This window comes from Litoreibacter meonggei, from assembly GCF_003663885.1.
Classification (GTDB): Bacteria; Pseudomonadota; Alphaproteobacteria; order Rhodobacterales; family Rhodobacteraceae; genus Litoreibacter; species Litoreibacter meonggei.
Genome location: NZ_RCCE01000001.1, coordinates 898,001 through 950,320, shown reverse-complemented (window position 1 = coordinate 950,320; position 52,320 = coordinate 898,001). Strand labels below are relative to the sequence as shown.

Sequence of the window (52,320 nt, the reverse complement as noted above, 5' to 3'; positions counted from 1 at the left end):
CTGTCTCATCTTCCACTCCTCAGTGGTTACGATGAGCCAACAACCCTCTCTTATCAAATTGCCCTAGTTGGACCCATAGGCGCTGACGTCAGACATTGGCCTTGCCCCAATCCCGCTGCTGATGGAACTCGGTCGCCTCATATCCGATATTTCTGATGTCGATGTATACGAACGCCATCGTGAACCTGCTCAATGGAAATGGCCTGAAGATGGGCCTGAGGTGACTTTCTCGCGCACCAAAGGGCGGGCGGGTTCGAAGAAGGTGGCCTTAAAGCTCTCGGTGACATCGCACATCGCAGATGATCGCGTCACAGATGTGATTGGTGACGATGTAGCGATATGGGACATTTCCAGTGATCCACAAGCTCATGGCGTGATCCGCCACAAGAGCGACCTAAGCCATTACAGATCTATTGTCCGAGCGACACTTGATGAGATCAAGAATGTACATGGGATGGATGTCACGATTTCTGTTTTTCCTGCAGTTCCCGTCTCTTGTGCGATTGAATTTGGCAGGGTTTGGCAACCTAAGACACATCCTGGTATTGAGATATTTGATCAGATTCGAGGGCGAGGCTTTACGCGCAGATTGTCATTCGATCCATTGTCGTAGTAGTTCAAATGTCAGGGAAAATTTTGGCTAATCGCTAACCATCAAAGATCCGACTACAGCGATCAATAGGCTAAAGCGTCTACCGCTCGTGTTTGCGAATTGAACGTCCGCTTATTCGGCTGCCTAGTGCGGTTCTCGCGCCTGCAGCGAATGTCGGCTTCCCGCCGATTCTGTGGAAAAACAACGTGTTGCGGGCGCAGAATGTAGGGTCGGATTGAGTGCGCAAGCGCCTTTCTGTTCAGGCTGTGCGCATTTGTTGCGGTGCAGGGAAGATCTTGGCTAGTTTGCGGAGGTTTTGGGCAGTGGCTGCGAGGAGGAACTCGTCGTTTGCGCCACATGGACCAAGTAATCGGAGCCGTCCCAGCCCAAGGATGCGTTTGAGGTGGGCGAAGAGCATCTCGACCTTCTTCCTGAGTTTCATCGAGACGTCGTACTGGCGGGTTTTTGCGATCTCGCGGGCGACCTGACGAGCATCTTCGTGTTCTTCACGAGTAATCTTGCGTGCATCTGCTTTCGGGCAGCACTTGGACTTCGATGGACAAGACTGGCAGGTCAGCTTCAGAGCGCGGTATCGCGCGACCCCTTTGCCGGTCGGACCTCGACTTGGATCAGAGTAGTTCCGGCGGAACTGCTTCAACGCCTGACCTTCTGGGCAGATGTATTGATCGTTCTCAGCATCCCATTCGAATTCTGCCCGCGTCCATGTGCCGTCATTGCGGCCGGACTTGTCGAAGACGGGGATGTGCGGTGCGATCTTGCGGTCAACCAGCCAGCCCAACATCGGGCCGGTGCCGTAGGCAGTGTCAGCGATTATGCGTTCGGGATGCAGATCAAACTTCTCTTTGACTCGCTTCAGCATGGTCTTCGTTGACCCAACTTCAGCTTGCCGGATCGATCTTGTCGCCTCGACATCGACGATAACGCCGTGATCTGTGTCGATGAGATAATTGTCCGAATAACTAAAGAAAGCAGGGCCTTTACGGGCTGCTGTCCATTGACTGGCTGGATCAGAATGAGACGTGAACTTGGGTTGCACCTCGCTTGCCGCACCAAATGCGGCCTCGTCCAGCGTGTCGAGATACTCGCGGACCGCGCGTGGCGCATCGGCAGGATCGATGGCTGACGCATCCCAATCTTCTTTGGGCGTCGAGTTCTGTTTGTTGGCATCCGCTTCAATCAGGCTGGCGTCGATCGCCATGCGCTGGCCGCTGACCAATCCTTCATCAATACACTGCGCAACTGTCATCTCGAACAGATGTCGCAGCAGATCGCTCTCTCGGAAGCGCCCGTGCCTGTTCTTGGAAAACGTCGAATGGTCAGGCACGCGGTCACTCAAATCAAGACGGCAGAACCAGCGATATGCCAGGTTGAGATGAACCTCTTCACACAGGCGGCGTTCGGACCGGATGCCAAAACAGTAGCCCACCAAAAGCATGCGGATCAGTAACTCTGGATCGATGGAAGGGCGGCCCGTGTGGCTGTAAAACTGACTTAAGTACTGGCGGATACCGTTCAGATCGACGAACCGATCAATCGACCGTATCAGGTGATCTTGCGGGACATGATCTTCCAGAGAGAACTCATAGAACAGCGCCGCCTGTGCTTCCTGCTTTTGTCCCAACATCGCTAAATCTCCCAACCAATATGGGAATTGAATCAGTGATGGAGCCGTCGATCAAGGAAGAGTTTTTCAACAAAATACGCCCCCCTTGTCGTCAGAGGGTAAGGATAAAGTTCGAACCCCCAAATAGCCTTTTATTGGGCCGTATATTAGCATTTTGATGGTTATTACTGAATGTCCCCAAGAAGCAGAGTTCGAACCCAAAAGTAGCCTTATAAATAAGGCTACTTTTGGTGTTTTGGACGTATGCGTCCCACTCGGCGGGCTTACCCGAGTCACTATTCGAAAAATTATCACTGACCGCCATGACTTGAATTCTAGCCACCTGGTGGTTCTTGTGGTGCTGGCCTACCCAATTCACTTCTCGAACAAACCGAATTGACTAAGTCATTCTGTCTATCCACAGGCCCTGGATGTATAATAACTCTCTATATGTTTATATTCTTAGATGATCTACTCTGATCTAATACCAGACAATTTTCGCTATGACAGGTTTTTTCAAGGCTGGCCTAAGAAGCCTTCTCAAGAGATGATCGACGCCTCATTTAAAAATAGTGATAGCTGTACCTTTGCAATTAGTGACGACGGCCAAGTCGCTGGTTTTTGCTGCAGTTTATCTGACAGAAACATTTTTTCATTTATTTCTTTACTTGAAGTGCTGCCAGAGTATCAAGGCAAGGGGATTGGATCACGGCTTATTGAGGAGACCCAGCGTAAATACAAAACTTTGTACTCGCTAGATCTCGTTTGTGACGATAAGATGATAGGTTTTTACAAAGAAAAAGGTTTCAAGAAATTGAACGCGATGTCAATACGGCGCTTTGAAAATCTATAAAATACCAAGTGAAATTATACGTTTAAGAAGTTTTGGTGATGTTGTCACCAACTCCACGCCAGAGACACCATTAAACATTGACCAATCACGCAACATATATTTAGTTCTTTCAAAATCCGTTTTTGGTAAATTCTGAACACCATCTAAGCCGTTCAAGATCGATCGAACCGCCCACTCTCCAGTCGAACCACAACATAGTGTTTCATTTTGTTGAATGTGACTTGAATTGAAATCAATGTAGACTGGATCGTTTTCCATTTCTCGACCCAAAAATTTCCGTAGCAACAGATAGCCTGGAGTCCCGCTACACCAGCTATTGCTTGTTGCACATCGACTGTGGAACTTCTCTACAACCCCAGATGTTTGCCAATGAAGTTGTTCTATATCAAGTATAGCTCCAATAACTGAATCTATATCTACATTCTTCACGTGCGTACTACTGGCAGCCAGCGCCAGGCCAACCCCAGACAAACCGTGCGCCACTCCAACGGATGACCGGTTACTCGTTAGCTCATCTATGTGCTTAAGAAAAACTTCATGGATTTCTTCGATTAAGGCAAGGCGACTGGGATCGTTGGCTTTCTTAGCAACCGCTGCCAAGCCAACTAGTAACCCAGCGACTCCATCAAATACGTCTAGCTTGGTTTCGCTTGAGAGCCTGGAGATCAAAGCGTCAACAGGAATTGAGTTAAGAATCTTGTCTAGAATGGGATTCTTGTAGAAATTTGACATCAAAGCACTGCTAAAGAGAAGTCCGCCTAACCCGTCGGCAAGACCTAAGCGCACCAGGTGGCTGTTTGGACCATGTAGAGCTAAAGTCTGATGCTCAATAGCGGAGCTGATTTTCATCAATAACAGATCAAATAGATCAGTTCCAGTTTGAGGGTCAATGTCTCGAGCGACTGAGAGATAGGTGGTCAAACCAGCAATGCCGCGACCAAAACCAACCTCCATGGGAACGTAAGAAAACCTTGTCCCATCTGCTAATCGATGTAGCGAAGCTACTAGCGCGGCTTTATTATGACCATTGATTAGCACGTCCTGATGCGTATCGTTCAAGATGGGCTCATGCATGGCCTTCTTTGAACTTCGAAAGTCCGATTGTGACTCAGAAACGAGGGCTCCTTTTCGGAGTGTTTCATCAAATGATAAAATTGATCCAATTATCAACCTACGGTCAAACACTAAACGATCAGCACTCATAGATCGAAGCTGCCGCTCAATCATTTCGAATGGCGTTAAGTAAAATTCCAGAAAAATCCAGTTTTTTCCATCAAATAGCTTAAGGCGCTCATGTAGCGCTACTTCAAACTTTGGCACGTCACCATTCAGGACAGCCTCAACTTCGGAAAATAAAATAGTTTGAGGTAAATGTGGGTTTAACTTAAAAGCTCTGCTAAGTAACCTTTTGGGATCGGTTAATCCCCAATAGCGCATGCTGTTTAGTATTCTAAGATAATCATGGGTATCACGAAAAATAAATCTCGAAATAATATCATCTTGTGGAGTTAGGAGGGAGAGTATCTTATCCTTACACGCTATTAGCGCCAGATAGGTGTCCGAGAAAGCAGACTCAATATCATCTACGAACTCAATTGCATCGACTCCAAGGCGTGACACCAATTCTTCTTCTAGATCACTCCTTCTTTCCTTGATTTGGTCGAGTATAATCCCGTCAGTACCAACTCCTAAAAAAGTAGATTCGTATTTTGTTGAACTGATCTTGTCGTTCTTGAGCAGTGCCCCTGATCGAATCGAGTTTGGCGCATCATCTCCCGTACCCGCTAGCCATTCTGGAAAGAACCCTGTGCGGCTTGGGAATTCATAGCTGGAGTCAATTCCTAAGAACTTCTGGATATCTATTTCTACCTTTGGCCTGCAGTGACCTAAAGTTTCAACGTCAATTAGGTAGGGATACTGGCCAAAAAAGAGCACGTTCTCGTGATGACAATCAGTAATGCAAAGACCATGGGCTATAGCGTGAAGAGCCCCAAGACGTTCATGAAGCTTTCTTCTTTCTTCAAAGTTGCGAGGGGCACAAGAAGCGCAGTACTCTTGCCAGCCGTAATCTCGTCTAACGATGACATTGAGTGAAGTAAGTGCGATTCTAGACTGAACGCTGTTTACGAAGCCGATGACTTGATTAATGAACTCTTCGTTTCTCAGTGATCTTGGTTTGTAAACTATTCTCTCCCCGCACTCAAAGGTCACAATCATAACCGCTCTTTGAAGATTGTGCGGGTCTGAACATCCCACCTCTATTTGACTTGCTTTCAACAGCGGGTCGTTCTCTTTCTGAAGAAGTGCTTGAATCTCACCTTGGTCTGCTTCCAAGCGAATTAGCATTTCGATAACGCTATCAATGCAGTGTTGTATCCTTTCAAAAACAATGTGGAGTCTCGAATCCTGTAAGACACCTACCCGTTCTGGGTGGCACAACACTTCCTGTTCGAACCTCGTAAGATATATCGCCTGAACATACTCGCCTGGCAGGACACTGCATTGAAGCGGTCTATACCGATCAAACGCTTGGTACAGCTGAATGAGCAGTTCTTCACGGAATTGCCCAAGAATCGCGTTAGCGCAGGTGTTTATGAAAACATCTGAATAGGACAATTTCGACTTAGTAGTCTTCGCCAATTCATAAAAAATATAAGAGCTTATCTTGTCTCTTAGTTGTTGCTCCACGTTAGCGAAAGGCGTTTGAGTGTGTGGGAAGTTGTTCGCTTCTTCTTCAGTGGGAGTATAGCCAATTGACTTCAAGAAAGGGGCAGCCATATCAAGCCGCCCCCTCAGTAAGCATTCCTAATTTAGCAGTTTGAACCACTTTGATGCCCGCCCGACATCCGAGCACCCAGCATCGAACCCGCTACACTTTCGAACTCATCTTCACCCATGGTTTTAGCCAATTCGCGATCCACTACCATCTGTTTCTTGATGTCATCTTCAGTCACGGAGAAACCAACAGTTTCGGCGAACTGAATCAAAGAAGAGATGAATGCCTCATCTGATTCAGCGGCTTTCAGTACCCTTAGAGTTTCCGTGCTTTTCATGGCTTCCCTGGTAAGTTCAGCAATGGTAGACATATTCAATCACTCCATTTTTTGGGCCCGAAGCCCGGCCAGCTCCGACCACTTCCCAATTGACATTTGGGGCCGATCATCGAGCACCCAATCTATTTTCTTTAGGTAGCCGGACTGCAAACTTATGGGGCCGCAGAGGCAGTCGTCAAGTAAAATGCTTGGGGCATCCGGAGATTTACCGCTCAATGAATCTTGGCTGATATGATCGTGATGTCGCATTAGGTTCAATCCGACTCTCAAATGACGGCTGAGAAAGTCAACCTGGCACATTAGGAGCGCCGAGAGCCTATACCGAGCCTCAAAAACTATCGTATCCGATAAGCAATTGATTTTGTGGTGTCTAGGGTCGGATTTGAACTACCGACACGAGGGTTTTTAATTCTGAGCTTAAATCACCTCCACCTCAGGCGGCACAGCAATTCCTCCAGGATCATTCGTTGGCTTGTTAGGCACACCACTTGCGTGTGGCGCATCTGGATCATCATCTGGTCGATCTTCGTCAGCCTTCAGAGTCGGCCCGTATTTTTCTTCCATCTCTTCTTGCAGGGATTGGGAGTCATCTCGCTTCTCAAAGCCCTCCAACGCACGAGGCACCCCTTTGACCGGCGCAAACCCCTGCTTCCGTGAATGCATCCCAAACGTAAACTGCGGCAGGGTCAGGATGTCCTCGGCCTTCACTTGCATGCTGCCTGCAAACTTGGTGGCGTCTTCGCGGAACGACGTCCAAATCAGCTTCGTGGCCGTATTCACCATCAACGGATCGGTGATATTGCTGCCGCCCTTCGCGCCCCTGGCTTGCGAGATGCTTTGGTGAGCAACAATGAGGCCTATGTTTGCCTTGCGAGCTTGCTCCAGCATATCTGAGATCGAGCGGTCAAAATACTCATGCGCTTCGTCAACAATCAGGTAGACAGGGCGCTCGGTCTTGGCACCGCCAAATCGGCGATAAGAGGCGCGTAGTATCAGCGCGATGAACAGACGTCCAAAGAAGGCCGACGGCGCATCATCCAGCATCGGTTTGTTTGTGTCGATCAGGATCAGTTTCTGGTTCGCCATTTCTTCAAACATATCGATCTTGTTCTCGGTGGCAGAGAACAGACGCCTGAACGTGGGATTGCGCAGCAGACCGTCCATCCGCCTCCGGATCGCCTCACGGGTGCGTTTGTAGTCTGGGGCGGGGTAATCAACGGCAAAGAAGCGCTGCATGTTCTCATCAAGCTGGCTGATTTCGTCAGCATACCGCTCATGCCCGCCATCAGCCAAGACATCCATGAAGGTGTTGATGTTGCCACCTTTGATACTGATCACCAGCTGGATGACGTACTGGAAGATCGTTTTCTGCGGGTTGGTGAACTCAGCCCACATCATGCCTTCAAGCACGAAGCTCAAGAGGCCCACCGTCTTGTTGATTAGCGTCTCACCTTCAATGCCGCGCCCCTTCATCTCTTCATAGCCAACGTCAAAGAGGTTCAGGGCTAAGTTGTACTTTGGGGTGATATGGGTGGTATTCGGGATATCGAGCTTGGCCAGTTTGTCGATCAGCTGGGTTTGACTATCAATTACAATGACGCAGCAGTCCTCATCAGAGCGCAGGTCATGGGCGATGATGTTCTCAATCAGGTTGGTCTTGCCAGATCCTGACGAGCCCAAGAGGTACGTGTGATACATCCGATCTTGCAATCCAACCATCTCTTGCACGTCAGCCAGCGGCAGCAGGGGAGTGTTCTTGAGGTAGCTCCACACGTAGTCGTCATGTTTGCAGACACTTGGCATCACCTCGTTCTCAGCGAAATAGTTCTCGTTGAGTTGGTCGGTCAGCCCTTTGAATAAGCCATCATCGTTAACAAACCGCAGGATCAGCCGTTCGATCTCCAACTTGCTGCGCTGCCGTTTCGAGTGGAACATTTGGCTTTCGTCACTGGAGTCAGGCTCGTATTCAGACAAGGCCCAGATTAGGTGGCGCTCGAATTCTTGGTAGTGGTCGGGTTGCGCGGCGTTGATGAACTTCTCGAGCTCAACCTGATAGCGGGCCAGCTTGATCGGATCATCACCCACCGGGGGCAATACCGGCGGCTGCAAGCCCTCCTGCTGATAGAGCACTTTCGCAATGCGGTGCAGTTCGGCACTCTCGATCCCGGCCTCAAACAAGGCTTGTTCCACCTGGTCAAACGATGGCGACAGCTGCTGCGCTTGGGCATAGAGCGCTCTAGTCCGCTGCTGCGCCTCACGGCGGCGTTTCTCTGGCACGTGTATGTTATTGAGGTAGTAGAGGGTACCTCCACCAACCAAGCCGATTGGGGCCACAATCATCCCAATGAATACGACGGCAATCGCCACGGTCATTAGGATGATCGCGAGACCAACGAGGTTGCCAAAAATTTCAGCAAATTCATCCATCAGAGTTCGAAGCTTGCAGTTTCTTTCTCAACTTCGGCGTTCCCAACAATCCATTGCTTCAGCCGCACTAAGCCGTTTCTCAACTCCTCCTCATACCCTTTGGCTTCCATCGGGTTGCCAAGGAAATACACATCTTCGCCCTTCATCAACTTGGTCACCGTCAGGTCAAAATGCAGGGAATCCGCACCACTCACCGCTGCGGTCAAGAGCTTCTTCCCGAGGCTCCTATTCGCATGTTTGTTGATGGCGTTGTCGGACATGTCTGAGGGGTAGCCACGCTCTAGCAGCACGTCTTTCTCTAGCTGCCGCTCGCGGATCACTGCCAACTCTTCGGCATTGAACTGCACCCGTACAGCTACTCCGTGGTATGTGGTTTTGCGGATAATGCCGCTGCTTTTTTGCACGTGATTAATTGTTACTTTCATTTCTAAGTTCCTTTGATCAATGGGTAGGTGGTGTGGTCTGCATGATCTCTACTCAGCCAGCCATCATGCAGGAATTTTTGGCGTACGGTTTTGATGGTAGAGAAGCGGTAATAGGGGTGGAAACTGGCGGGGAGCGTTGCGGCGGCTTTGCGCATGTTGGCGACACGAGCCTCGCTTGAGGTCACCACCAGCACATGAAATCCGCTGAAGCTGCCCAGGTGCTGGTATCGCTGTGTCACGCGACCACTGGCAAGATAACGGTCATACTGTGCCAGCTTGTTTGTGAAGCTGTTGACGTCTGCGTCTGGTTGGAAACTCAGTAGCTGCGTGGTGCCGCAATCGACCTCGATCAAAAACAAGGCCCGCTTTCCGCTGCCGCGATGCTCAATCACAAAGCCCGCATCAGGCACAATCTTGTTTGGTGCGGTAGTCGGATCAGAGACATAGTCGGTGGTCTCAGTTCGCCACCGCCGCCCGATCTTCTCGCGCCGGTACTCAACTAGTGTCGCGACCCGCGCATAGTCCTGCATGGCCTGAAAATCGCGCTCCAGCGACGCGAGCACGTTGAGCGTATCCATCCGGTGATACATCAACGGCGACCAGCGACTGGTCATATTGACCGGCTTGAAGGGCGCTATGGTCTGACCCAGGGCTTCGTATTCAGCGGCCAGCAAGCGATGCCCGCGTTTGGTGAGGAAATAGACCTTGGGGGTCTTCCCGTACCCACGAATGCCAGTATTGCCAAAGTGGGAGAGTGCCCTGTGTCGCTCAAGTCGCAACAACAACTCAGAGGCTGACTTGGGGCGCAGGCCGACAATGGTAGCTACCTGGTGCACCGACAGATAGCGGTACTCCAATATGGCTGACAATGCCGCCAAGGTCACAGCTGTGACCGAGAGATCAAAACTCTTTACCAAACATACATCTCAAAATTGCTGCGGAAATCGTGGCGGATTTCGAACCGACCTGTCCAGTTGACAGTCTGTTTCCAGATCAGAGACTTAGGGGGTGGTTGGTAGTCCGAGATATAGGCTGAAAGCCTATATCCCACCCGACCGCCCACTTTCGGAGACCAATCACGGCGACATAGAAATCAAAACAGGAGACAAGCCTGCCATCTGCTACGAATTCAACGTCTCTTTCAAAATAATGTCAGCGAGCTTAGATAACTGTGAATGAAGGACAGCGATCTTTGGTTGCGTAAACAGACGTACGACGTGTTGTGGCGCTTATGTGCGGAGTGTTGTCAAAAGTCTGATGTACGTTGCATAACTGAATGTGGTGCCTCTTTGAGCTGAAGCCGACTATTTCATCCCCAGAACCCGCGAAGCGCTCGCTCCACCTCCAAGATGTAGTACCGCCTGCATTCCCGTCTCGCCAATCATATGTAGGTTTACAACAGACCCGCTCGCCACCAGCGCCGGATCGATCTGCCCCACCAACGCTTCACGCTGGTCATCTGACCCCAGCAAATGCTGCAGCAGTCTTGTCGGCGCTTGCGTCGCTGCAATCCCCGTCCGGCCAGAATAGATCGTCGCATAGTTCTCTATTTCTGGCAGCATGTCTGCAGTCAGCCCCGTTACCCGATGAAAGTCCGACACCCGAAGCAATTTGCGCCCGTGGCGTCGCCATGCCTGGTGGGCCTCCAACGCTTTCCTGATAGTGGTGTCAGGCAAGCCGTAGCCCTCCAGCAACAGGCTCAGAAGGGCAGGGTGCGCAGTGTTAAGATCAACCAGCCCCGTCGCAGGTTGCAACGTGACCCCCTGCAATAGAGATAACTGCCAAACCTGTGCCTTGGATTCGAGCAGAGTTTGCGGCCCAAGGGCAAGAAGCAGCTCCGCCATCGCGGCTTTCGTCGTTAGCCGCTCCGCCAACAGCCGATTGGTCTGATTGCGTTGGATATGGGTCAGCGTCCGCGTGCTTGCCGTGCCAAAGATCAGCGTTAGTACGACCAGCGAGAACAACACCACGACCAGCGCGTAGCCTGACCTTGCGTTGCCGGTCAATTTGGCAGATTTGAGGGATATGTCGGATCGCGTTTTCATGCCCACCATCAAGCACGTTTGGCTGCTACTGGTCCACATCGCAGTCTATGGCGGTTTCGCGAATTGGCTGGGCGCGCCATTAAACTGGTTCGCCTTGACCTACGCGATTTTGTTGATCTGGGTCAGCTGCACCGACTTCATAATCTTCGAGGTGCCTGATAGCGCGGTGATTGCTTTGATCATCTCCGGTACCGGTGCCCACTGGTGGCTGGGCGACCCGGTTTTTCAGTTTGTTCTGGCAGCGGTTGTCTGGGGAGCGGGGTTCTGGATTGTAGCGATCTTGGCGCGGCGGGTCCTGGGCGAGAACGGCTTGGGCTTAGGCGATGTAAAGCTGATGGCAGGAATTGCTGCGTGGCTCGGCTTGGCCGCCCCTATCTATGTTGTGTTGTGCGCCTCTGTGGCAGGGATTGCGGTGATTGTTTTGACGCAGATGCGAAACAAGGAGGCGTTATCGCGCAAAGCGGTTGCGTTTGGTCCGTTCCTTTGCCTTTCTGCGTGGGTGATCTGGCTAAGTGGGGCAGGGGTATGAAGAAGTCGCAAATGCGTTGGACTAAGAGAACCGGTGCTACCATTCTGGAAGTACTGGTCGTACTGACGATCATCGCAATGATTGCCGCAGTGGTTGGTCCGCGTGTGATTGGCTACCTTGGCCGCGCCAAGAGTGAAACTGCCAGTTTGCAGATCAATAATCTCTCTGATGCCGTGCAGTTGTTTTACGTGGATAATGGACGTTATCCAGGTGATGGTGAGGGTCTGATAGTTCTCTTCGATAAACCTGCAGGCGATGCTGGGTGGAATGGACCCTACCTTGAGACGCGAGAGGCATTGAGTGATCCATGGGGGAGAGACTACGTGTACATTGCACCCTCAAGTGAAAGCTCATTTAGCATCCAATCGTTTGGCAGAGACGGCACGCAGGGCGGCACCGGTGAGGACGCAGATCTAGGGTCCTAGAGCCTTGGGCGAACTGTGAACTCAGGCCACCCCGGTTTTGATCCTTCGGAAATGCGAATGCGGATGAGGTGCGGTAGACTAGTGTCATCAGACCAGTGCTTGTGCCAATTGCCATCGTCAGAATAATAATCAACCGTCAACTCTCCAACGTTACCGACCAACATATCTGTCCAGCTCTCAACCACAGCGGCGTCATCATTGAGTAGCTCCGTCTCGAGCAGCAGGGTGTCACCTTCAAGTGTGACATTCATGCGCATAGCAGCTGCATTGGGTGCAAATGGCGTCTCAGCCAAGGTCACAAACGAAAACCCATCCGAGCGACCGGAGAAGGGGTTGTCAAAAGGTGTCAAGCGGGTTGGGGGCAAAGTTTGTGAGAGATAACGGCGCAACTGACTGCGAAGTGCGATTTCCTGAGAGTACTGGCCCAAAACATCAGTCCTGCGCCAAAGCTGTGCCCCCAATCCAAACGCCCCGGACAGTCCTGCGCCGATTAGTGCAAGGAGCGCCAGCGAGACCAATAGCTCTAAAAGGGACAGTCCCGATCTGGATGTGAATTTACGGTGCATTGAGAATGAAGTTGAGTGTTCTGTGAGACACGAGGGGGCGGCTGTCTGAGAGAGAAATGCGGATATTTGTTTCAACGATTTGTCCGCGCTCGATTTGCTCAAGGGGCATCGTCTCCTGCACCACTGTCCAGTTGCGGTAGGTTGTTTCAACTGTGCCAACTTCAAGGGGCTCTAAAACAGTGAGTTCAGATGCTTTAGATAGCGCGTAGTCGAAAGCTAAGGCCTGCTGCTCTGCGTCGGCCGCTCGACCTAGCAACCGTGCCTGCCCTGGTATCAGTGCGACGAGTACCAAAGATAAAATTGTAAAGGCGACCAAGACCTCGATGAGTGAAAAACCGGCACGAGAGTTATTCATCAGGAATTTCCTGCAGTAGGCCGGTTAGTCGATGCAGGCGGAGCTTCATTTGAAGTATGCAAAGATCGGGTCCGTGCGCAGTACCATCGGCGAAGAACTTGAATTCAACTGATGTGCTCTCCTCACATAGTGGTGCATCAGGGCTCCATTTAGCAGTGCGGTGCTGTGTGATCGCCTCTAACTTTGCTTGTGTCGCTGATTTGCTAAGACGGGCAAAGGCGGCATTAGCTTGCAATGCTGGTGAAGGCGGACGCGCTGCCGAGACACCAACAGCGAGGACCAAAGCAATCAAAGCCAAGGAAACAAGGGCTTCAAAAAGCGTGAAGCCTGCATTGCGTCGCTCGGGATTAGAAGGCAATGTCATTGAGATCGAGAATGGCAGATATCGTCGAGATGATCAAAAAGCCTACCATCCCACCAATAATAAGTGTCAGTGCGGGAGTCAGAAAGCGCAAAGCCTGCTGAAGCGTGGTGCGTGTGTCGCTTTCCAACTGAGCCGTTGCAGAGCTTAACATGCTGCGCATAGCATCGCTTTCCTCACCTGCGCGGATGAGTGAAAGAGCCATTGGATTGAATTCGGTGAACTCGCCTAGACTGCTGGAAAGCGTGCCACCTGCCTCGATATCGAGGCGAGATTCCAAGATTTTGCCTTTCCATCTTGCAGACGGGGTAGCGTCCTCTGCAGCGCTCAACGCCTCGGGCAAGGTCGCTCCTGCTGCTAACATCAAATCCAACGTCTGGCAGAAGCGTAGTGTTTCTCTGTTCTTGTGGTAGGTGCTGATTATGGGAATGCGACTGAGTGCTTTGCCAAGCATGTTCCCAATGGGATTCCGCAAGACCACCAAAGCGAGCACCGTGGTGGCAAGACCTGCCAAGGCGAAGAGAGGTTGCGAGATCAAGAAGCCCTGCATCGATAGCATTGCTTGCAGTATTGGGGGTGGGGCTGCGCCTGCTGTCTCAAAGACCGGTCCAAGCGTTGGGGCGAGGTAGAAGATAATCAGCGCCAAGACCAGCAGCGACATTATGAGCAGGATGATTGGATAGACCATCGCTGAGCGCAGTTCGCGGCGCATATCTGCTTCCGATTTCAGCATTGCAGCCGCTTTCGATACGGATAGAGCCAAGGTATTGGACTTCTCGCCGAGACGCAGCATGCTTTGCAGGCGCTCCGGAATGACCTTGTCTTGGGAACTTAGGGAGCTCGCCAATGTCTGCCCGTTTTCAATGTCACCGCGAAGCTCTGATAGGGCCTGCTTCAATTCATGATTGCGGGCCTGAGCTTCACAAAATTCTAGTGCGCGTGGCAGCGGAAGTTGGGCCTCCAAGAGCGTGGCAAAGCTCTCGATGAAGGCCTCTAGATCGCGTGGTTTGACCGAGCTAGCACCGGTTATTGACAGCTCACGTGTCCACCATGGGCCCCTCGGCGATCCATTCTCAATATCAACAGGCGTCAGACCACGTGCCGATATAAGTTCTAGCGCTTTCAGTTCGTCTTGCGCATCTACAGAGCCGGAAACAGATGCTCCATCCGCTTGAAGTGCTTGGTAACTGAAACGGGTCATTTATTTTGCAATCTGCCTCATATTATTACTGGCCTACAATTTGGGTGTTAGGAAATGCTAAGGTAGATATTGACCTGAGCAGTCCCACATGAGTGGTCCAAGTTGAAAGTTAGAGCATGATTGGCCGCTGGTACTGGTGGGCGGTAGCCCAGAGCACTATGTGGTCGATTGGTATTGCAGTGGCTACTCGATCGTTCGAAAATTATTAGTCACTCTTACGATCCGGTAATAGTTCTTAATGTTCTGTATTTCGAGACTCCAAAAAACCCCAAGTAACTTTTGTACCACCAAGTCCAATAAATGCCTTACTGCAGAGCACTTCAAATTCCGTAACTGTTTTAGCATCTATTTTGACTTCAGTAGAAAATAGACAATCAAACTGTGACAAGTTTTCAAAATTATTCATAATCATCACGTGAACCCCATCGCGCGATCCTAGCAGCTCTCTCAGTTTGTCCCGAGCTTGAGCGGCAGTTTCCCTGTCATCAAAAGTGCTTCTAAATTCGATCTCTTGAATGCCAATATCTCTACCCATCTTCTGCCTTATAGTTGCAATGGTATCTTCGTTTTCTTGCAGCAGAGCATGAAGTTTATTTTCCATATTTTAGAATCCATCTTGGCGTCGGTACTTAGCGCCTGGCGAGTTTATTCTATTATAGTTGAACGGTGAAGCCACGCCACCAATATCTGACTGTATCCTCATATCCTCCGCCTTAAATGCGTCTCGGGTAGTTGGGGAAGGCGACCAGTCAATTGCATCAACTCGTGTACCATTCAACTTAGCTTGTTCTTTTGCTGAAACTTTTGCTCGAGTGTAAGGACCTTTCCCGTGGTATTTTTGACCATTGCTGAACGATATCGTGTAAGAACCCTGAGTGTTTAAGAGACCTGCAGCGTCAGCTCGAGGCGGCGCAGGCGCTACTGTGTCAGTTGTTTTTGTGTTAGATGCAGGGGTTGCCCTTGTGTTGCGTGCTGCAACCGCTCTCGGTCTTGCTAGCCTTGCGCCGAGAGTTGCCAAACCAACTTCAGCAGTCATGGTTGCCCCTTCGACCAAGGCCGCTGTAACGTCGCCACCCTTGAGGGCCTCTACCATACGTTCAGATTCGTCAGCTCCTGGAACAGTTTGTTTCAACGCCTCATCGAAGTTCTCTGTAGTATAGGTGTCAGAGTCCCACGCACGATCCCATGCTTCTTCCAAGTCCTTGAATGTTTCCTGAAGAGCGTCATTCCCCAAAGGATCCTTCAAATTCACCGGATCATTGAAGCTATACGCATACCTATTCGTCCCAACCCCTGCCTGTGTCACCTCGAACCAGTCGGGCTGCAAAAATAGCCCCAGATCTGGGTCGTAGTACCGTGCGTTTAGGTATTGCAAGCCCGCGCCCGCGTCATACCGCTCTCCAATCCAGCCTTTGGTCTCTTCGGTCAAAGTAGGATCAACCTGCGAAGACAACTCACCGAACGGACGATAGGTCCGTACATCCAGCTCTTGCTCGCTCTGATCTGTAATCAACCGCACCGAGCCGAGATGATCGCGGTGCAAATATTTGGCGTCGCCCCCGTTTTCAAGGCGCACTGACGGGTGCGGGTAAGTCAGAACCGTCTCTGCCGGTGTCATAAAATTACGGATCTCGACATTGCCGAAGGTCACAGTCGTGACGCCGTCTTCAATACGCTTTAAGCGTGAGCCGTCGGTCGCGTATACATACTCTGTTAGAACGCCACCTTTGGTGACAGTGAGAGGCCGGTTTTCGGCGTCATAAGTCATGACTTTGCCGCGAATACCGCTGAGCATGTTCCCGTTTGCGTCGAAAGTTGTTACGGTGCCTCCGACCTTTCGTGGTGCATGGGTATTGGGATTGTAAATACTTGGGTATTTGTAAGTTCCCACACCGGATTTTGTTCGAATTGAACCTGCGCTATCATAGGTGAGCGTTTTGTCGAACCCGCTTTGACCAGAGTAGTTTGTCGCTGAAAGAAGCCTTCCCGCATAATCATACACATAGTCATACTGTGCCCCGATTTCGTCATCTTGCTGTCGCGAGATTTGGCCACTTGGGTTTCTGATCCAACTCACATCAAGCAGAGAGTTCAGGGAACTATTTTCTACATCAGTCCCGGTTATCCACCCTCGCCGGGCATCGTAGGTGTTGGCTTCTACGACACCATTGGCAAACCGCACTTCGGTTGGCTGATCGCGTAAGTCATAGTCCACGCCAGTGATATAGTTTGCAAATCCGGTAAGCCGATTGGATGCATCATAGGACATTGCACCGACCCAATCACGTTGCGTGCTGTTGGGCACATAAGGCAACTTGTAATTGATCGGAGTTCCGTTGTCGGCATATTCGATCTCTGTTGTATAAGACCGTCCATCAATGACATCGACAGCACGGCGAACTTGTCCAGACTGATCGTAGTCGTATAGAACCCTATGCACCCCGCTGTTAATATCAGTAAGTTGGCCTTTGTTCGAACTGCCACTTCTTACCTTGTCGAACTTTGAAATGGTGGTGGACTCTAGAACGCCTGCGGCTGTGTAGACTCTCTTGCTACTTACCCTGTTAAGTACGTCATAAGAGAATGTGATGACCTGATTTTTTGCATCGGTTTGTCGAGTAAGATTATCAGCGTCATCATATTCCAACGTCCATAGCCCTAGATCAGGGTCGTCAGAGATCACTCGGTTGCCTAACGAGTTGTAGGTGTAGCTCCACGTAGCTCCACGTGGATCCACAACACCTACCAAGCGATCAAGAGGGTCGAAGTGATATGCTGTAACTCTCTCCCCAGCGGGGAAATCCACGTCGGTTCCAAGACCGTCGTTTAGGATTTTTCCAACAACGCGCCCCGATGCATCAGTGATATCAATTACTTTGCCGCAAACCGTATCTGGATCGTTATCGAAACAGTTTTCATCCTCAGATGTTTTTGCGAAGTGCAGTGTTGAGCCGCCATTTGGTGTTGCAAACGAACGCATTGAGTAAGTTGCTTTCTCATCCGCTTGATCCGGGTGGTCGACCTGGACTAGACGGTCTGAGCTGTCGTAGCGAAAGCTTCTCCTGTCTCGTGATTGGGGATTTCCACTGAGTTGATCCGCTTCAGCCCAAGTCATCGGGTTTGATGCAAATGCGACATTCCCTCGCATATCATATCCCCTGAGGGTTACAATCATTCCGCTTTGCGCTTTGATGCTTCCAGATTTGGTGGATTTGTAGACTTGACCCAAGCCGTCAAAATAGCTGCGTTCGAAGTACATATCGCTATTGCTCGCGAGGGACGCAGATGGGGTGCGCATCTCGACATGCTGTGCCGCAGGATCACCAAAGTTCCTGTAGAAGAATTCTTGGTAGTGGTTACGAGGGAGGTCAATTCGAAGAGGTCGACAATGGTCATCAAAGGTTGTCGCTGTCACAAGACTATTAAGATCGGTTACCTGCGATGGAGCTAGGCAAACAGTGTCCCAAACCGTGGTTGTCGTATGTCCCTTCGCGTTGATCATCGTGACAGGAAATAGGTTTTTAGCGCTGTCGTAGGAGAAGGAGTTCCCGTAGTTACGGCCATTCTTTTCGGTTATTTTGTTGCCGAACGTATCGTAGGTATAGGTTGCTCGCGCAACAAACTGATTAGTCGTATTATCGAGCGCTTGGACCTGCGTAAGATTGCCTCTGAGCGAAAGATCTCCCAGCGACCTCACATCATAGTAATATCTTTTGGACGATAGGAGCTTAGACCCCACGGAGGTGGGCCCATCATGGGCAACAACGATTTCCTGTGTCGGCTTTGAGACAAAGTACTTTGCTAAATTTTGTCCATAAATGTACGTGGTCGTCCGGTCATCTGACGCATCAAGATTTTGAGACCCCGTAGAGTTCGTGTACCCAAGAAAGCGAATTTCAGTGCGCTCACCATAGAGGTTCTCGACGTATTTTTTTGAAACGGTTGTACTTCCACCTGTCTCAAACTGCGTTTCTCGGTCCATCAATTTGGTTGCACGGAAAGGTCCGTTTCCAGATGCAACAAAGGACCAGCTTGGTTCTGACTTGGTCTTCCGCGTCAGGCTACCGTAGTATTCGCGGGTTTTCACCGCGCCACTTTGAGCTAGATTATCGTTGAAATAGGCGGTTTTGGTGTATGTTTTCGACTCTCCACCTAGTCGAGGATGTGACGCTTCAACCTCTGAGAATCCAAGGGATCTTCGGTATTTATAGTCATATTTTCCTCCCTTGTAGTAATATGAAGTTCTACGGGTCTGCCCTCTTCCCGTCGCAACATCCAAATGTCTAACAAGTTGGCGGACACCAGGAATATCATCGTTCGCGTGGTTTACTTCGGTATGTGTTGAAGGAAGGTAGTAGACTGTAGTCTCCGAACCGCTTGGAGAAGTGGTGCTTAGCAATAGGTTCGGAGCCTGGAAGTCCGCGAATTTTATCGTTGTTCCGTTCTCCGATGTGGCAATGTCCGTTACTCCGTCGCCATCAAAATCCCCAACGGTTGCAAATTTGTTGACCACAAACTCCCCGATAATTGAGCTTTGAATGAACTTGATTCCGTCTGAAAACCTGACCTTGCCTCCGGCATTCTGCTGGCAGTTATTAGGCAAGTTTTCATGGCAGGTGCTTTCCGCGTATTGAATGATGTCGTCAAAACCATCCCCGTTTAAGTCCGACGCTGCCAACCTCATGGGTTTTCCCGGGTCAGTGAAAGTTACCGCCCACTGAGAGAATGCCTCCAGACCATCACCGTTCGATAGCGCTACAAATACCTTTCCAGAATAAAGTGCTGCGATATCTGACTTACCGTCCCCGTTGAAATCACCACTTGTCAACGCTTCGACGCCTGTTACTGGACCGAAGCTAAATGGCTTCGATTCAGAGACGAGTTGATTGCCAATCAAATCACATTGGTATTGGAGTCCTCCGGCACCAACAATCTTGAGATAAGCAGACTTCCCATTTCCGCGGAAGTCTCCGGTAACGGTGTGCCCGTATTGAGCAGGATTGTTAAAAGGAAACGCTGACGGGCCGCATTCACTTTGGGTGATGGTTGCACTTGTATTGTTCGCCTTGAGGCGCACAAGCTGGTTATCTACATAAGCTTCAACTTCACTCGTATCGCCGAGTGCCGCAAAGCTCCCGCTGTATGCAGGATTGCCAGATCGCCCACCTAGGCCATATGTATGAGTAATGTTGCCCGAAGCGTCCAGTTTAATGATGCTCCCAACTTCGAACGGGTTTCCATCTTCGCCTTGGCCAGTCGCCAAGTCGTACCTGACAGCATAGCGTTGCGTGGTGTCTTGGCGAGCGGCAGCGACGCTTTGCAACGTACCTCCGTTGTTTCCATTGGGGAAGTTCGGAACAAAGTTCGTGGGCAGATCAAATACCGTGCGATTTGTGTTAAATCCCAAATTTTGCGCGGCATAGGCAAAACCCGGAATGTCTGGGTCGTTGTCGACATTAATTGTCCTCTGATACCGTGATGGAGAGAAAATATCGGCTCGGTTGTCAGCATTGAAATCCCACGCAGTCGCATCTTTATGTAACTGGCGACCAGAGAAGACTTTGGTCTGGTGGCTAATCTCTTCCGGCGAGTAGGAGAAGGTTCTGCTCGGAAGGCTGCTGCCGCCCGTGATCTGGTTACCTGAGATGCTGAAATTGGTCCCATACTCCCGAACAGATTCAAGTGTTTTACGACCTGTTTTTGCTCCATTGAGGTAGTTCAACTGGTAAGCGCGAATCTTATTTGAGTCATCCTTCACAGAGATGGCAGTTAAGAGGTGACGTTGTTTGCCAATATTGCCTAAGGCTCCATTTGCAAACGTCGCAAGAGGTGATGACTGAACGGTGTAATGGAATTCTGTTCGGTACCCTTGATACTCAACTCGGTAGGGCCGGTAGGAGTATCCATTCGAGGCGGTATCAACTTGGTAACTAATATGTACAGAGCTCGCCGAAGATTGTTGATTGCTGATTTCGGTCAGTAGCCAGACTCTGTGGTGGACAGCATTTCGCGCGGGATTGCCCGATGGAAGGGTAATTGCTCCGACTGTAGCCAGGTTTTCGAATTTTAGGACTGTCCCGTCTTTGCGCCAAACTTGAAAATATGGTTTGTCCCACCACATACCTCGAAACATCTCTATTTTGAGGAAATTCTCAACTAGTGGCGCAAGGTTGCCTCCTGCGGAGCAGCTCGCGCTTGGAGCTGTGGTTCTGTATTCGGACGGGTATTCGGAATACGTTGATAGCCATTTGTTGGTAGCTTGGGCGTCGTCGCAAGCCAGTAGATCTGATCCCGCAAATCGGAAAATGTCTTTGTTTCCGTCAAAATATGGAGTGCCACCTCCGATTGACACACGTTCGATCATAGGCAGGCCAGAGATATTCCAGCCAGCGCCAAGTACCGAATGGGCTCCGTAGTTGCGTACCTGCGAAGAAGAGTAGCTAAGCGAAATATTGGGTGTGAGGCCGCGAAACTCAGGGATGTCGATGTCAACTCTGTGAGTGAATGCTCCGGATGCACCGATGTCCGTAGGCCGATCAGTTTGCAGCGAATTGGCAATAGATTGAGATGTCCAATCGGTATTTTGTGCGTTAGCTGAAGACACACCAATAGCGGCAGCGCAAAGCGCTGAAATCAAAAACTTAACCAATTTCTTTACCCTTCCAAATTCAATCTAAAAAAAGAAGAAGCGTTCTGATAAGTCAAGTACAGGTCGACGATTTCACGCTGTGGTTTAATTTTGCGCTATATTTTATTGGGAAGAAAAATATATCTCATAATGGTTCTGCACGAATATTGTAGGACGATACTGAGAATCAGACGCGCATGCACACCAATGTGATTGGAGATTCGTTTTAGTGGAGGTCGTTTGATACTTCTGGGATGGGCCTGAAAAGGGCAGCGGATCACCCAATTTCTTGTCTTTTGATTGCGATGCCATACCTAAGAAGATGCGTTCCCAAACTGAAGCCACCGCGATTATTTCAGATACCATCACGCTCTTCCGGGCTATGTTGTGCCACAGTACGAACAGGAGGGGTGGGGCAGTGGCAATTTTTACTCAAAAATTCGATGTGCATCAGATTGGTGACCTATTCCGGTTCGCACCAATCCGTTTGCTCCTTGAATCCGCCCCCTGAGTTCAGCGGTCACTGATTTCGCCTCTGATCCGTTCCGAATGACTCTCGGGGTAATCAAAACCAAAAGTTCAGTCTTTGCTACCTTATCGCCTTTGCGTTTGAACAGGTTTCCAAGGAGGGGGATATCACCTGCAAGCGGCACTTTGGACTTAGTTTTGTTTTGGCTTTCTTGGATCAGGCCACCGAGAGCGATAGTTTGCCCATTATCTACGGCGACAGTGGTCGTAATTTTTCGTTGGGAAATGGTAGGACTATCAATGCCCGAGGTTGTCGTACTCGATACGCTGGAGACCTCTTGCTCGATGTCGAGCACGACGCGACCAGAGCTGGATACGCGCGGTTTCACTTTGAGGATGATACCAGTGTCTCTGAACGATATTGTGTTGACGACTGGAGCATTGGCATTTGCGGTATCCACGACTTGCTGTGTTGCGATCGGAACTTCGTCGCCGATTTGAAGCAGCGCTTCTTGGTTATCCAGTACGAGGAGGGATGGTGAGGACACGACGTTTACATCAGTAATGGATGAAAGAGCGTTTAGGGTTACGGCAGTTGATGCGCCTTGGAACATGAAAGACAGACCAGGGAAATTCGCACCGGTTGAGCCGTTTGACGCGTCAGAAAAGCGGCCACTAAACTCGCCTCGCTCAAAGAACCAACGCAAGCCAAAGTCAAGATCATCATTGAGTGAAACTTCCGCAATCGTTGCCTCTAGCAGAACCTGAACTGGAGTCGTGTCGAGCGAGTGGATGAGGCGGGCGAAACTTTCTTGCTCGGTGTCGTTGCCCCAAATGACGATGGCGTTTTTAGTTCCGTCAGCGACAACTTTGGCTATCCCTTGCACTGGAGCTTCTTCGGCCTCAGCAACTTGATCAAGCATGCCTTCGAGGATTGGTGCGAGTTCGACAGCGCTCCTGTTCTGCAGCGAGTACACAACCGGTCGGCGCTTGGCACCACCAGCGGTTTTATCCAGATCGCGTATCCATTTCTCTGCCTCGGACAAATAGCTTTTACGCGACGTTACAACCAACACGGCGTTCAGACGCTGTGACGGTATGAAGTTGACAACGTTTTGTAGTGCACCACCGTCACCGGTCTCAAAAATCAAATTAAGCTCATCGACCACTGCCTCGGGCTCGGCGGCTTTAACGCGGTAGAGTCCTACTGATTTTCCTTTCAGCACATCAACGTCGAACACGTTCACCGCTTCGATAGCGGCACTAATTTCATCTCTTGTGCCAGAAACGAGGAGAATATTGCGTTTCGGAATGGGTTGCAGCTCGACCGAGGATCCCGCAATTGGCTCTAGTAGCCGGATCATTTCTGTGGTGCCAATGAACTCTAGAGGCACGGCCACGACACGCGCTCCGATCCCTCCCGGGCCGCCAACTTTGCTAATGCGACGGGGAGCATTTCCGGCTTGCACGATAGTGATAAGGTCACTGCCGATTTGCATCGTTGCTCCATTCAACTCAAGAATGGTATCGAAGGTCTCAAGAAGCGCCTTTTTGCTGAGTGGACGTGTGGTTTGAAGGGTAACACTTCCCGTCACACCGGGCTTGATGGAATAGTTTTTGCCAAGTGCGTCGCCGAGAACAGCTCGCGCAGCTTCTTCGATCGGAACGTTGATAAGGTTCAATGTGATTTCGCCGTCTGAGGTGACATCCACGAGATTACGTGCGCCGCCGCCGGAGGCTGTGCTATCTCCAAGGAAATTATCGGTGCCAAGGCGGCGACTGCTTCCGGATCCGCCCGTGAGCGCGGCTCGCAGGTCGTCGACTTTGCTTCCTCCACCCGTCGCGGCTTGATTTGACGTGTTTGCCAAAAGGGGTGACGACCTTGTGACAGCTTCTTCCTCGGTGCAGGACAGAAGGAACACAATTGTAAGCGCTGCGGCGAAGGATTTGATAAGGTTCATAAATCTGTCACTTCCGATAAAGGTCTATTCTCAGAGAGCGCTCGTGCGCGCTGAGGTGAATTGCGTCGGCGTCAATTGCGTTCAATTGCCAACCTTGAATGTCAGACCCCTCGCGTTGCCATGCGGGAGGAGATCCATCGACAGAAATCAGCGCAGAATTGCGTACGCCACCGGTCAATACTCCGAGCAGTAAAATGTTAGGTTCGGGGAGCACGAGCATCTCAACGGGAGCGGGTGTTTCGACAACGATTTCTTCAGGTATTTCTTCGATGGCTGCTGGGGCTTGCTCATGAGGTCGACGAGATTGGGCAAAAAGCGGCCTGTCGGTGATGGGCGCGTAGAAGCTATCAGAATGAGCCACGGGAACCATATTGGTGTTGCCTGCGTCTGGGGAGTTTACAACGGTTTCAGACGCGAATTGGTCGTCCTCGGCGGGCAATTTTACTTCAGATTGCGGTATCGAAACCAAGTACGCAGCGCCCGCAACGAAGGACAGTAAGCCTGCTGTCCCCAATATCGGGAGCAACACTTTCACGATCCGTTCTCCGACAAAATTACAGGCGCGGCGATATCGAGTTGCACAAACACCGTAGGCTGACCTGCGTCTAGATTGGAGCGAGCAAGACGCCGTATGTTGGCGCGTTCGACGATGAACAGCGGTGCGCTGTATTCAAGAGTTTTTAGGAATGCCGATAGTTGGTTGAGTGTTAGCTCAGTCTCAACTCGAAATGATACCGCATCAATCATTGCGATATCGGGCCCCTGAATAGGAGATATCGAGCGAAACACTATGTCTTCTCTCTGTGCGATAGCGCTCAATGAGGCTTGCACACGCGCAGTTGCGTCGGTCAAGGATTTGGCACGCCAGAGATCAAGAAACTTAGTTTCTGCCGATAGAGCAGCTTTCTCTTGATGCAAGTTGGCTATCGCGACCCGCATTCGACCCGCTTTTTCGTCAGCTACCGTAAGTTGAACCTCAATACTGGTCTTCCAGTCGACTATTGGCACTATGATACCAAACCATAGGCCTAACGGGATGGCCCCGATCACACCCCAGACGAGAAGGCGACGCCAACTGGATCGTCCAAAAATCACTGGATATACTCCGATGTGCCAAGCATCATATCAAAGCGCTCTCGGCCATCCGGCGTTTGCGAGATGGGGCCAGTAAGCAGAGCAGAAGCAAACTGGTTTGTCTCTAAGATATCCAATAATAGTTGTGCAGCTGAGCCAGAGGTAGTTCCTCGCAATGCGACTTGTTCTTTTTGAATCCGTAGATCGGAAATCCAAGTATTGTCTGGCAGCAGTACAGTGATTTCACGCAATCTGTTTAATGCGGTCTTTCGGTTGATGATATAGTCAACTAGTTCATCGCGCTCAGACGCAGAACCTCTTAGTTTTTCAACTGAGCTGCGCAAGGCCACGGCTTCTTCGGTCAGACGAGCGATCTGAGTTTCTTGTTTGTGTAATGCTTGGGAGGAGTCCCAAGCTGGTCGGATGTACAGCAGGGAGAGTAGCCCCAAGCCAGTAAGTAGCAAAGCGAGATTGATCATTTTCCATGCCCGAGCGTGCGGGGTAATTTCTGCACTGAAATCCACCAAAGGAGCTGCACCTGCGCCTTCAACATGGACGCGTCTGGCTTGAAGCCCGAGGACGCGGAGGCGATCACGTAGCCTAGCAATGCCATCACGGCGCGCGATCCACTGTACGACGTCTATTGTACCGTTGGTCGCTTTCCCAACGCTGATTGAGAAATAGATATCTGATGGTTTAAAGGGGGTCTTCTGAAGTGTGTCGAGCGCAATAATCTTATCAACCTTAGAAAGTGACGTTGCAGGCAGTTTCAGATCTCGCCGCAACAGGCTTGCTTGCGGAAGGTAGATGTCAACGGTTTTCGTTCCTTGCGCGTCAAGCCCTTCGACAGATCTCTCGAGCAATGAGGCAGGGACTTCCAGTACCCGTTTTCTAGAAGTAACAGATTTTGCATTTTTCTTGAACACCAAATGACACGCCGTAGGTTGTCCGAGAAACATGGCTTTGGCCCACTCCGGAATGGCCAAGGAAACCTCGGCTCTCACGAATTGCATTAGAGTGGACTGCTGCCCAAGCGCCATTGTTTACCTGCCTCGCCCATATTATTGGTGTTAAATCTCGGACGTTAAGTGGATAGACTAACGAATGTCGACGGCAATTAAAGATAACAATTCTGGGGTGATCTGATTTGAACAGCTTGCGTGATTTTAATGACTCAGATTTTGCAGGGTTTTTGGTGGAAAATAGCATCCTCTCCAAAACAGATGCTGAACGTGCGCTAACCGCTAGCAGCCGTTCAAACACTTCGTTTGAGCGGACCATTATGGAGCTTGGGTTGGCGTCAGAGACTCAACTGTTCGCAGAGATCGCAGATTGGCTTGATGTGCCGATTTGCCAACCCGATGTTCTGGACCGTAACTTGGTGCGGTCGTACAAGCTCGAACGTGGATTTCTTGAACGTGTTGAAGCGGTTCCGCTCTATAAAAATGATGCGGGTGAGGTGGTGATCGCAACCAGTGACCCCAGAGGGCAAGATGCGTTGCAGAGCATTTCATTTCACTTAGGGCTTGCTTGCACAGCGGCCATCGCCACCCGATCGACGATCAAGGCATCAATCAGCGCCCTATTTGATACAGGTTCTTCAACCGATATTCTGGCGCATGGTGGTGAGGTTGATGTCCTACGCCTGCAGGCTCTCGCCAATGATGGCCCCGTGATTAGCCAGGTAAACGATTTAATTGCGGAAGCAGTTGATGCGCGCGCATCAGATATTCACATTGAAGTCTTGGACGCTTCGGCGCGTGTTCGCATTCGTGTAGATGGCGAATTACGCTTGCATCGCCAACTTAATCAATCTGAGTGTGCGACCTTTATATCCCGCTTAAAGATTATGGGGCGAATGAACATCTCGGAGAAGCGTCGGCCACAAGATGGTCGCGCACGGATTTCCGTTCAGGGGCGCAATATTGATCTGCGCCTCGCAACTCTTCCAACACAGCATGGCGAAAGCATGGTTGTGCGAGTGCTGGACAAAGCTCAGATTGATTTGACCTGGGACGCACTGGGGTATCCTTTATCCCGCGTTGCTGAAATAGAAGAAATCATCAACAAACCCAACGGAATTTTCCTCGTGGCGGGGCCAGTAGGCAGCGGTAAAACGACGACGCTTTATACAGCGCTATCTCAGATAAATTCCGACAATCGCAAGATCATCACAGTTGAGGACCCTATTGAGTACTCGATTGAAGGCGTGAGCCAAGTTCAGGTGCAACCTGAGATTGATATGACCTTTGCGCGAGCTCTAAGAGCCATTTTACGCCAAGATCCCAACGTTGTCTTAATCGGCGAAATCAGGGATGAAGAAACTGCCGAAATCGCTGTACGCGCTGCTCTCTTGGGTCGCTTGGTGCTTTCGACAGTTCACACTAACGACGCTCTCTCCGCTATTGACAGGCTAATTGATCTCGGCGTTCCACCATATTTGTTAGGTGCAACGCTGCGCGGAGTGCTGTCCCAACGGCTAGTCAGGCGCATTTGCACAACCTGTGGGGGAAGTGGGTGCGAGACTTGTCTGTCAAGTGGCTACAAAGGTCGTCGCGTTGTATCCGAATTGATGACAGTAACGGATGCAGGGGGGAGGGAAATTGCTCAAATGGTCGACGGGTCTGCATTGTCTCCACAAGCTTCAATCAGGAATTTCGATCAGATGAGTGATGTGGCATCACGGCTATTAGCTGCGAATGAGACGAGTTTAGAGGAAGTTGCGAAGCTTTCCGCCTTCTAAGCTCGTCACCGACATCGAAGTTGGCATCAATATATTGATCATAGATGGTAACACATCCCGTCGGGGCTTCACGATCAGCAATTGACCGCTATCTATGATCGAGCGGAACCGTAGCGCTTGGTGCGGCTCGCACAGTGAGGTGCGAACCGTTGGATGAGCCAAGAACGCGCCAATCTTGTGCACATGAGCTACCTTTGATCTGAGGTCGAGTGCCTATTTGTCACTGATTTTCATTAGCTTGAAATATAGTGGTTGATTTGATTCAGCCTCAGTAACGATACATCTGAATCCAGACTTACTATACTCTAGCATTGCCTGGTAAAACTTCTGTACATATGGCGTATAGGCTTGATCTGGGATTAGGTGGCGTTGAATAGGGTTTATGCGGACAACAACAGTTTTCTTTGAAATCCGTACGAACTCATCAACAATCTTCATCCAATCTTTTGGATGGCAATAATGCTCTAATGCGTCAAAACAAAGAACCACATCGAATTCCGCCGCGTCAAACGGGTATGGTAACTTGCCTGCATCAAAAAGCCTGACATCGAGCCCAAGACTGTCAATAATCGGTTTATAGGGCCAGTCAGCTTCATTTACGTTTTCTACTGGAATGTCGCTATTCACCTGCCGCAATGGAGTTCCACCACCCACACGAGAGCTGAGCCCATCATTACTAAAATCGTTGCCGACGACATCATGGCCAAAATGCCGCAATACTTCCAGGGTCGCACCATGAGCCGTAGACATTTCCAGCACCCGCAACCTGTCCCCACTGTGCATCGCTTCAGGTAAAAAGCGAAGAACTCTGCTCCAAGCACGGCGAACGTTTTTGAACCGTGACAAATACTTTTTTTGCATGGAGTTTAGGTGGGTCGCATAGGCGACATCAGGCACCGAATATGGCTCTGAAAACTCTTCTGGTGGATAGTTTTGATAGGCGGCCAAATAGTCGTTCACTTCGAAATTGGCCATAGGCCTGCGCAGTGACCATGCTTCCAATTGCTCCTGGCGTTTTGCTTTCATTTCACTGACAAAACCTTGATAGCCCAGTCTATGACCTGTTGGGAATTTCCAGTCTCTTTCGATGAGCTGTTTTGCAGTTAAGTTTTTCCTCATATATTTCCCGTGGAATTAGCACCTGACAAGTGATCTATGGTGGCAAGGGTTACTGCGCTTAGGGACGGCTTAGTAAGCGTTCTATATGGTAATACATACCAAGCACTTGTTGCCCATCCTCTTTGCTGCATGAATCGCCGTTCCAGGTAACATGCCGATGATACACGGTTTGTTCAAGTCACTTTCCAGCCTAACGTACGAGGCTTTCTCAGGGTGAAGTCAAAATAACAGATAAAAATGCTCAATTCTTACGAGGTGAAACTGCAGTCGTATCTATTCCCACCTAGAGGGGAAAATATCTCGGCTTCGGTCAGAGCTCATCATGGAATACTTCACTTGATCATTTTTCACGGACATCTTTTTTGATTTCCTGTTGACGCGACGAAAATATTAAGTTCGAGTAGTCCAAAGTCATTATCTTTTTGGGTGGGTATTAATTTTGAGCATTTTCAATCGCGGTCGCAAAGCTTTGGCTTTAGCGGCGTTCTTGCTGGCAGCGACACCGACGCTTGCGCAAGAATACTACTCAACTTTGTGGAAAACTGCTGGACTTCTTCCTCCTCCTCCATCTGGGTACCCAGGGACAACGGGCGTTGGAGGATCTGCCAGTGAAGCGTGTAAGAATTCTGGTGCCCCGTTCCCTTGGATCTCTGGGTATCGTGGGGACAAGCTCTCGAGCGTCGAAAAAAACGAGAGTAGTTCTGGAAACCCAAGGGCGACTTGCGTTCAAGATGAACCAGCGACGGACCCCAATGCACCGTGGTCAATCGACGTAGTCCAAAAGTGCTACCGCTTTGACTCCTCAGGTAACGTGCTCAGCTCCACCTTGGGTGAATGCTCTCGCATGCATACCTGCTCGGTGGAGGGCAAGTCCGCAGGAAACCCAACAGTAATTAATTCTTTGACCAAGACGGAAGTCGCCTCTGACTGGATCTCACCGAAGGATGATCGCTTCCGCATTAAGCGGTACTATCGCTCTGATGATAAGATTGCCGGGCAGCATCACCTGCAATCCCCCATCCGCTGGTTTGGGGGCATATGGGCCGGAGAATTTAATGCCTTCTTGGCCACAGGGTTCGCAAACAACCTTGGTGCATCGTCGCCGGACTATGTGTTCAATCGCGGTGATGGTTTCTCATTCCTATTTGACGGGCTCTCAGGGTCGGTGCCGTTGTTTCCGGAAAAGAGCTACGAGCTCTCTGTTGATGCTACGGGCCGTCCTTTTGTGGCGGACGGCAAGGGGACAAAATGGACCTTTGAAGACACCTCTGACGACAAGAAAGCGTTGGAGCAAATAGAGTGGTCTGACGGCTACTCGATTACGTTTCTACGGGATGCGGCCGGACAGGTCGCTCAGTTTGAGGACAATCGAGGACAAGTTGCTCAGCTGACATGGGTGGAGGTCATATACGACCCGGCAGTCGGTGCTGTCCCGATGGTGAGTAAAGTCGAAATTGATCCCGAAATTGGGGCAACAGGCTTTACTCCTTCGGTTGAACTCAATTACGTATATAGCGCAGTTACATCTGATGGCACAATTGCGCAGCTCGATACTGTGCATATTGCAGATGTTGCACAATCAACCTCTGAACTTCAGCATGAGTATGACTATGTAGCTTCCACGACGCATCCGCTGCTCACAACTATTCATGACGGAAGGTTAAGGCCAAATGGGACCGATTTTCCTTATGCGGAGTTCACGTATCAGACCACACCCGCAGCACCGGGGTTTTCCGAAGTTGGTCCGAAGGTGGTGTCTACCCAACACTTTGGTGGAGCTGAGCGTCACGAGTTCGATCAAGTCTCAGATTTACTGACAAAGGTTACTGGTCCGTTAGGAAAGGTGGCTGACTACAATTATGTTACGCCGTTGCTCTTAGCTTCGGTCAACGGTCAGACCATCCGTATTCCGTTACATAAGACGCTTCAAACGATAGACGGCCTTCCAACCAGCAACTGCCTTGGGACAACTTTAACACCATCGTTTGGGACATCTTCATCTGGTGGAACGGGGCTTCCGCTGGGGCAAGTTGAGCGCAATGGAGCGAGCACAGTTATGTCCAGAAACGCGGCGGGACTTGTGACGCAGATCAATGAAGATGCGACCTCGGCTTCACCCCGTATCACGACCCTGACCTGGGATCCTGTTCTGAGGCTGCCCACACAGAGGCAGACCGACACGCTAATCGAGGACTTTACGTATTCCGCGGCAGGGCAGCTGCTAACCTACATTCAAACCGATAACCTTGCGGCCAGCCCAACATTCGGCACGACGAGAGAGTGGGACTACACCTATAGCCAAAACGCCTTGGGCCTGAGCTTGCTCACCACGGTCGATGGACCGGGATTGGTCGCGAATGGTGTGATTGACGAGACTAGCTACACCTACGACCCAAACGGTAATCTCGATACGGTTACAGACGCTAATGGTCATGTGACCGACGTGCTGACCCGCAATAAGGCCGGACAGCCGCTACATATTGCCCAGCCCGATGGGAATGAGTGGACAATGACCTACGATATTGAGGGTCGTGTACTCACAAGTAGTTTCCTACCACAAGGCGGGACTCCACAAACTCAGTCCTATTCCTATGATGAAGTTGGTCAAGTCGTGTCGATGACAAATCCCCTCGGAAACACATGGGTCTACGCCTATGACGAGGCGCGCAGACTTGTGTCAACTACGTCACCAGAAGGAGAGCTCGCGAGCTACACCTACGACAATATGGGAAACCGCACACGGACGGAGCATTCAAATGTCTCTGCTGGCATCGCGTATTTCGAGGATACTCAATATGATGAGTTGGGCCGATTGCTAAAAATTCTAGGCGCGAATGGTCAGATCACTGAGTTCTCTCATGACGTGGAAGATAATCTTGCAACGATCACCGACCCGCAAAACCTTGTGACCACTCGCGGCTTTGATGCATTAAACCGTCTGATCTCTGAAGTTGACCGGAACTCTGGGCAAGTTGGTCTTGCGCACAATGTTGACGACCAAATGACGTCTTATTCGGATCAACGCGGGCTCGTCACAAGTCAGATTTACAATGGCTTTGGTGATTTGATTCAAGAAATCAGTCCGGACAAGGGGACGACAACCTACACCTATAATAGTCGCGGATTAATGGCTTCCAAAACGGACGCCCGCGGGATTTTTGTTCAATATGACTATGACAATTCTGGTCGGCCTACGAAGATTGACTATCCCCCCGGCGGTAAGGGCGATAGCTTCTTCTACTATGATCACCCGTCGAAAGTTGAAACAACTGGCAAGCCTTCCCTAACCGTCGTCGATGGGCGTCGTATTTTGTACACCTATGCGTACTACGCTGATGGCCCAATCTTTGGGCAGAGATTTAAGTATCCAAACAAGCTTGCGTTCTCGCAATACGTAAAGGAAGATACCGCAGGCAACGTGAGTTGGATCCAATACCCGTCTACCAGAAGGGTGTACTATGAGTATGACGACGACAATCGGATCACGGCCATTAAGCAGCAAGCGCCTGGCACCAATACGATCACAACCATTGTCGATCAGATAACACATCTGCCGAACGGTCCAGTTGCGTCGATGCAGTTTGCGGATGGATTCACGCGGACATTCACCTATGATCAGAGCTACCGTCTGACTGATGTTGTGGATACCGATGGTGTCACCACGTTGCAGGATACCGATTACGGCTATTCCACACGCGACAACCTGACATCCACTGTCGATAACCTTCTGCTCAGCCAGTCAGAGACTTTCACATACGAGGCGCGGGAGTTCCTTGCCTCCGCCGTTGGCGACTATGGGACGCTGGACTATAGCTATGATCTCGTCGGCAATCGCATTTCGCGGATGGCAGCTGGGGTCACGGACAGTTACTCCTATGGGGCAACGAATAACCGTTTGGACTCTGTCTCACGGGCGAGTGCCGCAGTCAGAACTTTTACCCATGATGCGGCAGGAAATGTGACCTATGACGATCGCTCGGGCACCGGCTACGGCTATGATTACGATGCAGCAGGGCGCATGGATACCTTCTCGATATTTGGGGTGGCTCAGGAAGAGTATCAATATGATGCCGTTGGCCAACAGGTTGTGCGCCGGTTGACACAAGACGGAGTTGAACACCACTCGTTCTTCGGTCCTGGCGGGCAGCGGATATCTGAGTACGAGGTGCCAATCGGGACGAAGACCAAGACGCTGCTTCGGGAATATGTCTGGCTCGGCGATATACCCGTCGCCGTGATTGAGAACAGCCAAGTCTACTACGTGCGTGCGGATCACATCGGCAAGCCGATATTCGCGACCGATAGCTTGGGTGCGAAGGTGTGGGAGGCAACATACCTGCCGTTCGGTGGTGTGCATACGTCCACAGGTACTCCGATGAACCTGCGGTTCCCCGGTCAGTGGTTCCAGTCTGAGAGCGGGCTGCACCAGAACTGGATGCGGGACTATGATCCGACTCTCGGGCGCTACATACAAAGTGATCCGCTTGGATTGGTCGATGGGTCAAGCGTATATGGATATGCAATGCAGAACCCGGGGAGATACGCTGATCCTAGCGGGGAGCAGAGTTCGCCTTTTGGGTTCCCACGAAAACTCCCAAACTCCTCAGGCGGAGCTCAATGCGGTGACCCGTGTGAGTCATTCCGCGAACGTGTGAGGCAGGCGAAAGCGCAGAAACCAAAAAAGTGCGTACCCAACGATAGTGTGATAACCCTATTTTACAAGACTAAGCAATGGGGAGAATTATGCACAGCTAGAAAAGAACGGGATGCTTATTGCCCTCCAATAAACGGTCTTCCAGGCGATTTTAGTCCAGAAGGCGAAACTAACAGAAGAGTAAAAGACTGCAGTAACTGGACCAACTGCAACAGCCTCCTAAGACGAAAGTCTTTCGGACTTTTCGGTAGTCTTCGTTAGAATGTGAGCTAAGCGTGAATATAATAGAAAAAAAACATCTACTCGAGTCAATCATTGATGACTACGATTTGCAAAATATTGACATCAAGCACAAGAAAGGGGCGTGGTCTCAAGGCTTGGTCGAAGTCATGAACGGTATGGGTTTGGAACGACTAAGCGATATTTCTGTAACTGATTTTGAGCGAGAGACCTTTTTAATCGCGGATGCCAGTTCTTCTGAAGGAGTTTCTCTGATCGGTCTAGCTATGCAGCGTTCTTTGGAAACTGACCGGTATGAATTAACCGCGCTAACTTACTTGCTTTCTCAAAGTAAGAAGTATGCAACAACTCCGATAACGGAAAGAAGCAAGTTCTTCAAAACTTATCTGAATCAAGCGCAAAAAAGCTCGTTTTTGTCTTATTGCAAATTTGTCATTGGGTCATCTGGCCACCACGACAAATGGTTTTGGAAGAATGTTTCTGGTATTTAGGTTTTCTTTTATGTGAGGGGCCATTGTTTCCTAGACGCTCGTCTCGTTCATTTTCCCTTTGCCTAGTTTCTTAGTCAACCGACGATACACACGGACATTTACTTATGAGCAGAGCTACCGTCTGACTGATGCGGTGAACACCGATGGTGTCACCACGTTGCAGGAAACCGATTTCGGCTACAGGCACTCCGATGAATCTGCGCTTCCCCGGCCAGTGGTTCCAATCTGAGAGTGGTTTGCACCAGAACTGGATGCGGGACAATGATCCGACTCTCGGACGCTACGTCCAAGGCGATCCGCTTGGATTGGTTGATGGGTCGAGTATCTATGGATACGTGTGGCGACCCTGCTTAATATTGTGGCCCACAGGAAGATTATTCAGTGTGGATTTCAAGCTACTAAAATCAAAAAAATTCCGGAGTTCGGAAATGGAAAACTTGGAAAAGATACTGAAACGATACCGGCACTTAGAATGCTGTGCCGAATGCAATCTAATGGACGCGAATAGTCGCTGTTTGAGCAATGAGCCAACGGTAGCAGAGCCTCTTTGGCTGTGCCGTTCATCCACTGGTCATAATGCTCTGGTGCGAGGATTGCTTCGACCGACGGCTGTGAGGTAGCTCTCAAAGCAGGCGGAGATGGCCAAGCTGTGCACGCTTGACCACCCCCATACTCCCAAGCGGGAGCATCGTAAGAGGCTATCGGCTTTCAAGTCGGAGCCGGAGCCAGTCTAGCACTTCACTCTCTAACCATCCCACTCGGTTTGGGCCAAGTTGTATCCGTTTAGGGAACTTCTGGGCTTTTTCCAGCCGTGAAATGTGTTGAGGCGAGTATAGAACTAATTCCTTCACCTGCTTCTTCGATAGTATCCGCATCACGATCTCTCCTTGATTGAAGAGCATCGCGACGCCCTAGGGGTACGAAGACCTAGGCGAGGAAAGGCTAGACTGTTGCGAACTGCTCACCTAGGCAAAACCCGGCAACAGACTGTTTCGCGTGAATGTTGGGCATCCATTCAAGCGGCAGTAGTCACGTTGCGAGTAGGTCCGTCAAATACTCATCATGTGCAGCAACCGCAGCCCGCATCTCGTCCAGGTACGAATGACGATTGTATACGGCAGCCACGCCACTGATCGTCCCCGAAATATGGTTTAGCAGCTTCTCGGTCACATGAATGGGCGTGCCCAAACGCGCTTGGTTGGTTGCGAAGGTCCGCCTGAGATCATGCAGCGTAAAATGCGCGAGGCCTGTTTCCTTGACCAAACGACGCTGAGCGCGTGACCATCCGCTAAAGGGTACGTCGCTCAGGGCAGTCCCAAAGACGTGCACCTCTCCGCCATCGATGTAGTGCAGTAATTCAATGGCTTGCGAACCAAGCGGGACCGTATGAGCCCTTTTGTTCTTCGTTCGATTACGAGAAAAGACCAGCGTATCAGTTTCGACCTCTGACCATTGCAGATCGGCTATCTCGCCACGGCGCTGTCCGGTCATTATCAGCAGGCTCACGATGTCATGGAAACGATCTCCTTGATGCATGAGTGTATACCGCAAAAGCAGCTTAAGCTCCTCGTCACATAAGACGCGTTCGCGCGACTGAGATTTGTGTGGCCTGCCCAATACAGAAAGCGGGTTGGAAGTAAGGTGTTGTCGTTTCACCGCCCAGTTAAAAAACACTTTGAGCGTAGTGAAGGCATAATTCTGGCTTGATGGGCTTTTGGTGTATCGCTCAATTGCACGTAGGATTTCGCCCTGGGTAATCTGCGAAATCCGGCCTGAGAGCTTCACTTGTTTGAGGTACAGCGAATAGCCCTGCAAGGTGTTGCCTCGCAAGCGTAGTCTACAGTCTTCCAGATATACCTCAACCAGATCTTCGAAATCATACTCTTGGTTTGGCGTTTCCAAGGATGCTTCGGTGGCCATGAACAGTTTGGCACGCTTCCTGGCTTCTGCCAGCGATAGGGCTGGGTATCGCCCGAGGGTCTTTAGCAGTCTGCGCTCGCCATACATCACGACGTATGATTTGCTCTTGGTTGAGCAGCGAATGCCAAATCCCGGTGTAACCTCATCCCAATGCGTCACTTGCCCGGAGGTGGGTGATTTCAGCTTCTTTACCGACAGGTCAGTGAGGCGCATCTTCATTTTAGTCTCTTTTTAGTCTCATGAATCGTGTACGTAATAGGGGGTCGGTATGTTCAGCTATGCTTACCTAAAAACCCATAAGTCACTCATTTTATATACTTTTGATGTATCTATGTAAATCAGTGTTCAGCTATTAAGCTTGACTACGAATCAAGGGGTCGGGGGTTCGAATCCTCCCCAGCGCGCCACTTTCCTTATCCGCCAATAGACCCATCGGTTGTCCGCGAGTGACAACGCGTTTGCCCTTGTTGGATGATTGTCGTCCAGACGATCTGATCACTTTTCATAAAAACTACAGCGGCGTGCCTGCGAATTGCCTCAATTGTGAAGGACTTTCATCGAAGTTTAACCCTGCTCGTGGACCAACATCGCTATGCGAATTTCCGAATATCTGAACGCATCTAACGCAACTGTCACGATTGAAGGTGTGCGATGAGCATCTTCGCTGCGGTCTTTAAACGCATTCAACTGTTCTTCTTTGCGTTCACGCTCGCGGCGAGTTCTATGATGTTCGCTGGAATGGCGTCAGGCAAGCTGGAACGTGGCGAGGTATATATGGGTCTTGCTGAGAAATTCGCGACTTACTTTGCATCCAATACCACCTTGATGGAAATGATCGCGGGTGGTGATCAGCTGACCGGACTAGACGCACGACCCAATAGGGGCGGCTATAGCTCAGTCGGACCTTCGATCTCGCGTAGAGAGGGGCCGCAAGCCGCGCATAGCAGCTTACAGGCGCTCCGGCAGCGCCAGATACAGCATGTGATCCAATCTGAAGATCATTATACCGGCGGTTAGAACGCCACCTCGACGTCTGGCAGGCGCAGCGCCTTCATCAACTCACGCACTTCTTGCCGCGCAGCAATGTTGGAGATGTTGAGGTTCTTTACCCCGGTATCGCCCAAGTCCAGCAATGTCAGGCCGCGTGGAAACAACTCGCGGAAAATAACCCGCTCCGAGAAGCCGGGGGCGACACGAAACCCGATGCGCTTAGCCAAAGCGTCTACTGCATCTGTGATCTTTTTCTTATTGTGCATGCGCTGGGTGCCAACGCGGTTACGCACCACGATCCAGTCAATCGGCGAGAGACCGGCCTGCGCGCGCAATTGGCGCGCCTGCCATACCATCTCGGCATAGACTGAAGGGCCGATGATTTTCTGCGTTTCTGGCTCGATACGAGCCAGAAGGTCGAAGTCGATGAAGCTGTCGTTCAGCGGCGTAACCAGAGTATCTGCCAGCGAGTGCGCCACCTGGCTCAGCCGAGTGTGAGAGCCGGGGCAATCGATAACGATGAAATCAAAGCGGCCTTCCATGCCTGCGACTGCTTCCGTTAGGCGGCGGTCATAGATGTTTTCACCTGCGCCAAGAGAGGCCGGATCAACCTCAGGTAGTTCGACGATTTCTGGGCAAGGCAGGTTGAGGTCATTCTTGTTGGAATAGCGTAAGCGGTTTTCGCAATACCGAGAGAGACTGCGCTGACGCAGGTCCAAATCTAGCGCGCCTACAGTGAAACCGGCGCGTACAAGCGCGGTGGTCACATGCATGCAATTGGTGGATTTACCCGATCCGCCCTTTTCGTTGCCAAAGACGATGATATGCGCGGCCATGTTCTGTCCCGTATTCTAGTGCGTGCCCCTTGCTGGGGTTTGAGGCGGTTATAAGCACGGGGCGGGACGAGGGGAAGCAAAACCGGCGCAAAGTTTGCAGTCCATAGCTCGATCCAATTATGCTGTGATTTATTCTCTTTGAGGTGAGTTTGGAATTTGCGATGCGATGCCGACCCGCGCCTTAAATTCCAACGGATTGTTTTGGCCGTTGTTGACAAGTTTCTTCGGCGCGAAGAAGGTCGGCAATCGGCACAAAGGGAACGAGTTAAAGGAGATCAGCATTTCACGAGCCGAACGCCTTTTGAACTTGGTTGAGGAATTCCGAAGCCATCGGCGACCTGTTTCCGGAAGCGATCTGGCGGAAACTCTGAACGTCTCAATCCGCACGCTCTATCGCGATATTGCGTCGTTACGCGCGCTTGGTGCCAGCATTGAGGGCGAACCGGGCGTTGGGTATATTTTGCGCTCAGGCTTCCTGCTACCGCCGATCATGTTCACTGTCGAGGAAGTGGACGCGCTTGTTCTTGGCTCGCTTTGGGTTGCAGACAAGGCAGATAAGCCCATGGCCGAAGCGGCGCGTAAAGCCATGGCACGTTTGACCGCTGTCCTGCCGGTTGAACTGACTGATCGCGTTGAGGCAAAATATCTGGAAGTCATGCCGAGCGGCCATGCGCGCCAAGAAAGCGTTGATATATCTGCGATTAGGCAGGCCATTCACTTGGAGCGCAAGTTGAGCATTGGCTATGCGGACGCCGCAGGCAAACCGTCGGAGCGCGTCATCTGGCCGTTTTTTATCAGCTACATGGATGGCGGGCGTTTGATTTCGGCTTGGTGTGAATTGCGCGATGACATCCGGCATTTTCGGACGGACCGTATGGTGTCGTTGTCGGAACTGCCAACACGATACCCGCGCCGTCGTCACGATTTGATTAAGCTCTGGCGAGAGCTTGAGTCCTCGGAGGTGCCCCGCAAATGACTACTGCCACTTTCTGACATGTGGCTTAGTTAGGCTGCCTTTGTAACCCGACGAACACAAAGGATGTCACGCAATGGAACACGATCAGATTGATGCAACGATCAACGCAAACAACACAGCAGTTGCCACAGGCGACATGGAGGGCGTTATCGCCACTTTTGAGCCGAACGGGGTTTTGGTTGGTCAACCCGGAGTGATAGCCCAAGGAACGCCAGCATTGCGTGAAGCGTTCAAAGGGTTCATGGCGATTAACCCTCAGATTTCAGTGACAAACCATGAAGTTGTTCAAGCCGGTGATATCGCCCTTCACTCATCCACTTGGAAAATGACAGGACAAACACCAGATGGTTTTCCCATTGAGCAGTTCGGGTTTTCAACCGTGGTCCTGCGCAAGCAGGCCGATGGGCGCTGGTTGATGGTGATCGACAATCCGTTTGGGGATCACCTTGTGCAAGGACGCTGAGTGGGGTCGAGCCTCCGCATAGACTTAAGGACAGAGACAAGCGGATCTTCTAGGAAGGTCCGCTTTGTTTCCGCACATCTGATGCTTTACAACCGCCTCCGTATCAAAAAAAGCCGCCCCCCGAAGGGTGCGGCTTTGATCTGCGTCGAAGGGTGTGGCTCTTAGAATCCCAAACCTTCGTATTTGTTTTTGAACTTGGAGACACGACCGCCTGTGTCGAGCAGACGCTGGTTGCCGCCAGTCCATGCTGGGTGCACGGAAGGGTCAATGTCCAAAGAAATCTGGTCGCCTTCAGCGCCCCAAGTGGATTTCATTTCAAGCACTGTTCCATCGGTCATTTTGACGTTGATGGTGTGGTATTCTGGGTGAGTATCTTTTTTCATGACAGTTCCCCTTACGCCTTAGGCGCTTTGTAGTTGGAATCCTCGGCGATACGAGCGGATTTACCGCGACGCGAACGCAGATAGTACAGCTTGGCGCGACGAACGCGGCCACGACGCACAACGGTGATGCTGTCGATGTTGGTGGAGTGCAGTGGAAACACACGTTCCACGCCCTCGCCGAAGGAGATTTTGCGCACGCAGAACGAACCGGCAATACCTTTGCCGTTGTTACGTGCGATGCAAACGCCTTCGTAATTCTGAACACGGCTACGTGTACCTTCGGTCACTTTGTAGCCAACGCGGATGGTGTCACCCGCTTTGAAGTCGGGGATATCGTGCCCCAAAGCGGCGATTTGTTCCGCTTCTAGTTGTGCGATCAGGTTCATCTGAAACGCTCCTTTTCTGATCCCGGTTTACCCGGAGAATATGTCTCGCGTTCTAAGAGCTCTTGGTTTTCTTCCGGGTCCGCCCCCGTTTCCGAGAAAGCGCCCGCCAGAGATTAGATCGACGTTGCTTTGTGCGCCCAAGCTTTGCATCCACAATGTGCACCGAAAAAAGCGCGTTGGATGGCCAATAAAACAAAGGCTCCGGTCAGTATTCTGATTCCAGATTGGCGGGGTATAGGAGGGTTCGCCGCGTAGATCAAGCGGCCATCACCCCAGACACGATTTTTAGCGCAATTCGCAGCGGAACGGTTGAAGCGCGTACCTGCACGGCCCATCCTTGAAGGAAACATACCCAAGGAGCGTCCCATGACACAATCAGACAAAAGCAACCGCCGCATCGTTCTGGCCGAGCGCCCTCAGGGCCTGCCGGACGACAACACCTTGCGCCTTGAGCAGACCGACATCCCCACCGCAGGTGCAGGCGAGATGCTGCTGCGCACAGTCTACCTGTCGCTTGATCCTTACATGCGCGGCCGGATGAACGACGCAAAATCCTATGCCGAGCCGGTCAAGCTGGGCGAGATCATGACGGGGCAGGCGGTCGCACAAGTCGTCACCTCCGACGTCAAAGGCTTTGCCGAAGGCGACTACGTGCTGTCCGGCAGCGGTTGGCAGGATTACGCGGTCTCGAATGGCGATCAGGTTTTGAACCTTGGCGCTGATCCGGCGAACCCGTCATGGGCTTTGGGCATCATGGGGATGCCGGGCTACACTGCTTACGCGGGCCTGCTGAAAATTGGCGAACCCAAGCCGGACGAGACAGTTGTTGTCGCCGCCGCCTCCGGCCCGGTGGGCGCCACCGTGGGCCAGATCGCCAAACTCAAAGGCTGCCGCGTAGTGGGTGTTGCGGGTGGTGCTGAGAAATGCGCGCATGTGGTCGACAATCTCGGGTTTGATGCGTGCATCGACCACAAGGCCGACGACTTTGCGGCCCAGCTGAAAGACGCCTGTCCGGACGGAATCGACGTCTATTTCGAGAATGTCGGAGGCAAGGTGCTGTACGGCGTGCTGCCCCTGCTGAACCCGTTCGCGCGGATGCCTGTGTGCGGCATGGTGGCTTGGTACAACCTGCCGGGCTTGCCAGATGGCCCTGACATGGGACCGGTCATCATGGGCACAATCCTGCGGATGAAGGTCAAGGTTCAGGGCTTCATCATCTTCGACAGCTTCGGGCCGGAGACTTACAAAGAGTTCGCCGCCGAGATGACCGGATGGCTGGCCGACGGCAAAGTGAAGTACAAAGAGCAGGTCGTTGACGGTCTGGAAAACGCGCCCGCCGCGTTGAACGACCTGCTCGAAGGCCGCAGCTTTGGCAAAATGGTGGTGAAGGTCTAGCCTTCACCCTCTTCGCGCTTGGCCCACAGATCGGGCCGGCGCGCTTTGGTCAACGCTTCTGATTGCTCGCGACGCCACGCATCGACTTTTCCATGGTCGCCGGAGGTCAGAATATCCGGAACCCCCAAGCCGCGCCACTCGGCGGGGCGGGTGTATTGCGGGTGTTCCAGCGTTATACCGTCGGAGAAGCTTTCGTCCTCAGTCGAGTCCGCATTTCCCAGCACATCCGGCAACAAGCGAACGGTCGCGTCGATCATCGCCTGCGCTGCGATCTCGCCGCCGGTCAGAACGAAGTCACCCAAGCTGACTTCGTCGATTTCGTAGTGATCCAATACCCGCTGATCCACACCTTCAAACCGCCCGCATAGCATGGTGATGCCATCGGCTTCCGCCCATTCCGCTGCTTTCGCTTGGGTAAAAGGTTTGCCGCGCGGTGACAGGTAGACCACCGGCCATTTGGCGCGCTCCGATGTGCCGCGCTTGGCGAAGTCCAGCGCCTTGCCGACGATATCGGCCCGCAGCACCATGCCAGCACCACCGCCATAAGGCGTGTCGTCTACATTGCGGTGCTTGCCTTCGCCAAAGATGCGCAGGTCGATTGCGTCCAAAGTCCACTTGCCCTCTTGCAGCGCCTTGCCTGTCAGCGACGCCCCCAACACCCCCGGAAAAGCTTCCGGGAACAGCGTTATGATCTTGGCGGCCCAAGCGCCCTTAAGGCGTGTTGGTTCTGCCATCAGATCGCTTGGCGTGAGCGAGGCGGAAATGGTCTTGCGACCATGGGATCTGGACGGGATGCTCATGCTAATCCAGCAGGCCTTCCGGCGGGTCGATGATGATGCGCTTTGCGGCAAGGTCGACCGTCGGCACCGCGTCAAGCGTAAAGGGCAGCAGGACCGAGCCTTTGAGGCTTGGACCGCGCAGCTCCAGAATGTCGCCCGCTCCGTGGTTCAGGACCGCTGCGACTTTGCCAATAACCTCGCCGCCGGTATCCAGCACATCCAGCCCCATCAGGTCGGCGTGGTAATATTCGTCGTCTGGCAGGGAGGGCAGCAAGTCGCGGTCTGCCGACAGTTTGACACCGCGGAGCGCGTCCGCCTCGTCCTTGAAGCGAATGCCGGACAGACGGGCGGCAAAGCCGTTTTTGACCTGACGGGTGATCTTCAGCGTGTAGTCCACGCCGTTGTCGCCCGTGAGTGGGGAGTACAACGCGATATCCTCGGGGGTGGCGCAGAAGCTTTTCAGCCGCACCTCGCCTTTGACGCCGAAGGATCCGGCAATTGCACCGACAACGATTTTATCTTTGCTCATTCTGAACGTGCTCCAATGCAAACCCCGTCGACCATGGCACCGCCCGCATGGGTGCAGCGGCCTTCCGACAGCCCGCGCTCTACCTTGAGCCCGCCATAGAAGGCCAGCCCCATAAACACCAGCGTGAACAGACGTCGGATCATGTGTCGAGCCCCATGGCATTGGCGATCAGCCGGTAGTCGGCCTCGGGGATTGTAAATTTACCTTGGCGGAATGCCATCCCCCAATGGCTGGGGCGGGGGACAAAGGACAAGTCCTCCAAGAGCGGACGCACGGGAACTTCGATCACGTCGTCAAACTCCGCATCCCGCACCCATGCAGGCAGGCCGGTCATGTAATCCATCTGCCGCGGGGCGTCGCCGGTGATGGTGGCGTGGCCCACGAATGCCTGCACTGGGTCGCCGTCAAACTCGGTCTTTGGCGCGTAGAAGATCACCTTGTCGCCCACATCCAGATTGCGCACGGCGGCTTCCTTGCCGTAGCTGAAGGCCACAAAGCCCTGCCGCTTGCCCGCCGCAACATGGGCCGCATGGACGACACCTATGACGTAACGCGGGCTCATATGCTTCGGATATCCAGCGAGGCGGCGCGCGCTTCCCAGCCTTCGCGCAGCAATTCGGGTGTCTCGTGGTCCGCTTCGGGGTAGCCGATGCAGAAATAGCCGATCAGGGCCCAGTCCTTGGGTACGTCGAGATCATGGCACAGCTGCGCAGGGTCCAGAACAGAGACCCAGCCAAGTCCCAACCCCTCGGCACGCGCGGCGAGCCAGAACAGGGTGACTGCGGACACCACCGAATAGCGGCGCATCTCAGGCATGGAGCCTGCCCCTAGGCCGTGACCTTTGGTCGTAGCTTCGTCGCAAAAGACCGCAAGTTGCACCGGCGCTTGGTCCATGCCCGCCAGTTTCAGTTTTGCGTAATTGTCAGCTTGGTCTCCGTCATAGCGGGCAAGGGCCTCGGCATTGGCGACCTCGAAATTGGCGCGAGCGGCGGCGCGCGCTTCGGCGCTCTCGACACGCACGATGCGCCAAGGTTCCGACAGGCCCACGGAGGGGGCATGCGAAAATGCGTCGAGGCACCGCATCAGCAGTGCCTCGTCCACGGGTGTGGTGCGGAAGCGGCGCACATCGCGCCGCCACCGCATCAACTCATATAGCTCGTCCCGGAAATCCGGTTCGAATTCACGCATTGCTCAAGCGCAGATTACTCTGCGGATGCTTCAGCAGCAGCTTCTTCAGCTGGTGCTTCTTCTGCAGGAGCCTCAGCCGGAGCAGCGGCAGCTTCAGCAGCGGCAGCAGCTTTTGCGGCTTTCTCTTCAACGCGGTCCTGAGCTTTCTTGCCCGGCTCGCCTTTTTTCAGGTTAGCGCGCTCTTTCTTCTCGATAACACCAGCAGCTTCGAGGAAGCGGGACACACGGTCGGAAGGCTGTGCGCCTTGGTCGAGCCAGTATTGCACGCGTTCCATGTCGAGCTTCACACGCTCTTCGCTGTCTTTGGGCAGCAGCGGGTTGTATGTGCCCAATTTCTCGACGTAACGGCCGTCACGTGGCATGCGCGTGTCGGCTGCGACAACACGGTAGAAGGGGCGCTTTTTGGACCCACCACGGGCCAGACGGATTTTCATTGCCATTGTGTAGTTCTCCTTAAGATGGCTGTGCCGGACAAGTGTCCGAAATTATTGAAACGTTTTATGGTTTTGGATGACTTCCCGAATGATGAAATTCAGGAAGGATTTGGCGAATTCGGGGTCCAGATCGGCGCGTTTTGCCAAGTCTTCCAGACGGTTGATTTGTTTTGCCTCACGGTCGGGATCCGACGGCGGCAGGTTATGCTCGGCCTTCAGCTTGCCGACGGCTTGGGTGTGCTTGAACCGCTCGCCTAACGTATAGACAAGGATCGCGTCCAAACGGTCGATGCTGGCGCGGTGCTCTTTCAACAGCTCGGCGGCTTTTGTGACGGCATCAGTCAAGTGCGAACCCTTTCGGTTTGAAGGCAGGGTCTTGGTAATGGCTAACTTCCATGGCGATGCCGTGGGACAGTTGCGTGTCGTTCAGCGCAGCGGGGGCAGGGTGGCGGTAGACCGCGTCGTCATCCCCGATTGATTTCGCTTCTTTGTCTTTCACGCAGCCCAGACGCTCGGCCAGACGGACGGAATCCAGATTGTAGGGGTCAAGGTAGCTGACAGCACCTTCCCAGCCGGAATTGTAGAAATAGCGGCGTGCGGCGTCGACGGCTTCCAGCGCATAGCCTTTGCCCGCAACTTCGGGCCAGATGATCCAAGCCAGTTCGCGCTCCGGCCACATGGCGGGTTGCCAGCCGCCTGCCATGCCAAGCGTGGCGTCGGTTTCTTTGTCGTGGATCATCCACATGCCGAAGCCGCGAATTTCCCAGTGGCCGATTTCGGCCGCATAGAGCATCCACGCCTCATACGGGTTCAACGGCCCGCCCATGTAGCGTGCGCGGAAGCTGGTGAAGGTCGCCTTGAAGTTAGGATAGTCCTGAGGCTCCGGCCCTTTCAGGACCAGACGCTCGGTTTCCAGCACGGGGATGTCGCGGTGGCCCATTACGCGGCCTCCGCGCTAAGGTGGCGGTAGACATTCATCGCGCCAAATGCCGGGTGATCGAGCGTGCGCTCCCACGTGGCACCCATGCGTTTGGCCACGTTGGCGGAGCCCTCATTACCTTCGGCCACGAGGCTGATCGCGGTTTTCCACCCCAGTGTTTTGTAGGCGTAGTTGCGGGTCGCTAAACCGGCCTCGGTCGCGTAGCCGCGTCCTTCGAAGCCGTTCATCAGGTCCCAGCCTAGTTCTTCTTCGGGCCATGCGTGGGGATACCATGGGCCTACCATGCCGACGAACTTTCCGGTGGCAGTCTCGTCCACGCCGAACCGACCATAGCCTCGCAACGTCCAGTGGCCGATCTCGCTTGCCAGCGCGCGCCACGTCTCGTCCGGACGCTTGGGGCCACCAACGAAGCGGGAGCGGTCGCTCTCATAGAACTCGGCCAGCGGCTCGAAGTCGCTCAAGGCCAAGGGGCGCAGCGTCAGGCGCTCTGTATGAAGGGTGGGGGCGTTCATTTTTTTTTGCCGAACCCTGACAGGCCGGGGGGCAGCGCGCCGCCACCCATGCCGGGCATACCACCCATTCCGCCGGGCAGCTTCGCGCCCATCTGCTTGGCGGCGGCTTCCATGGCCGCCGGGTCGTTCATATCGGGCATGCCGCCCTTGCCGAACATGCCTTTCATGGCCTGTTTCAGCATCCCGCCTTTGCCCATCTTCTTCATCATATCGCCCATCTGGCGCTGCATCTTCAGAAGTTTGTTGAGGTCGGAGACCTCCATGCCAGACCCCTTGGCGATGCGCTTCTTGCGCGACGCCTGCAAAAGCTGCGGGTTGGCGCGTTCGCGTTTGGTCATCGACTGGATCAGGGCAATCTGCTGTTTCAGCATCTTGTCGTCCATACCAGCCTCTTTGGCCTGGCCTGCCATTTTCTTCATGCCGGGCATCATGCCCATGAGGCCTTCCATCCCGCCCATCTTGAGCATCTGCTCAAGCTGGTTTTTCAGGTCGTTCATGTTGAACTGACCCTTCTGGAAGCGCTTCATCATCTTCTCGGCCTGTTCGGCCTCGATGGTTTCTTGCGCCTTCTCGACCAAAGCGACGATGTCGCCCATCCCGAGGATGCGGCCTGCGATGCGGTCCGGCTCGAACGTCTCCAGCGCGTCCATCTTTTCGCCAAGACCGACGAACTTGATCGGTTTGCCGGTGACTGCGCGCATAGATAATGCAGCACCGCCGCGACCGTCGCCATCCATACGGGTCAGTACCACGCCGGAGATGCCGATTTTGCCGTCGAACTCCTCAGCCACTTCAACGGCGACCTGACCTGTCAGGCCGTCGACGACCAGCAGCGTTTCGCGCGGCTTGACGATGTCGCGGACGTCTTCGACTTCCTGCATCAACACTTCGTCGATTTGCAGGCGGCCCGCAGTGTCGAGCATGTAGACGTCGTAGCCGCCCAAGGTCGCCTGCTGTTTGGCGCGTTTGGCGATGTCGACGGGCTTCTCGCCCTTGACGATGGGCAGGGTGTCGACGCCGACCTGCACGCCAAGGATCGCCAGCTGCTCCATCGCCGCAGGGCGGTTCACGTCGAGCGACGCCATCAACACGCGCTTGTTGTTCTTCTCTTTTAGCCGCTTGGCCAGCTTGCCGGTGGTCGTGGTCTTACCGGAGCCTTGCAGGCCCACCATCAGGATGGGGGCGGGGGGGCTGTCGATCTTCAGCTCGCCGGGTTCTTCGTTGTCGCCCGCCAGCACATGTTTCAGCTCGTCATGGACGATCTTGACGACCTGCTGGCCGGGGGTGATCGACTTGGTGACGTTCTGACCGGTGGCCTTGTCGGCCACGGCTTTAACGAAGTCGCGGGCCACGGAGAGAGAGACGTCGGCTTCCAGCAAGGCGACACGCACCTCGCGCAGGGCGGTTTTGACATCGTCCTCGGACAGCGCGCCTTGCTTTGTGAGCTTATCAAAGACGCCGGAGAGGCGTTCGGACAGGTTCTCAAACATGGGCTCTCGGCTCCTTCATTCTCACATGTGATCCCTACCTAAGCACGGACCGGCTAAACGACAATTGCCCCGCCACTTGTCACAAGTGGGTCCAAACAAGCAGTTTGGCCCCCACGGGCGCGACGCGCTGATGGGGGGCGATCCCTGCACAAGGCGGGGACCGGAAGTCTGGTGCTTCCGGATGTTGTGGGCGAGTTACGCTGTGGGGCCTTTAGAGTCAAGCCACGCGTTGATTGTGTTTGCCATGACCTGGTGGTCGCCGAAATTATCATAAACCTGCGTTAGCGGATGGATGCCGGCACTTTGGCCGTCGGGAAAGATCAGGGCCACACGATGAGTGTCGCCACTGTCACCTGAACTGCTTTGCACGATGGCTTGCCCAATTTCGTCAAGACTGTGCTCGATCACGGATCCACCAAGCAGTGAACGCCGTCGAATGATGAGTTTGCCTTCTGGTCTGAGGAATAGAGCCTGCGTGCGGCGACTAAAGGGGACCAGCATTCCGAGGGGACCGAGCCCGATCACCATGATGACCAGGCCCATTAGCTCGCCGCTCAGGAAAGTAGATATTCCAATGCCAATAAACAGCAGCCCGCCCGCAGCCAAGACGAGTGATGTAATCCAAGGGCGGTTTTCAACAATGAGTTGTTCGGGGATATTGCGGGTCACTTTCATAAGCCGGACCTTATCAAAGGGGTACAGATTGAGAAGGGTTTGCCGGCGAGTGCAACGCGAGTTTTACTTGCAAAATTAAACGGAACTGGAGTTACTGCGGGAAGTTCGCGCGTTATTGCACAAATATTAGGAGGCGAAGCCCATGGATATCGACAATTGGGACGAGTACCGGACGGCTTATCAAGTGGCCCGCCTTCGCACAGTTAGCGCTGCGGCCGAGGTGCTGGGTGTGCACCATGCCACGGTGATCCGGCATATCGACAGCCTAGAGGGCAAGCTAGGGGCGAAGCTATTTCAACGTCACGCGCGCGGCTACACGCCTACGGAAGCCGGCGAGGATTTGTTGACTGTTGCGGCTGCCACCGAAGATCAGCTGACGCAGCTTGCCGGGCGTATCCACGGTCGTGGGGCATCGGTCTCAGGTGATCTCATCGTCACTTGCCTGCCGCAGATGTCGCCGTTGATGGCGCGGACGATTGCGAAATACCAAGCTGACAATCCCGACATCCGCGCTGAGCTGATCGTCGACACGCGTCCGCTGCGCCTTGAGTATGGCGAGGCCCATGTGGCAATGCGTGCGGGCGCACCGGGGGATGACCTTGACAATATTGTCCAAGAATTGGCGAAAATGCCAATGGGGCTTTATGCGCATAAAGACTACATTTTCCGCCACGGACCTCTGAACGGGATCGAGGATATCCCCAACCACCGTTTTTGTAGAGTATCTACCCTGAACGTGCGTGCGCCGTTCATGCGCTGGATTGGGGAGCACGTGCCGGACGAGAACGTGGTCTACAGATGCTCCGACACCAATACCGTCCAAGACGGAGTCATCGCAGGGGCAGGGATTGGTTTCCTGCCGGGATATATCGGCAATGCGCATCCTGACATGAAAGAAGTGTTGCCATCTGATCCAAGTTGGTCTTCGACGTTCTGGTGCGTGACCCATGTGGACTTGCATCGGACCGCCAAGGTGCATTCCTTTGTGACCTTCCTTAAAGAAGAAGCTAAGGGCTGGGCCGACCTCTAGGAACCAGAGTGAGTTTGAGCGTTGATCCCAGAGAAACTAGGAATGGTGATCCTTTGACACCGGCGATGCGTGGCCATGCAGCGATGCTGCTATTTTCCGTGCTGGTCGCGGGATCGTTTTCGCTGGGGGCGCTGGCCGCCAACGAGATTGCACCAGCGGCGCTGAACGCCGTGCGTTTTGCGATTGCCGGTGTGGTTATTGGCATAGCCGCATTGGCGACGACGGGAATTCCAAGCTCCGCGCTGGCGGCGCCATGGCGTTACCTTGTTCTTGGTGGGCTGTTTGCGACGTATTTTGTTTTGATGTTCGAAGGTCTGAAAACAGCACCGCCGGTTAGCGCGGCTGCAGTCTTCACGCTGACACCGCTTTTGTCGGCAGGGGCGGGCTATTTGCTACTGCGCCAAATATTAACTCCGCGCATGGCCTTAGCCCTGACACTTGGGGCCGCAGGGGCCTTGTGGGTGATCTTCAAGGCCGATTTGGCGGCATTTTGGTCTTTTGAGGTCGGACGGGGGGAGGCCATCTACTTCGTCGGCGTTGCTGCCCATGCTTTTTATACACCGCTGATCCGGAAGCTAAATCGAGGCGAACCACCGGTGGTTTTTTCCTTCTTTACCATCCTTGGAAGCTTGGGGCTTTTAGTCGTTTGGGGGTGGTCGGATTTATGGAACACTGATTGGGCCTCCATGCCGCCGATTGTTTGGGTGACTATCCTGTATGTGGCGATTGCAGCGTCGTCGGTAACGTTCGTTTTGCTTCAATACGCAACGCTTCGCCTGCCGTCGTCAAAGGTGATGGCCTACACCTATCTGGTTCCGAGCTGGGTGATTTTGTGGGAGTTGGCGCTGGGTGGTGCGAGTCCTCCGAGACTGGTCTTCGCAGGGGTTGCGTTGACGGTTCTGGCTCTGGTGCTGCTGCTGAAGGACGAGCAGGATGGAACCAAATTGATATAAGCGCATTATCCTTGAGACGCTGGGACCAGTGACCAGCAAAATTTTTAGGAGTAAGCTATGCGCAGTATTATTTATGTGATCGGATTGATCGTCGTTGTTTTGGCCGTTTTACGGCTGGCCGGCTTGGCTTAACTACCAAGCTCCCGATCTAAAAAGCGCTCGAAGGCGTCGAAATTCAACGCCTCGAGCTGGCCGAAGCTCTCGATCCACACGATAGCTTCACGCATCGCCTGCGGCTCCAGCTTGCACCATTTTACCCGTCCGCGTTTTTCCTGAGAAATCAGGCCAGCGCGGGTCAGAATGGTCAGGTGCTTCGAGATGGCGGCCAGCGACATATCGAATGGTTCCGCCACATCGGTGACGGCCATATCGTCCTCCAACAACATCGTAAGGATTGCGCGGCGTGTGCCATCAGCCAAGGCGGCGAATGTGATGTCGAGGGCATTTGTCATGGCCCATGTCATAACGCCGAAGGAACCTGACGAACAGATGCTACAGGTTTGGGGCGCTTGAAGATTGCGATGGCAGCTCCATGCGTAACCGCTCTACTTCATCACGGGAGAGGCCGATGTCACGGTACAGGTGATCGGAAAGATCCGAGGGGATTTTCCTGTAGGTGATATTTTTAGACAAATACATTAGCTCGCGCAAACGCGTTAATATCGGCATCATCGTTCCTATTTTCTATATTTTATAATTCTTTGTGTTGAGAAACTCGCTGAAGTTCAATTTCAATTGCTTGACAAGTTACGTGCCTAAAAGTCACGTATAATAATGTTTCGCCCCTTGCCCCCACTCAATGCGTTGCGCGCATTCGAATCCGCTGGTCGTCATCAGAGCTTTTCTGGGGCGGCGACCGAATTGGGGGTTAGCCATTCTGCGATAAGTCGCCATGTTCGCGGACTCGAACACCGATTAGGTACCCAGTTGTTTCGCGATTTGCCGCGGGGGGTCACATTGACTCAAGCGGGTGCGCGGTACTTGGCGCAGGTGACCCCTGCCTTGGACGCGATCTCGGAAGCCACTGAAGTGTTTCACGATCGACCTGTGGGGCGACTTGTTGTGAATAGCGAGCCGCTGTTTGCTTCAAGGTTTGTGGTGCCGCGACTTGCCGATTTCTATGACCGGTACCCCGAAGTTGAGCTTCGAATGGAGGCCAGCCAGCAGTTGGCAGATATGAGCCGCTATGAGGCGGATCTGGCAATCCGGTCTTATGCATCGGGGGTGCCGGAGCATGCCAGCGATTTGATCAGTGACGCGAAGTTGTTCGTCTATGGCGCGCCGTCCTTGATTGGGGACGGCTTGGGTCCGCCGGAGGATGTTCTCAAGTTCCGCAGATTTCAGGATAGGCGCGGCAATCCATGGGCTGAATGGGCGCAGCTGGCCGGGGTAAGCACTGCTGAGTTTGTAGCGCCGGATTGGCGAATGCGCTCCCCTTTGGCGTTCGAGGCCGCCTTGGCAGGGCAGGGTCTGTTTTTGTGCGCGGAAGACGTTATGGCAAACGTGTGCGCGAAGGGCGACATGGTAAAGTGCTGGCCGATAGGGTTCAGGAGTGGAAGCTATCATTTGGTGGCCGGTGATGGCGTGCGTCGCAGCGCACCCGTTCGTGCGTTTCGAAATTGGCTTTTGGATCAGGCACTACAGTTCCGGTCGACGGAAGGCTCCGGAAATTCTTAACCATTTGGTTAAATGATGATTTCACGGGAGTGGCGCCTGCGGCGTGGTGTCCAACTTCTCGCGAGAGTCATTTTTATATCATCTAATCAATATCTTAATGTGAAATTCATGCTGCATTCCATCCAATTGACTCTAAGCGCCCGGCGGCCTATCCCTCCTGCAAACCTCCCGAGGGGTGTCTTTTGATGACCAATGACCCGAATAAGGCCCAGCTGGATGCGCTGAGCGAGCGGATCGAAGGGCTCAAGAAAACCTCTCAGGCTGAAAAGCCAAGGGGGGACGAGCACTATTCGGGGGCCCAGCAGGGCTGGCGCATGGTGACAGAACTTGTTGCCGGTCTCGGGATCGGCCTGACCATCGGATACGGCCTCGACTGGCTGTTCGGCACATTGCCGATTTTTCTGGTGATCTTCACATTGCTGGGCTTCGCGGCCGGGGTGAACGTCATGCTTCGCACCGCCAAAGAGGTCCAAAACGAACACGAGGCCAAAGCGGCCAACGAGAAGGACTGAACAGATGGCGACAGAAGCTCACGGCGCAGAAGACGGCGGTCTGGTTTTTCACCCGATGGACCAATTCATCGTCAAACCGCTGTTTGGCAATGGCGATGTCGGCGCGTTCACGATCACCAACGTGACATTGTGGATGGCCCTGACGGTTGTTTGTATCATCGTTTTGCTGGTCTTCGGCACCTCGCGCCGCGCCATCGTGCCATCGCGCAGCCAGTCCATCGCCGAGATGATGTATGGCTTCGTCTACAAGATGGTCGAAGACGTTACCGGCAAGGACGGTGTGAAATACTTTCCGTATATCATGACGTTGTTCATGTTCATTCTGGTATCCAACTTTCTTGGTCTGCTGCCAATGGCGTTCACCACCACCTCGCATATCGCCGTGACTGGCGTGCTTGCGATGTTCGTGTTCCTCGCG

Annotated in this window: 52 protein-coding genes (1 of these 52 running past the window's edge); 17 read left to right on the top strand and 35 right to left on the bottom strand. The window is 52.6% G+C overall.

Going from position 1 to position 52,320, the window contains the following annotated elements:
* Window positions 1–82: 82 nt before the first annotated feature.
* Entirely contained in the window at window positions 83–613 is a 531-nt protein-coding gene (locus tag BCF46_RS04750) for an SAVED domain-containing protein (RefSeq protein ID WP_342768413.1), read from the top strand.
* Window positions 614–851: 238 nt separating this feature from the next.
* On the opposite strand, the gene BCF46_RS04745 is transcribed toward BCF46_RS04750, so the two are convergent.
* Entirely contained in the window at window positions 852–2,237 is a 1,386-nt protein-coding gene (locus BCF46_RS04745) for an IS1182 family transposase (RefSeq protein ID WP_121022187.1), read from the bottom strand.
* A 445-nt stretch (window positions 2,238–2,682) separates the two neighbouring features.
* Between BCF46_RS04745 and BCF46_RS04735 the strand changes: the two genes are divergently transcribed.
* Window positions 2,683–3,069, top strand: a complete 387-nt coding sequence (locus BCF46_RS04735; RefSeq protein ID WP_121022183.1) for a GNAT family N-acetyltransferase — start codon at window positions 2,683–2,685, stop codon at window positions 3,067–3,069.
* Here BCF46_RS04735 and BCF46_RS04730 read toward each other — a convergent pair.
* The 6 genes from BCF46_RS04730 to BCF46_RS04700 all read right to left on the bottom strand — a co-directional run bounded on the left by BCF46_RS04730 (window position 3,064) and on the right by BCF46_RS04700 (window position 11,019).
* Window positions 3,064–5,847, bottom strand: a complete 2,784-nt coding sequence (locus tag BCF46_RS04730; RefSeq protein ID WP_121022181.1) for a DUF4135 domain-containing protein — start codon at window positions 5,845–5,847, stop codon at window positions 3,064–3,066. The two genes, BCF46_RS04735 and BCF46_RS04730, sit on opposite strands and share 6 nt — an antisense overlap.
* Window positions 5,848–5,879: 32 nt before the next feature.
* Window positions 5,880–6,155, bottom strand: coding sequence for a hypothetical protein (locus BCF46_RS04725; RefSeq protein ID WP_121022179.1), 276 nt, complete (start codon window positions 6,153–6,155; stop codon window positions 5,880–5,882).
* Window positions 6,156–6,539: 384 nt separating this feature from the next.
* Window positions 6,540–8,549 carry a type IV secretory system conjugative DNA transfer family protein gene (locus tag BCF46_RS04715; RefSeq protein WP_121022176.1) on the bottom strand — a complete coding sequence of 670 codons (2,010 nt, stop codon included), beginning with the start codon at window positions 8,547–8,549 and terminating at the stop codon, window positions 6,540–6,542.
* Window positions 8,549–8,974, bottom strand: coding sequence for a hypothetical protein (locus BCF46_RS04710; protein ID WP_121022174.1), 426 nt, complete (start codon window positions 8,972–8,974; stop codon window positions 8,549–8,551). Before BCF46_RS04710 ends, BCF46_RS04715 begins: the two co-directional genes overlap by 1 nt.
* A 2-nt stretch (window positions 8,975–8,976) precedes the next feature.
* A complete protein-coding gene (locus BCF46_RS04705; RefSeq protein WP_121022172.1) occupies window positions 8,977–9,891 on the bottom strand; it encodes a replication-relaxation family protein in 915 nt (304 codons plus the stop codon).
* Window positions 9,892–10,278: 387 nt separating this feature from the next.
* Window positions 10,279–11,019, bottom strand: coding sequence for a hypothetical protein (locus BCF46_RS04700; RefSeq protein ID WP_147435950.1), 741 nt, complete (start codon window positions 11,017–11,019; stop codon window positions 10,279–10,281).
* Between BCF46_RS04700 and BCF46_RS04695 the strand changes: the two genes are divergently transcribed.
* Entirely contained in the window at window positions 11,018–11,548 is a 531-nt protein-coding gene (locus BCF46_RS04695; RefSeq protein WP_170157862.1) for a prepilin peptidase, read from the top strand. The genes BCF46_RS04700 and BCF46_RS04695 overlap by 2 nt on opposite strands.
* A complete protein-coding gene (gene gspG / locus BCF46_RS04690) occupies window positions 11,545–11,973 on the top strand; it encodes a type II secretion system major pseudopilin GspG (protein ID WP_121022166.1) in 429 nt (142 codons plus the stop codon). Before BCF46_RS04695 ends, gspG begins: the two co-directional genes overlap by 4 nt.
* Here gspG and BCF46_RS19915 read toward each other — a convergent pair.
* The 10 genes from BCF46_RS19915 to BCF46_RS04640 all read right to left on the bottom strand — a co-directional run bounded on the left by BCF46_RS19915 (window position 11,970) and on the right by BCF46_RS04640 (window position 25,627).
* Window positions 11,970–12,323: a type II secretion system protein GspJ gene (locus BCF46_RS19915; RefSeq protein WP_245989786.1), complete on the bottom strand. Its 354-nt coding sequence runs from the start codon at window positions 12,321–12,323 to the stop codon at window positions 11,970–11,972. The genes gspG and BCF46_RS19915 overlap by 4 nt on opposite strands.
* A gap of 205 nt (window positions 12,324–12,528) precedes the next feature.
* Window positions 12,529–12,894 carry a type IV pilus modification PilV family protein gene (locus BCF46_RS04680; protein ID WP_121022162.1) on the bottom strand — a complete coding sequence of 122 codons (366 nt, stop codon included), beginning with the start codon at window positions 12,892–12,894 and terminating at the stop codon, window positions 12,529–12,531.
* Window positions 12,887–13,258 carry a pilus assembly FimT family protein gene (locus BCF46_RS04675; RefSeq protein ID WP_121022160.1) on the bottom strand — a complete coding sequence of 124 codons (372 nt, stop codon included), beginning with the start codon at window positions 13,256–13,258 and terminating at the stop codon, window positions 12,887–12,889. Before BCF46_RS04675 ends, BCF46_RS04680 begins: the two co-directional genes overlap by 8 nt.
* Window positions 13,242–14,456: a type II secretion system F family protein gene (locus BCF46_RS04670; RefSeq protein ID WP_121022158.1), complete on the bottom strand. Its 1,215-nt coding sequence runs from the start codon at window positions 14,454–14,456 to the stop codon at window positions 13,242–13,244. Before BCF46_RS04670 ends, BCF46_RS04675 begins: the two co-directional genes overlap by 17 nt.
* Before the next feature lie 235 nt (window positions 14,457–14,691).
* On the bottom strand, window positions 14,692–15,057 hold the full coding sequence (locus BCF46_RS04665) for a hypothetical protein (protein WP_121022156.1): 366 nt from the start codon (window positions 15,055–15,057) through the stop codon (window positions 14,692–14,694).
* 3 nt (window positions 15,058–15,060) lie between these two features.
* On the bottom strand, window positions 15,061–21,105 hold the full coding sequence (locus BCF46_RS04660) for an RHS repeat-associated core domain-containing protein (protein WP_147435948.1): 6,045 nt from the start codon (window positions 21,103–21,105) through the stop codon (window positions 15,061–15,063).
* A gap of 407 nt (window positions 21,106–21,512) precedes the next feature.
* Window positions 21,513–23,513 carry a type II secretion system secretin GspD gene (gene gspD / locus BCF46_RS04655; RefSeq protein ID WP_121022152.1) on the bottom strand — a complete coding sequence of 667 codons (2,001 nt, stop codon included), beginning with the start codon at window positions 23,511–23,513 and terminating at the stop codon, window positions 21,513–21,515.
* 7 nt (window positions 23,514–23,520) lie between these two features.
* Window positions 23,521–24,048, bottom strand: a complete 528-nt coding sequence (locus BCF46_RS04650) for a hypothetical protein (RefSeq protein WP_121022150.1) — start codon at window positions 24,046–24,048, stop codon at window positions 23,521–23,523.
* A complete protein-coding gene (gspM, locus tag BCF46_RS04645) occupies window positions 24,045–24,608 on the bottom strand; it encodes a type II secretion system protein GspM (RefSeq protein WP_121022148.1) in 564 nt (187 codons plus the stop codon). Before gspM ends, BCF46_RS04650 begins: the two co-directional genes overlap by 4 nt.
* Window positions 24,605–25,627 carry a PilN domain-containing protein gene (locus BCF46_RS04640; protein WP_121022146.1) on the bottom strand — a complete coding sequence of 341 codons (1,023 nt, stop codon included), beginning with the start codon at window positions 25,625–25,627 and terminating at the stop codon, window positions 24,605–24,607. Before BCF46_RS04640 ends, gspM begins: the two co-directional genes overlap by 4 nt.
* Window positions 25,628–25,734: 107 nt before the next feature.
* On the opposite strand from BCF46_RS04640, the gene BCF46_RS04635 reads away from it, so the two are divergent.
* The gene (locus BCF46_RS04635; RefSeq protein WP_147435946.1) at window positions 25,735–27,330 is read left to right on the top strand and encodes a GspE/PulE family protein; all 1,596 of its coding nucleotides are present in this window, start codon (window positions 25,735–25,737) and stop codon (window positions 27,328–27,330) included.
* 213 nt (window positions 27,331–27,543) lie between these two features.
* On the opposite strand, the gene BCF46_RS04630 is transcribed toward BCF46_RS04635, so the two are convergent.
* Complete coding sequence (locus tag BCF46_RS04630; protein WP_121022142.1) at window positions 27,544–28,449, bottom strand: methyltransferase domain-containing protein; 906 nt, start codon at window positions 28,447–28,449, stop codon at window positions 27,544–27,546.
* 901 nt (window positions 28,450–29,350) lie between these two features.
* Between BCF46_RS04630 and BCF46_RS04625 the strand changes: the two genes are divergently transcribed.
* The 3 genes from BCF46_RS04625 to BCF46_RS20160 all read left to right on the top strand — a co-directional run bounded on the left by BCF46_RS04625 (window position 29,351) and on the right by BCF46_RS20160 (window position 34,454).
* Window positions 29,351–33,364, top strand: a complete 4,014-nt coding sequence (locus BCF46_RS04625) for an RHS repeat domain-containing protein (protein ID WP_170157861.1) — start codon at window positions 29,351–29,353, stop codon at window positions 33,362–33,364.
* Between the two features lie 14 nt (window positions 33,365–33,378).
* Window positions 33,379–33,834, top strand: coding sequence for a hypothetical protein (locus BCF46_RS04620; protein WP_121022138.1), 456 nt, complete (start codon window positions 33,379–33,381; stop codon window positions 33,832–33,834).
* Window positions 33,835–33,977: 143 nt separating this feature from the next.
* Window positions 33,978–34,454 carry an RHS repeat-associated core domain-containing protein gene (locus BCF46_RS20160; protein ID WP_121022136.1) on the top strand — a complete coding sequence of 159 codons (477 nt, stop codon included), beginning with the start codon at window positions 33,978–33,980 and terminating at the stop codon, window positions 34,452–34,454.
* Window positions 34,455–34,532: 78 nt separating this feature from the next.
* On the opposite strand, the gene BCF46_RS04610 is transcribed toward BCF46_RS20160, so the two are convergent.
* Both BCF46_RS04610 and BCF46_RS04605 read right to left on the bottom strand, forming a co-directional pair.
* Window positions 34,533–34,709, bottom strand: coding sequence for a helix-turn-helix transcriptional regulator (locus BCF46_RS04610; protein WP_121022309.1), 177 nt, complete (start codon window positions 34,707–34,709; stop codon window positions 34,533–34,535).
* Window positions 34,710–34,863: 154 nt separating this feature from the next.
* Complete coding sequence (locus BCF46_RS04605) at window positions 34,864–35,973, bottom strand: tyrosine-type recombinase/integrase (RefSeq protein ID WP_121022134.1); 1,110 nt, start codon at window positions 35,971–35,973, stop codon at window positions 34,864–34,866.
* Window positions 35,974–36,405: 432 nt separating this feature from the next.
* Between BCF46_RS04605 and BCF46_RS04600 the strand changes: the two genes are divergently transcribed.
* The gene (locus BCF46_RS04600) at window positions 36,406–36,771 is read left to right on the top strand and encodes a hypothetical protein (RefSeq protein ID WP_121022132.1); all 366 of its coding nucleotides are present in this window, start codon (window positions 36,406–36,408) and stop codon (window positions 36,769–36,771) included.
* On the opposite strand, the gene BCF46_RS04595 is transcribed toward BCF46_RS04600, so the two are convergent.
* Entirely contained in the window at window positions 36,768–37,580 is an 813-nt protein-coding gene (locus BCF46_RS04595; protein WP_121022130.1) for a division plane positioning ATPase MipZ, read from the bottom strand. The two genes, BCF46_RS04600 and BCF46_RS04595, sit on opposite strands and share 4 nt — an antisense overlap.
* 208 nt (window positions 37,581–37,788) lie before the next feature.
* Here BCF46_RS04595 and BCF46_RS04590 point away from each other — a divergent pair, with 208 nt between their 5' ends.
* Window positions 37,789–38,556, top strand: coding sequence for a helix-turn-helix transcriptional regulator (locus BCF46_RS04590; RefSeq protein ID WP_211332766.1), 768 nt, complete (start codon window positions 37,789–37,791; stop codon window positions 38,554–38,556).
* 73 nt (window positions 38,557–38,629) lie between these two features.
* Window positions 38,630–39,019 carry a YybH family protein gene (locus BCF46_RS04585; RefSeq protein WP_121022128.1) on the top strand — a complete coding sequence of 130 codons (390 nt, stop codon included), beginning with the start codon at window positions 38,630–38,632 and terminating at the stop codon, window positions 39,017–39,019.
* Between the two features lie 161 nt (window positions 39,020–39,180).
* On the opposite strand, the gene rpmE is transcribed toward BCF46_RS04585, so the two are convergent.
* Window positions 39,181–39,402 (bottom strand): 50S ribosomal protein L31, encoded by a 222-nt coding sequence (gene rpmE, locus BCF46_RS04580; RefSeq protein WP_121022126.1) that lies wholly within the window; start codon window positions 39,400–39,402, stop codon window positions 39,181–39,183.
* 11 nt (window positions 39,403–39,413) lie between these two features.
* Window positions 39,414–39,788: a 50S ribosomal protein L19 gene (gene rplS, locus BCF46_RS04575; RefSeq protein WP_073142406.1), complete on the bottom strand. Its 375-nt coding sequence runs from the start codon at window positions 39,786–39,788 to the stop codon at window positions 39,414–39,416.
* A gap of 366 nt (window positions 39,789–40,154) precedes the next feature.
* Here rplS and BCF46_RS04570 point away from each other — a divergent pair, with 366 nt between their 5' ends.
* A complete protein-coding gene (locus tag BCF46_RS04570; protein WP_121022124.1) occupies window positions 40,155–41,183 on the top strand; it encodes an NADP-dependent oxidoreductase in 1,029 nt (342 codons plus the stop codon).
* Here the strand turns inward: BCF46_RS04570 and trmD are convergent.
* From trmD to BCF46_RS04520, 11 genes are all read right to left on the bottom strand, one after another.
* Entirely contained in the window at window positions 41,180–41,983 is an 804-nt protein-coding gene (gene trmD, locus BCF46_RS04565) for a tRNA (guanosine(37)-N1)-methyltransferase TrmD (protein ID WP_121022122.1), read from the bottom strand. The genes BCF46_RS04570 and trmD overlap by 4 nt on opposite strands.
* A gap of 1 nt (window position 41,984) precedes the next feature.
* Window positions 41,985–42,491, bottom strand: coding sequence for a ribosome maturation factor RimM (gene rimM, locus BCF46_RS04560; RefSeq protein WP_121022120.1), 507 nt, complete (start codon window positions 42,489–42,491; stop codon window positions 41,985–41,987).
* Entirely contained in the window at window positions 42,488–42,634 is a 147-nt protein-coding gene (locus BCF46_RS19710; protein ID WP_170157860.1) for a hypothetical protein, read from the bottom strand. The genes rimM and BCF46_RS19710 overlap by 4 nt, the downstream gene beginning before the upstream one ends.
* Complete coding sequence (locus BCF46_RS04555; protein ID WP_121022118.1) at window positions 42,631–43,053, bottom strand: EVE domain-containing protein; 423 nt, start codon at window positions 43,051–43,053, stop codon at window positions 42,631–42,633. Before BCF46_RS04555 ends, BCF46_RS19710 begins: the two co-directional genes overlap by 4 nt.
* Complete coding sequence (gene bluB, locus BCF46_RS04550; RefSeq protein ID WP_121022116.1) at window positions 43,050–43,679, bottom strand: 5,6-dimethylbenzimidazole synthase; 630 nt, start codon at window positions 43,677–43,679, stop codon at window positions 43,050–43,052. The genes BCF46_RS04555 and bluB overlap by 4 nt, the downstream gene beginning before the upstream one ends.
* 14 nt (window positions 43,680–43,693) lie before the next feature.
* Window positions 43,694–44,119, bottom strand: coding sequence for a 30S ribosomal protein S16 (gene rpsP / locus BCF46_RS04545; protein ID WP_073142425.1), 426 nt, complete (start codon window positions 44,117–44,119; stop codon window positions 43,694–43,696).
* Between the two features lie 45 nt (window positions 44,120–44,164).
* Window positions 44,165–44,458, bottom strand: coding sequence for a chorismate mutase (locus BCF46_RS04540; RefSeq protein WP_121022114.1), 294 nt, complete (start codon window positions 44,456–44,458; stop codon window positions 44,165–44,167).
* Window positions 44,451–45,053: a GNAT family N-acetyltransferase gene (locus BCF46_RS04535; protein WP_121022112.1), complete on the bottom strand. Its 603-nt coding sequence runs from the start codon at window positions 45,051–45,053 to the stop codon at window positions 44,451–44,453. Before BCF46_RS04535 ends, BCF46_RS04540 begins: the two co-directional genes overlap by 8 nt.
* Window positions 45,053–45,565, bottom strand: coding sequence for a GNAT family N-acetyltransferase (locus BCF46_RS04530; RefSeq protein WP_121022110.1), 513 nt, complete (start codon window positions 45,563–45,565; stop codon window positions 45,053–45,055). Before BCF46_RS04530 ends, BCF46_RS04535 begins: the two co-directional genes overlap by 1 nt.
* Complete coding sequence (gene ffh / locus BCF46_RS04525; protein ID WP_121022108.1) at window positions 45,562–47,055, bottom strand: signal recognition particle protein; 1,494 nt, start codon at window positions 47,053–47,055, stop codon at window positions 45,562–45,564. The genes BCF46_RS04530 and ffh overlap by 4 nt, the downstream gene beginning before the upstream one ends.
* 195 nt (window positions 47,056–47,250) lie before the next feature.
* On the bottom strand, window positions 47,251–47,730 hold the full coding sequence (locus BCF46_RS04520; RefSeq protein WP_121022106.1) for a hypothetical protein: 480 nt from the start codon (window positions 47,728–47,730) through the stop codon (window positions 47,251–47,253).
* A 142-nt stretch (window positions 47,731–47,872) separates the two neighbouring features.
* On the opposite strand from BCF46_RS04520, the gene BCF46_RS04515 reads away from it, so the two are divergent.
* Window positions 47,873–48,760 carry a LysR family transcriptional regulator gene (locus BCF46_RS04515; RefSeq protein ID WP_342768411.1) on the top strand — a complete coding sequence of 296 codons (888 nt, stop codon included), beginning with the start codon at window positions 47,873–47,875 and terminating at the stop codon, window positions 48,758–48,760.
* Window positions 48,761–48,825: 65 nt separating this feature from the next.
* On the top strand, window positions 48,826–49,713 hold the full coding sequence (locus tag BCF46_RS04510; protein WP_425454408.1) for a DMT family transporter: 888 nt from the start codon (window positions 48,826–48,828) through the stop codon (window positions 49,711–49,713).
* A 128-nt stretch (window positions 49,714–49,841) separates the two neighbouring features.
* On the opposite strand, the gene BCF46_RS04505 is transcribed toward BCF46_RS04510, so the two are convergent.
* On the bottom strand, window positions 49,842–50,165 hold the full coding sequence (locus BCF46_RS04505) for an ArsR/SmtB family transcription factor (protein ID WP_121022102.1): 324 nt from the start codon (window positions 50,163–50,165) through the stop codon (window positions 49,842–49,844).
* A gap of 322 nt (window positions 50,166–50,487) precedes the next feature.
* On the opposite strand from BCF46_RS04505, the gene BCF46_RS04495 reads away from it, so the two are divergent.
* The 3 genes from BCF46_RS04495 to BCF46_RS04485 all read left to right on the top strand — a co-directional run.
* The gene (locus BCF46_RS04495) at window positions 50,488–51,390 is read left to right on the top strand and encodes a LysR family transcriptional regulator (RefSeq protein WP_121022098.1); all 903 of its coding nucleotides are present in this window, start codon (window positions 50,488–50,490) and stop codon (window positions 51,388–51,390) included.
* A gap of 185 nt (window positions 51,391–51,575) precedes the next feature.
* A complete protein-coding gene (locus BCF46_RS04490) occupies window positions 51,576–51,902 on the top strand; it encodes an AtpZ/AtpI family protein (RefSeq protein ID WP_121022096.1) in 327 nt (108 codons plus the stop codon).
* A gap of 4 nt (window positions 51,903–51,906) precedes the next feature.
* Window positions 51,907–52,320: the 5' portion of a F0F1 ATP synthase subunit A gene (locus BCF46_RS04485; protein WP_121022094.1), read on the top strand. The gene runs 345 nt beyond the window's last position; 414 of the gene's 759 nt are visible here — the first part of the coding sequence; it begins with the start codon at window positions 51,907–51,909; the stop codon falls past the right edge of the window.

What these genes read in the sequence shown, in the direction of transcription:
- rplS (WP_073142406.1), bottom strand. Translation starts at nt 39,788, where the DNA reads ATGAACCTGATCGCACAACTAGAAGCGGAACAAATCGCCGCTTTGGGG.
- BCF46_RS04675 (WP_121022160.1), bottom strand. Translation starts at nt 13,258, where the DNA reads ATGACATTGCCTTCTAATCCCGAGCGACGCAATGCAGGCTTCACGCTT.
- BCF46_RS04680 (WP_121022162.1), bottom strand. Translation starts at nt 12,894, where the DNA reads ATGAATAACTCTCGTGCCGGTTTTTCACTCATCGAGGTCTTGGTCGCC.
- BCF46_RS04555 (WP_121022118.1), bottom strand. Translation starts at nt 43,053, where the DNA reads ATGAGCCCGCGTTACGTCATAGGTGTCGTCCATGCGGCCCATGTTGCG.
- bluB (WP_121022116.1), bottom strand. Translation starts at nt 43,679, where the DNA reads ATGCGTGAATTCGAACCGGATTTCCGGGACGAGCTATATGAGTTGATG.
- BCF46_RS04695 (WP_170157862.1), top strand. Translation starts at nt 11,018, where the DNA reads ATGCCCACCATCAAGCACGTTTGGCTGCTACTGGTCCACATCGCAGTC.
- gspD (WP_121022152.1), bottom strand. Translation starts at nt 23,513, where the DNA reads ATGAACCTTATCAAATCCTTCGCCGCAGCGCTTACAATTGTGTTCCTT.
- BCF46_RS04530 (WP_121022110.1), bottom strand. Translation starts at nt 45,565, where the DNA reads ATGAACGCCCCCACCCTTCATACAGAGCGCCTGACGCTGCGCCCCTTG.
- BCF46_RS04520 (WP_121022106.1), bottom strand. Translation starts at nt 47,730, where the DNA reads ATGAAAGTGACCCGCAATATCCCCGAACAACTCATTGTTGAAAACCGC.
- BCF46_RS04610 (WP_121022309.1), bottom strand. Translation starts at nt 34,709, where the DNA reads ATGCGGATACTATCGAAGAAGCAGGTGAAGGAATTAGTTCTATACTCG.
- BCF46_RS04605 (WP_121022134.1), bottom strand. Translation starts at nt 35,973, where the DNA reads ATGAAGATGCGCCTCACTGACCTGTCGGTAAAGAAGCTGAAATCACCC.
- BCF46_RS04670 (WP_121022158.1), bottom strand. Translation starts at nt 14,456, where the DNA reads ATGACCCGTTTCAGTTACCAAGCACTTCAAGCGGATGGAGCATCTGTT.
- BCF46_RS04730 (WP_121022181.1), bottom strand. Translation starts at nt 5,847, where the DNA reads ATGGCTGCCCCTTTCTTGAAGTCAATTGGCTATACTCCCACTGAAGAA.
- BCF46_RS04735 (WP_121022183.1), top strand. Translation starts at nt 2,683, where the DNA reads ATGATCTACTCTGATCTAATACCAGACAATTTTCGCTATGACAGGTTT.
- BCF46_RS19710 (WP_170157860.1), bottom strand. Translation starts at nt 42,634, where the DNA reads ATGATCCGACGTCTGTTCACGCTGGTGTTTATGGGGCTGGCCTTCTAT.
- BCF46_RS20160 (WP_121022136.1), top strand. Translation starts at nt 33,978, where the DNA reads ATGGTGTCACCACGTTGCAGGAAACCGATTTCGGCTACAGGCACTCCG.
- BCF46_RS04570 (WP_121022124.1), top strand. Translation starts at nt 40,155, where the DNA reads ATGACACAATCAGACAAAAGCAACCGCCGCATCGTTCTGGCCGAGCGC.
- BCF46_RS04490 (WP_121022096.1), top strand. Translation starts at nt 51,576, where the DNA reads ATGACCAATGACCCGAATAAGGCCCAGCTGGATGCGCTGAGCGAGCGG.
- BCF46_RS04640 (WP_121022146.1), bottom strand. Translation starts at nt 25,627, where the DNA reads ATGGCGCTTGGGCAGCAGTCCACTCTAATGCAATTCGTGAGAGCCGAG.
- ffh (WP_121022108.1), bottom strand. Translation starts at nt 47,055, where the DNA reads ATGTTTGAGAACCTGTCCGAACGCCTCTCCGGCGTCTTTGATAAGCTC.
- BCF46_RS04745 (WP_121022187.1), bottom strand. Translation starts at nt 2,237, where the DNA reads ATGTTGGGACAAAAGCAGGAAGCACAGGCGGCGCTGTTCTATGAGTTC.
- BCF46_RS04700 (WP_147435950.1), bottom strand. Translation starts at nt 11,019, where the DNA reads ATGAAAACGCGATCCGACATATCCCTCAAATCTGCCAAATTGACCGGC.
- BCF46_RS04710 (WP_121022174.1), bottom strand. Translation starts at nt 8,974, where the DNA reads ATGAAAGTAACAATTAATCACGTGCAAAAAAGCAGCGGCATTATCCGC.
- BCF46_RS04725 (WP_121022179.1), bottom strand. Translation starts at nt 6,155, where the DNA reads ATGTCTACCATTGCTGAACTTACCAGGGAAGCCATGAAAAGCACGGAA.
- BCF46_RS04665 (WP_121022156.1), bottom strand. Translation starts at nt 15,057, where the DNA reads ATGGAAAATAAACTTCATGCTCTGCTGCAAGAAAACGAAGATACCATT.
- BCF46_RS04510 (WP_425454408.1), top strand. Translation starts at nt 48,826, where the DNA reads ATGCGTGGCCATGCAGCGATGCTGCTATTTTCCGTGCTGGTCGCGGGA.
- BCF46_RS04495 (WP_121022098.1), top strand. Translation starts at nt 50,488, where the DNA reads ATGTTTCGCCCCTTGCCCCCACTCAATGCGTTGCGCGCATTCGAATCC.
- gspG (WP_121022166.1), top strand. Translation starts at nt 11,545, where the DNA reads ATGAAGAAGTCGCAAATGCGTTGGACTAAGAGAACCGGTGCTACCATT.
- rpsP (WP_073142425.1), bottom strand. Translation starts at nt 44,119, where the DNA reads ATGGCAATGAAAATCCGTCTGGCCCGTGGTGGGTCCAAAAAGCGCCCC.
- BCF46_RS04595 (WP_121022130.1), bottom strand. Translation starts at nt 37,580, where the DNA reads ATGGCCGCGCATATCATCGTCTTTGGCAACGAAAAGGGCGGATCGGGT.
- BCF46_RS04630 (WP_121022142.1), bottom strand. Translation starts at nt 28,449, where the DNA reads ATGAGGAAAAACTTAACTGCAAAACAGCTCATCGAAAGAGACTGGAAA.
- rpmE (WP_121022126.1), bottom strand. Translation starts at nt 39,402, where the DNA reads ATGAAAAAAGATACTCACCCAGAATACCACACCATCAACGTCAAAATG.
- BCF46_RS04515 (WP_342768411.1), top strand. Translation starts at nt 47,873, where the DNA reads ATGGATATCGACAATTGGGACGAGTACCGGACGGCTTATCAAGTGGCC.
- BCF46_RS04535 (WP_121022112.1), bottom strand. Translation starts at nt 45,053, where the DNA reads ATGGGCCACCGCGACATCCCCGTGCTGGAAACCGAGCGTCTGGTCCTG.
- BCF46_RS04585 (WP_121022128.1), top strand. Translation starts at nt 38,630, where the DNA reads ATGGAACACGATCAGATTGATGCAACGATCAACGCAAACAACACAGCA.
- rimM (WP_121022120.1), bottom strand. Translation starts at nt 42,491, where the DNA reads ATGAGCAAAGATAAAATCGTTGTCGGTGCAATTGCCGGATCCTTCGGC.
- BCF46_RS04600 (WP_121022132.1), top strand. Translation starts at nt 36,406, where the DNA reads ATGAGCATCTTCGCTGCGGTCTTTAAACGCATTCAACTGTTCTTCTTT.
- BCF46_RS04505 (WP_121022102.1), bottom strand. Translation starts at nt 50,165, where the DNA reads ATGACAAATGCCCTCGACATCACATTCGCCGCCTTGGCTGATGGCACA.
- BCF46_RS04715 (WP_121022176.1), bottom strand. Translation starts at nt 8,549, where the DNA reads ATGGATGAATTTGCTGAAATTTTTGGCAACCTCGTTGGTCTCGCGATC.
- trmD (WP_121022122.1), bottom strand. Translation starts at nt 41,983, where the DNA reads ATGAGCATCCCGTCCAGATCCCATGGTCGCAAGACCATTTCCGCCTCG.